Annotated in this window: 55 protein-coding genes and 1 riboswitch (1 of these 56 running past the window's edge); of the genes, 38 read left to right on the top strand and 17 right to left on the bottom strand. The window is 49.9% G+C overall.

Annotated features, from left to right (window positions below; all coding sequences use genetic code 11):
- The 9 genes from cbiB to M2277_RS25740 form a co-directional block, all read left to right on the top strand.
- On the top strand, positions 1-91 hold the 3' portion of the coding sequence (gene cbiB, locus M2277_RS25780) for an adenosylcobinamide-phosphate synthase CbiB (RefSeq protein WP_148246576.1). It extends 887 nt beyond the left edge of the window; 91 of the gene's 978 nt are visible here — the last part of the coding sequence; its start codon lies off the left edge, out of view; the stop codon is at positions 89-91.
- A complete protein-coding gene (locus tag M2277_RS25775; RefSeq protein WP_280755951.1) occupies positions 82-816 on the top strand; it encodes a histidine phosphatase family protein in 735 nt (244 codons plus the stop codon). Before cbiB ends, M2277_RS25775 begins: the two co-directional genes overlap by 10 nt.
- Before the next feature lie 152 nt (positions 817-968).
- Positions 969-1,173: riboswitch (cobalamin riboswitch) on the top strand.
- A 249-nt stretch (positions 1,174-1,422) separates the two neighbouring features.
- Positions 1,423-2,430 carry an ABC transporter substrate-binding protein gene (locus M2277_RS25770; RefSeq protein WP_036639776.1) on the top strand — a complete coding sequence of 336 codons (1,008 nt, stop codon included), beginning with the start codon at positions 1,423-1,425 and terminating at the stop codon, positions 2,428-2,430.
- The gene (locus tag M2277_RS25765; protein WP_280755950.1) at positions 2,427-3,473 is read left to right on the top strand and encodes a FecCD family ABC transporter permease; all 1,047 of its coding nucleotides are present in this window, start codon (positions 2,427-2,429) and stop codon (positions 3,471-3,473) included. The genes M2277_RS25770 and M2277_RS25765 overlap by 4 nt, the downstream gene beginning before the upstream one ends.
- Positions 3,470-4,255 (top strand): ABC transporter ATP-binding protein, encoded by a 786-nt coding sequence (locus M2277_RS25760; RefSeq protein WP_063480457.1) that lies wholly within the window; start codon positions 3,470-3,472, stop codon positions 4,253-4,255. Before M2277_RS25765 ends, M2277_RS25760 begins: the two co-directional genes overlap by 4 nt.
- Positions 4,256-4,322: 67 nt before the next feature.
- On the top strand, positions 4,323-5,393 hold the full coding sequence (gene cobT, locus M2277_RS25755; RefSeq protein WP_280755949.1) for a nicotinate-nucleotide--dimethylbenzimidazole phosphoribosyltransferase: 1,071 nt from the start codon (positions 4,323-4,325) through the stop codon (positions 5,391-5,393).
- Positions 5,390-5,968 (top strand): bifunctional adenosylcobinamide kinase/adenosylcobinamide-phosphate guanylyltransferase, encoded by a 579-nt coding sequence (gene cobU, locus M2277_RS25750; protein ID WP_006212299.1) that lies wholly within the window; start codon positions 5,390-5,392, stop codon positions 5,966-5,968. The genes cobT and cobU overlap by 4 nt, the downstream gene beginning before the upstream one ends.
- A complete protein-coding gene (gene cobS / locus M2277_RS25745; RefSeq protein WP_280755948.1) occupies positions 5,965-6,786 on the top strand; it encodes an adenosylcobinamide-GDP ribazoletransferase in 822 nt (273 codons plus the stop codon). Before cobU ends, cobS begins: the two co-directional genes overlap by 4 nt.
- Positions 6,787-6,990: 204 nt before the next feature.
- Positions 6,991-8,385 carry an L-cystine transporter gene (locus M2277_RS25740; protein ID WP_006212297.1) on the top strand — a complete coding sequence of 465 codons (1,395 nt, stop codon included), beginning with the start codon at positions 6,991-6,993 and terminating at the stop codon, positions 8,383-8,385.
- A 188-nt stretch (positions 8,386-8,573) separates the two neighbouring features.
- Here M2277_RS25740 and M2277_RS25735 read toward each other — a convergent pair whose 3' ends face one another.
- A complete protein-coding gene (locus tag M2277_RS25735) occupies positions 8,574-9,662 on the bottom strand; it encodes a M24 family metallopeptidase (RefSeq protein WP_280755947.1) in 1,089 nt (362 codons plus the stop codon).
- Positions 9,663-9,894: 232 nt separating this feature from the next.
- On the opposite strand from M2277_RS25735, the gene M2277_RS25730 reads away from it, so the two are divergent.
- The gene (locus tag M2277_RS25730) at positions 9,895-10,395 is read left to right on the top strand and encodes a GNAT family N-acetyltransferase (RefSeq protein ID WP_036639760.1); all 501 of its coding nucleotides are present in this window, start codon (positions 9,895-9,897) and stop codon (positions 10,393-10,395) included.
- 162 nt (positions 10,396-10,557) lie between these two features.
- Here the strand turns inward: M2277_RS25730 and pdxR are convergent, their stop codons facing one another.
- Positions 10,558-12,015, bottom strand: coding sequence for a MocR-like pyridoxine biosynthesis transcription factor PdxR (pdxR, locus tag M2277_RS25725; protein ID WP_280755946.1), 1,458 nt, complete (start codon positions 12,013-12,015; stop codon positions 10,558-10,560).
- A 109-nt stretch (positions 12,016-12,124) separates the two neighbouring features.
- Here pdxR and M2277_RS25720 point away from each other — a divergent pair, with 109 nt between their 5' ends.
- A complete protein-coding gene (locus M2277_RS25720; RefSeq protein WP_063480451.1) occupies positions 12,125-12,700 on the top strand; it encodes a GNAT family N-acetyltransferase in 576 nt (191 codons plus the stop codon).
- A gap of 115 nt (positions 12,701-12,815) precedes the next feature.
- Positions 12,816-13,289: a GNAT family N-acetyltransferase gene (locus tag M2277_RS25715; protein WP_348537794.1), complete on the top strand. Its 474-nt coding sequence runs from the start codon at positions 12,816-12,818 to the stop codon at positions 13,287-13,289.
- 67 nt (positions 13,290-13,356) lie between these two features.
- On the opposite strand, the gene M2277_RS25710 is transcribed toward M2277_RS25715, so the two are convergent.
- Complete coding sequence (locus M2277_RS25710; RefSeq protein ID WP_280755944.1) at positions 13,357-13,701, bottom strand: hypothetical protein; 345 nt, start codon at positions 13,699-13,701, stop codon at positions 13,357-13,359.
- A 186-nt stretch (positions 13,702-13,887) separates the two neighbouring features.
- Between M2277_RS25710 and M2277_RS25705 the strand changes: the two genes are divergently transcribed.
- The 7 genes from M2277_RS25705 to M2277_RS25675 all read left to right on the top strand — a co-directional run bounded on the left by M2277_RS25705 (position 13,888) and on the right by M2277_RS25675 (position 22,186).
- A complete protein-coding gene (locus M2277_RS25705) occupies positions 13,888-15,045 on the top strand; it encodes a response regulator (RefSeq protein WP_006212290.1) in 1,158 nt (385 codons plus the stop codon).
- Between the two features lie 166 nt (positions 15,046-15,211).
- Positions 15,212-15,697 (top strand): hypothetical protein, encoded by a 486-nt coding sequence (locus M2277_RS25700; RefSeq protein ID WP_280755943.1) that lies wholly within the window; start codon positions 15,212-15,214, stop codon positions 15,695-15,697.
- A 123-nt stretch (positions 15,698-15,820) separates the two neighbouring features.
- Positions 15,821-18,994: an ATP-binding protein gene (locus M2277_RS25695; RefSeq protein ID WP_280755942.1), complete on the top strand. Its 3,174-nt coding sequence runs from the start codon at positions 15,821-15,823 to the stop codon at positions 18,992-18,994.
- A gap of 104 nt (positions 18,995-19,098) precedes the next feature.
- On the top strand, positions 19,099-20,022 hold the full coding sequence (locus tag M2277_RS25690; protein ID WP_280755941.1) for an AEC family transporter: 924 nt from the start codon (positions 19,099-19,101) through the stop codon (positions 20,020-20,022).
- Between the two features lie 141 nt (positions 20,023-20,163).
- Positions 20,164-20,331, top strand: coding sequence for a hypothetical protein (locus tag M2277_RS25685; protein ID WP_006212284.1), 168 nt, complete (start codon positions 20,164-20,166; stop codon positions 20,329-20,331).
- Positions 20,332-20,666: 335 nt separating this feature from the next.
- Positions 20,667-21,113 (top strand): Rrf2 family transcriptional regulator, encoded by a 447-nt coding sequence (locus M2277_RS25680; RefSeq protein ID WP_280755940.1) that lies wholly within the window; start codon positions 20,667-20,669, stop codon positions 21,111-21,113.
- A gap of 218 nt (positions 21,114-21,331) precedes the next feature.
- Positions 21,332-22,186 (top strand): VOC family protein, encoded by an 855-nt coding sequence (locus M2277_RS25675; RefSeq protein WP_006212282.1) that lies wholly within the window; start codon positions 21,332-21,334, stop codon positions 22,184-22,186.
- 28 nt (positions 22,187-22,214) lie between these two features.
- Here the strand turns inward: M2277_RS25675 and M2277_RS25670 are convergent, their stop codons facing one another.
- A complete protein-coding gene (locus M2277_RS25670) occupies positions 22,215-22,403 on the bottom strand; it encodes a hypothetical protein (protein WP_006212281.1) in 189 nt (62 codons plus the stop codon).
- Positions 22,404-22,452: 49 nt separating this feature from the next.
- Positions 22,453-22,968, bottom strand: a complete 516-nt coding sequence (locus tag M2277_RS25665) for a hypothetical protein (RefSeq protein WP_006212280.1) — start codon at positions 22,966-22,968, stop codon at positions 22,453-22,455.
- A 186-nt stretch (positions 22,969-23,154) separates the two neighbouring features.
- Between M2277_RS25665 and M2277_RS25660 the strand changes: the two genes are divergently transcribed.
- Positions 23,155-23,763, top strand: coding sequence for a winged helix-turn-helix domain-containing protein (locus M2277_RS25660; RefSeq protein WP_006212279.1), 609 nt, complete (start codon positions 23,155-23,157; stop codon positions 23,761-23,763).
- Between the two features lie 27 nt (positions 23,764-23,790).
- Positions 23,791-24,597, top strand: coding sequence for an MBL fold metallo-hydrolase (locus M2277_RS25655; RefSeq protein WP_280755939.1), 807 nt, complete (start codon positions 23,791-23,793; stop codon positions 24,595-24,597).
- A gap of 102 nt (positions 24,598-24,699) precedes the next feature.
- Here M2277_RS25655 and M2277_RS25650 read toward each other — a convergent pair whose 3' ends face one another.
- Positions 24,700-27,276, bottom strand: coding sequence for a rhamnogalacturonan lyase (locus M2277_RS25650; RefSeq protein ID WP_280755938.1), 2,577 nt, complete (start codon positions 27,274-27,276; stop codon positions 24,700-24,702).
- 265 nt (positions 27,277-27,541) lie between these two features.
- Positions 27,542-29,572, bottom strand: coding sequence for a serine hydrolase domain-containing protein (locus tag M2277_RS25645; protein WP_280755937.1), 2,031 nt, complete (start codon positions 29,570-29,572; stop codon positions 27,542-27,544).
- Between the two features lie 259 nt (positions 29,573-29,831).
- On the opposite strand from M2277_RS25645, the gene M2277_RS25640 reads away from it, so the two are divergent.
- Together M2277_RS25640 and M2277_RS25635 are read left to right on the top strand one after the other, a co-directional pair.
- Positions 29,832-30,416 carry a sensor domain-containing protein gene (locus M2277_RS25640; RefSeq protein ID WP_063480445.1) on the top strand — a complete coding sequence of 195 codons (585 nt, stop codon included), beginning with the start codon at positions 29,832-29,834 and terminating at the stop codon, positions 30,414-30,416.
- Positions 30,417-30,481: 65 nt separating this feature from the next.
- Positions 30,482-32,308: a response regulator gene (locus M2277_RS25635; protein WP_280755936.1), complete on the top strand. Its 1,827-nt coding sequence runs from the start codon at positions 30,482-30,484 to the stop codon at positions 32,306-32,308.
- 31 nt (positions 32,309-32,339) lie between these two features.
- Here M2277_RS25635 and speD read toward each other — a convergent pair whose 3' ends face one another.
- The 3 genes from speD to M2277_RS25620 form a co-directional block, all read right to left on the bottom strand.
- Entirely contained in the window at positions 32,340-33,155 is an 816-nt protein-coding gene (gene speD / locus M2277_RS25630; protein WP_006212274.1) for an adenosylmethionine decarboxylase, read from the bottom strand.
- A 231-nt stretch (positions 33,156-33,386) separates the two neighbouring features.
- Positions 33,387-33,749, bottom strand: coding sequence for a VOC family protein (locus M2277_RS25625; protein WP_006212273.1), 363 nt, complete (start codon positions 33,747-33,749; stop codon positions 33,387-33,389).
- Between the two features lie 299 nt (positions 33,750-34,048).
- Positions 34,049-34,834 (bottom strand): AraC family transcriptional regulator, encoded by a 786-nt coding sequence (locus M2277_RS25620; protein ID WP_076151554.1) that lies wholly within the window; start codon positions 34,832-34,834, stop codon positions 34,049-34,051.
- A 195-nt stretch (positions 34,835-35,029) separates the two neighbouring features.
- Between M2277_RS25620 and recQ the strand changes: the two genes are divergently transcribed.
- The 3 genes from recQ to M2277_RS25605 all read left to right on the top strand — a co-directional run bounded on the left by recQ (position 35,030) and on the right by M2277_RS25605 (position 38,992).
- On the top strand, positions 35,030-36,910 hold the full coding sequence (gene recQ / locus M2277_RS25615) for a DNA helicase RecQ (protein WP_036639733.1): 1,881 nt from the start codon (positions 35,030-35,032) through the stop codon (positions 36,908-36,910).
- 59 nt (positions 36,911-36,969) lie between these two features.
- The gene (locus tag M2277_RS25610) at positions 36,970-38,733 is read left to right on the top strand and encodes a B12-binding domain-containing radical SAM protein (RefSeq protein WP_148246588.1); all 1,764 of its coding nucleotides are present in this window, start codon (positions 36,970-36,972) and stop codon (positions 38,731-38,733) included.
- Between the two features lie 82 nt (positions 38,734-38,815).
- The gene (locus M2277_RS25605) at positions 38,816-38,992 is read left to right on the top strand and encodes a hypothetical protein (RefSeq protein ID WP_006212269.1); all 177 of its coding nucleotides are present in this window, start codon (positions 38,816-38,818) and stop codon (positions 38,990-38,992) included.
- 107 nt (positions 38,993-39,099) lie between these two features.
- Here the strand turns inward: M2277_RS25605 and M2277_RS25600 are convergent, their stop codons facing one another.
- From M2277_RS25600 to mnmL, 4 genes are all read right to left on the bottom strand, one after another.
- Positions 39,100-40,062, bottom strand: a complete 963-nt coding sequence (locus tag M2277_RS25600; RefSeq protein ID WP_148246589.1) for an alpha/beta fold hydrolase — start codon at positions 40,060-40,062, stop codon at positions 39,100-39,102.
- A 57-nt stretch (positions 40,063-40,119) separates the two neighbouring features.
- Positions 40,120-41,088: a type I phosphomannose isomerase catalytic subunit gene (locus M2277_RS25595; RefSeq protein WP_280755935.1), complete on the bottom strand. Its 969-nt coding sequence runs from the start codon at positions 41,086-41,088 to the stop codon at positions 40,120-40,122.
- A gap of 74 nt (positions 41,089-41,162) precedes the next feature.
- A complete protein-coding gene (mnmM, locus tag M2277_RS25590) occupies positions 41,163-41,753 on the bottom strand; it encodes a tRNA 5-(aminomethyl)-2-thiouridylate-methyltransferase MnmM (protein WP_006212264.1) in 591 nt (196 codons plus the stop codon).
- The gene (gene mnmL / locus M2277_RS25585) at positions 41,753-42,706 is read right to left on the bottom strand and encodes a tRNA modification radical SAM protein MnmL/YtqA (protein WP_036639725.1); all 954 of its coding nucleotides are present in this window, start codon (positions 42,704-42,706) and stop codon (positions 41,753-41,755) included. Before mnmL ends, mnmM begins: the two co-directional genes overlap by 1 nt.
- A gap of 306 nt (positions 42,707-43,012) precedes the next feature.
- Here mnmL and M2277_RS25580 point away from each other — a divergent pair, with 306 nt between their 5' ends.
- Both M2277_RS25580 and trmB read left to right on the top strand, forming a co-directional pair.
- A complete protein-coding gene (locus tag M2277_RS25580; protein ID WP_006212263.1) occupies positions 43,013-43,195 on the top strand; it encodes a hypothetical protein in 183 nt (60 codons plus the stop codon).
- Between the two features lie 193 nt (positions 43,196-43,388).
- Positions 43,389-44,102 carry a tRNA (guanosine(46)-N7)-methyltransferase TrmB gene (gene trmB, locus M2277_RS25575; protein ID WP_006212261.1) on the top strand — a complete coding sequence of 238 codons (714 nt, stop codon included), beginning with the start codon at positions 43,389-43,391 and terminating at the stop codon, positions 44,100-44,102.
- A 178-nt stretch (positions 44,103-44,280) separates the two neighbouring features.
- Here the strand turns inward: trmB and M2277_RS25570 are convergent, their stop codons facing one another.
- The gene (locus M2277_RS25570; protein ID WP_036639723.1) at positions 44,281-45,408 is read right to left on the bottom strand and encodes a UDP-N-acetylglucosamine--LPS N-acetylglucosamine transferase; all 1,128 of its coding nucleotides are present in this window, start codon (positions 45,406-45,408) and stop codon (positions 44,281-44,283) included.
- 667 nt (positions 45,409-46,075) lie between these two features.
- On the opposite strand from M2277_RS25570, the gene M2277_RS25565 reads away from it, so the two are divergent.
- From M2277_RS25565 to M2277_RS25545, 5 genes are all read left to right on the top strand, one after another.
- Positions 46,076-47,314: a glycosyltransferase family 2 protein gene (locus M2277_RS25565; protein ID WP_006212259.1), complete on the top strand. Its 1,239-nt coding sequence runs from the start codon at positions 46,076-46,078 to the stop codon at positions 47,312-47,314.
- 278 nt (positions 47,315-47,592) lie between these two features.
- Positions 47,593-48,087 (top strand): translation initiation factor IF-3, encoded by a 495-nt coding sequence (gene infC, locus M2277_RS25560; RefSeq protein WP_006212258.1) that lies wholly within the window; start codon positions 47,593-47,595, stop codon positions 48,085-48,087.
- Positions 48,088-48,113: 26 nt separating this feature from the next.
- The gene (gene rpmI, locus M2277_RS25555; protein ID WP_007127239.1) at positions 48,114-48,314 is read left to right on the top strand and encodes a 50S ribosomal protein L35; all 201 of its coding nucleotides are present in this window, start codon (positions 48,114-48,116) and stop codon (positions 48,312-48,314) included.
- Positions 48,315-48,344: 30 nt separating this feature from the next.
- Positions 48,345-48,704 carry a 50S ribosomal protein L20 gene (rplT, locus tag M2277_RS25550; protein WP_006212255.1) on the top strand — a complete coding sequence of 120 codons (360 nt, stop codon included), beginning with the start codon at positions 48,345-48,347 and terminating at the stop codon, positions 48,702-48,704.
- 204 nt (positions 48,705-48,908) lie between these two features.
- Positions 48,909-49,250, top strand: a complete 342-nt coding sequence (locus M2277_RS25545; protein WP_036639720.1) for a hypothetical protein — start codon at positions 48,909-48,911, stop codon at positions 49,248-49,250.
- On the opposite strand, the gene M2277_RS25540 is transcribed toward M2277_RS25545, so the two are convergent.
- Entirely contained in the window at positions 49,251-49,700 is a 450-nt protein-coding gene (locus tag M2277_RS25540) for a GNAT family N-acetyltransferase (RefSeq protein WP_006212253.1), read from the bottom strand.
- A gap of 604 nt (positions 49,701-50,304) precedes the next feature.
- On the opposite strand from M2277_RS25540, the gene ilvB reads away from it, so the two are divergent.
- The 4 genes from ilvB (at position 50,305) to M2277_RS25520 (ending at position 55,410) form a co-directional block, all read left to right on the top strand.
- The gene (gene ilvB, locus M2277_RS25535) at positions 50,305-52,047 is read left to right on the top strand and encodes a biosynthetic-type acetolactate synthase large subunit (RefSeq protein ID WP_036639718.1); all 1,743 of its coding nucleotides are present in this window, start codon (positions 50,305-50,307) and stop codon (positions 52,045-52,047) included.
- A gap of 1 nt (position 52,048) precedes the next feature.
- Positions 52,049-52,534: an acetolactate synthase small subunit gene (gene ilvN / locus M2277_RS25530; protein ID WP_006212251.1), complete on the top strand. Its 486-nt coding sequence runs from the start codon at positions 52,049-52,051 to the stop codon at positions 52,532-52,534.
- Between the two features lie 178 nt (positions 52,535-52,712).
- Positions 52,713-53,705 carry a ketol-acid reductoisomerase gene (gene ilvC / locus M2277_RS25525; RefSeq protein ID WP_036639716.1) on the top strand — a complete coding sequence of 331 codons (993 nt, stop codon included), beginning with the start codon at positions 52,713-52,715 and terminating at the stop codon, positions 53,703-53,705.
- A 166-nt stretch (positions 53,706-53,871) separates the two neighbouring features.
- Complete coding sequence (locus M2277_RS25520; protein WP_280755934.1) at positions 53,872-55,410, top strand: 2-isopropylmalate synthase; 1,539 nt, start codon at positions 53,872-53,874, stop codon at positions 55,408-55,410.
- Between the two features lie 192 nt (positions 55,411-55,602).
- On the opposite strand, the gene M2277_RS25515 is transcribed toward M2277_RS25520, so the two are convergent.
- Positions 55,603-56,583, bottom strand: coding sequence for an aldo/keto reductase (locus M2277_RS25515; protein WP_280756008.1), 981 nt, complete (start codon positions 56,581-56,583; stop codon positions 55,603-55,605).
- A 136-nt stretch (positions 56,584-56,719) separates the two neighbouring features.
- Between M2277_RS25515 and M2277_RS25510 the strand changes: the two genes are divergently transcribed.
- A complete protein-coding gene (locus M2277_RS25510) occupies positions 56,720-57,490 on the top strand; it encodes a hypothetical protein (protein ID WP_280755933.1) in 771 nt (256 codons plus the stop codon).
- Positions 57,491-57,671 lie beyond the last annotated feature (181 nt).

Below are 57,671 nucleotides of genomic sequence, written 5' to 3'. Positions count from 1 at the left end.
GCTTCTGCTGGGCGTATCCATTCTGTTCACGGTACTCGGCACAGCGGTGCTGGGGCTGATTACAGCAGCCGGAGGTGCGTTATGGCTGTAAGCCTGAACCTGTATCTTGTTCGTCATGGCCGTACGCAGTGGAATGAGGAACGCCGTTACCTGGGTCACGAGGATCAGGGGGCTCTGATGGAAGGGTTGGAACAGCTGCTTCCGCTGCGGGAGGAGTTTCGCTCCAGGCATTTTGCCAAGGTCTATTGCAGTGATCTCCTTCGTTGTAGACAAACACTGAACTGCATCCTGCCGGATTTACATATGCCCGGCATTACAAATGAGGTCGAGCTTGGCAGCGTTATTCCCGGTGTCTGTTATGACAGGAAGCTGCGGGAGCTTGATTTTGGCGATTGGGAAGGGAAAACCTACGAGGATTTGAAGGAAAATGCGGCTTATCGGCGCTGGATCGACAACCCGGGAACGGTTACGCCGCCGAGCGGGGAGAGTTGGCCATCTTTTTGTTCCCGAATTGAGGTTTTTCTGGCCGAAATGTATCAGGATATGAAGGGGTTATTGTCGATGCAGGAAGGCCCCGCTATTCTCTTGGAGTCAGAGTCAGAGTCAGAATCAGCGGGCCACGATACCGAGACTCAGCCGGGGGTGCTCGATATGGACGTGCTTGTAGTCACCCACGGGGGCGTCATCCGGCAGATTGCAGCGGCAACCCTCCCGGATACAGAATTCTGGGCTACGTCGGTATCGCCGGGCGAGGTGCTCCAGCTGCAGCTGGCCTGGGACGGAGCACGCTGGCGAGGCGTAAGGGTAAACGAATAAATGAAATCGTACGATTTTGGTGCGGAATGAACGATAACGGGAAAAACCAATATCGTTAAACCCTTGAAACGAGCGAAACTTCCAGTTGTAAGGCGATGGTTTATCGCCTATAATCTTGTGCAGAGAAACCATGCTTGGCCTATCATAAATAAATTCATATTGTTTGCGAGGGTCCCGGACAGAAGAGGTTATTCATGTCTTCTGCCGGGTTAATAGGGAAGCCGGTGCAAGTCCGGCACGGTCCCGCCACTGTGAAGCAGGGACTTCTCCACATGCCACTGAGCGTCAGCGCTTGGGAAGGCGGGGAAGTCGTTACAGCCTGTAAGTCAGGAGACCTGCCCTTAGCGAATGAATGACGGTCCTTCGAGGAGAGGATTACGTTTTGCAGTCCCGTGCGGACGGCAGTTTAAGGCGCTATCTGTGAACGGTTATCCAGGTGTCCTTATGTTAAAACGTAATCCCTGAGTCCTTATTTACGAGGAATCAGGGATTTTTGCTTCTTTGGAGTATGACGATTGACGTTTTTCTTCCTGCTCAGGGGATCGGTTGAAGGAATTTAGACGTACAGCGCCAGGTTCTCAATTATGTTTAGGGGGATTTGAAGAGATGAAAGCAATAAACAAAACATGGTCCGTACTTCTAGTAGCCATACTGATGGCTCTGGCCTTGATCGGCTGTGGCGGGGAAGAAGCGGCACCGAAAGAAACCACGCCGCAAGCTGCACAGGAGCAAGGGCAGACTAACGAAGCGCCAGCCGACTCCGGTGAGGAGCTTAAGACCACGTATCCATTAACGGTTAAGGATTCAACCGGGGTTGAAATGACGTTTGATAAAGCGCCGGCTAAGATTGCATCCTTGACTCCGTCCGAGACGGAAAAGCTGTTTGCTCTGGGTCTGGATGAGGAAATCGTAGGCGTATCGGATAATGACGATTATCCGGAAGCTGCGAAATCCAAGCCCAAATTGGGCGGATTCCAAGTGAATGAAGAGGCTATTATTGCAGCTGATGCCGATGTGGTGTTTGCCGCTTCGATGAATGCACAGAATGCCGAGAAACTGCGTGAGCTTGGCGTAACCCTGTTTGTCAATGATCCGAAAACCATCGATGCCGTGATGGAGAACATTGAGCTGATCGGACAAATTACCGATCGTCAAGCTGATGCCAAAGCGGTCGTAGATCAGATGAAGCAGGAACTGGCATCCGTTACGGAAGCTGTGAAATCCGTGAAGGATGAAGACAAGAAGAAGGTGTACGTCGAGTTCTCCCCGGGATGGACTGTAGGCAAAGGCGAATTTATGGATGAGATCATCACTGCAGCCGGTGGTGTTAATGCAGCTGGCGATACGGAAGGCTGGTTCGAAATCAGCGAAGAAAAGATTATCGCTGCGAACCCGGATGTTATTCTGTACACGGACGATGTGGTTGATGAAGCGACCAAAAAAACACTGGATCAACTCATTAAAGAGCGCGGAGGCTGGGATCAGATCGAAGCCATCAAGAACGATCAGGTCATTGCCGTAGATGCCAACCTGCTGAGCCGTCCGGGTCCCCGCGTTACGCAAGGACTGATTGAAGTGGCGAAGGCTGTTTACCCGGAACTGATGAATCCATGAGTAAAAAACTTGCAGGATTCGGTGCGGCCGGCGTTATCCTATTGCTGCTAACCTTGGTTGTCAGTCTCGGAATCGGATCCGTTCACCTGCCTGTGAGAGAGATTGGGGCGATGCTCCTGCACCGGCTGCCGGGGATCGGCGATTCCATCCTCCCGAGCTGGGAAGCTTCATCCGAACAAATTCTGATGAAGGTGAGGTTACCGCGGATTTTGCTGGGGATGCTTGTTGGAGCTTCCCTGGCGGTAGCCGGGGCTGCCTTTCAGGGCGTATTGCGTAATCCGCTGGCGGATCCGTTCACGCTCGGTGTATCCTCGGGTGCTGCGCTTGGCGCAGCATCCCTGATTTTTTTCGGGATGGAATACTCCTTTGCCGGAGGTTACACCCTGCCGCTTGTAGCATTTCTGACCGGAGCAGGCACATTGTGGGTTGTTCTGCTGTTGGCAAGGGATCAAGGAAAGCTGCCGATTCACGGACTGATCCTGTCCGGGGTGGTCATGCAGTCGTTTCTGGGCGCCGTGGTTTCGTTTCTGACGGTGATGTCCAAAGATACGGTAAACCAAATCCTGTACTGGACGATGGGGAGCCTGAGCATGCGCGGATGGTCGTATACGGCCATCCTTTTCCCGTATTTTATCGTGGGATTCGCGTATTTATGGAGCCGGTCGCGGGCGCTTAATATTTTGTCGCTTGGGGAACGGCAGGCCGCTCATATGGGATTGAATGTGGATCGCCTGAAGACAAGCGTACTGATCGTAGCTACCCTGCTTGCCGCCGCTGCCGTATCGGTCTCCGGCGTCATTGGCTTCGTGGGGCTTGTGGTTCCGCATATGATACGCCTTATCACAGGCTCCGATTACCGTATCATTGTCCCTTTGTCGGCTCTGGGCGGTGCGATTTTTATGGTCTGGTGCGATACGGCTGCACGTTCCGTGCTGGCTCCAACGGAAATACCGCTCGGGGTGGTCACTGCATTCATAGGCGCTCCTTTCTTTGCGTACCTGCTGTACCGGAACAAAAAACGGCGTAGGGAGGGGTTAGCATGATTAGAGCCCAGGGTCTTGGCAAGGCATATGGCCAGGTGCCGATACTTGCAGGTGTAGATCTGCACATAACGGAAGGTGAATGGTGGGGAATCATCGGTCCGAATGGAAGCGGCAAATCCACCCTGATGCAGCTGTTATCCGGTGTGGAGAGTCCTACGGCAGGGAGCGTCTCGCTCCGGGGCAGGGAGCTTTCGAGTTATAACAGAAAAGCGCTGGCACGAATCGTAGCCGTCCTTCAGCAGGAAGGTCTCGATCCGACGGATTTTACCGTGCGGGAAGTGCTGGAAATGGGACGCTTCCCGTTTCTGAATTGGCTTGGTCGAGAGGATAAAGATGCGACCCCGCTCATTGATGCCATTATTCGGAAGCTGGATCTTGGCGGTTTCGAGGAACGTCGGCTTACCGAGTTAAGCGGGGGTCAGCGTCAACGAGTTGCCCTTGGCAAGGTGATGGTCCAGGAGCCGTCCTTGCTGATGTTGGATGAACCGACAACCTATCTGGATATTCGCTATCAGCTTCAATTCATGGATATGGTGGCAGAATGGCGGAACTCATCCGGCATTACGGTGATCAGCGTACTGCATGATCTGAACCTGGCGGCTCAATTTTGCGATAAGCTGCTGGTTCTGGATCAGGGAAAGGTCGCAGGGGTCGGGAAGCCGGAGGAAGTGCTGACAGCAGAATATATTCGCCAAATATTCAGGGTAGAGCCCTCCATTGTCACCCATCCCGAGAACGGAGCTCCACAGGTGCTGTTAACGGCGAACAGCACATGGTCCTGACAGCTCTTGCTCCGGCTTCTGCTGGCGATGTAAGATTTAGGTGCAAGAAAGAAGGAGGAAGTTTGAATTGAGTAAATCCTTGACGGATCATTTGAACGATATACCGGCTAACATCAAACCTCTGAATGCCGAAGTACAGGCCGCGACCGCAGCCTATTTGGACACCTTGACGAAACCTCCGGGGAGCCTTGGCAAGCTCGAGTCGCTTGCAATTCAATTAGCCGGGATCACAGGCAACATCAAGCCGTCGTTTACAAAAAAATCTGTCGTTGTCATGGCCGGGGACCATGGAGTGTGTGAGGAAGGCATCAGCGCATTTCCGGCAGAGGTGACGCCTCAGATGGTCATGAACTTCCTGAATGGAGGCGCAGCTGTTAACGTGCTGGCGCGCCAGGCGGGAGCCGGCGTTCATTGTGTTGACATCGGCGTTGGGACAGAGCTGAACCATGAGAAACTCCTCTCCAGGAACATTGGCAGAGGAACCGCCAATATGGCTAAAGGACCGGCCATGACCAGAGAGGAAGCGCTGCAATCCATCATGACCGGAGCAGAGATAGCGGCAGAGCTGGCTTCCCAGGGGACGCAGATGTTCGTGACCGGTGAGATGGGCATTGGGAACACAACGCCAAGCGCCGCGATCTTCTCGGTTCTGTCAGGCAAACAACCCTCTGAGGTTGTGGGACGAGGAACTGGCGTAACCGATGAGCGGCTGATACATAAGATTAACGTTGTGGAGCAGGCTATACAAGTCAATCAACCGCATGCGCATGATCCTCTGGATGTGCTCTCCAAAGTCGGGGGTTATGAAATCGGCGGATTGACGGGGCTGATCCTCGGTGCAGCTGCACATGGATGCCCTGTTATCATCGACGGTTTTATTTCCAGTGCGGCGGCTTTGATTGCAAAATCGATTTGTCCGGAAGCCCTCGCTTATATGATTGCCTCTCATGCTTCGCATGAGCAGGCGCATGTTCTTCTGCTCGAAGAACTGGGACTCCACCCGATGCTGCAAATGGACATGCGTCTTGGAGAAGGAACCGGCGGCGTGCTGTGCCTGCATCTGGTGGAAGCGGCTTGCAGGATCATGCAGGAGATGGCGACGTTTGAAAGCGCCGGAATCAGCGGGGGATCGGTATGAGCCAACAAGGAAGCGTGCTGGTCACGGGAGGGGCAAGAAGCGGGAAGAGTTCATTCGCGGAGAAGCTGTGCATGAAGCGGGCTGAATCCGGAATGTATGTGGCGACTGCGCAGGCTTATGACGATGAGATGCAAGCACGCATCCGCATCCATCAAGACCGGCGGCATGATTCCGCTTATGGGTGGCAGACGGTGGAGGAGCCAATTGCCTTGCCAGAGCTGCTGGACACGCTTGGCGAAACGGTTTCAGATGCTCCGGCCGTAGTGGTGGACTGCCTTACGCTGTGGCTTACGAATGTACTGCTCCAGGCTGAGCCTGAAGGAACAGCCGTGATGGAAGAGCGTCTGGGCCTTTCGATCGGCAGGCTGGCAAGAGCGGTTCAGGTCTATCCGGGCCTGGTCATTTTGGTGACAAACGAAGTGGGGTCGGGCATTGTGCCCGAATATCCGCTGGGCAGGATATACCGCGACTGGGCCGGGATTATGAATCAGAGGCTGGCCCGGGTCTGTGACGAAGTATTTCTGGTGACTGCGGGAATTCCGGTGGAAATCAAGAGCAAGGAGTACCTCATATGAGCAAGATGATACAGGCGGCTGCGGCCGCTTTTCAATTTTTATCGAGGCTTCCAATTCGGCGCGAGATTCCCTTTACGCCAGAGGTTCAGCAGCGGAGCGTTGTTTTTTATCCATGGGTAGGCGCTGTTATCGGTCTGATTGTGGTCGGTTTGGGAATCGGCTTGAGCTTTGTGCTGCCTTCATTTCCTGCTGCTGTCATCCTGCTGATCGTATGGGTAGTGCTGACGGGCGGGCTTCATCTGGACGGCTGGATGGATAGTGCGGACGCCCTGCTTAGTCATCGGTCACGCGAACGGATGCTGGAGATTATGAAGGACAGCCGCGTAGGTGCGATGGGGGTCATGGCGTGTATGCTGCTTCTCCTGCTGAAGGCTGCCTTGATTATGTCCGTATGGGATTTATCGGAGGGGGCCTGGAAGCAGGAAGCTTGGCTGCTGGTGCTTGCTCCGGTCTGGAGCCGATGGTTCATGGTTCATGCCATGTATCGCTGGCCGATGGCGCGGGGGAGTGAGGGGCTTGCGGCCTTGTTTCACGGACTGACCGCTGGAAGAAGAAGGCTGGCGGGCTCCATGGCTGCGTTGTTAACAGTTGTCATCATAGGTCTCCAATGGGTCATGGCAGATACCGCTGATTATTGGCTGCTGGGCATCGGGGGATTCTTTTTCATACCGTTCATTTCATGGGCAATCGGAACGGTAACGGCGGAAAGGATGAGCCAAAGACTTGGCGGACTGACGGGAGATACTTACGGGGCGCTGAATGAACTGATCGAAGCGGTTGTGTTAATATTTGTGGTTCTGCTCTTGAAACTTACATGATAAGATAGAAGAGGCATAGCAGTGGTAATCCGATCAACATAATCAACATCAGCTGAAAAACAACGATTTCGATAGGAAATCTACGGGAATGGGTAATGTTATGTTTAGAGTGGGCCGTGAGATGGAAATGAATACATACTAGCGCACTTATGACATGAGGATGATACAACATATCCTTATACAAGAATGGGAGGAATGATTAGGATGGAAACGCTTTGGGTTATCATCAATGTCCTTGTTCTGATTCTGCTGGTCGGCATTTTGTACTGGATGCAGAAAAAGCATTACTCGTTTACCAAACGAGTGTTTGCAGGACTTGGCTTGGGTGTGTTGTTCGGAGTGGCACTGCAGCTCATCTACACTTCGACTTCCGATGTGGTGGTGAAATCCACCGACTGGTTTAATCTGATTGGATACGGGTATGTTCGGCTGCTGCAAATGATGGTTATTCCGCTTATCATGGTATCGATCATATCGGCTATCATGAAGCTAAAGGGAGGCCGGAATGTTGGCAAAATGAGCGGCCTCATCATCACGGTGCTCCTGCTAACGACGGCGGTTGCTGCAGCAGTTGGTATTACAACCGCTCTGGCATTTGATTTGTCTGCCGTGAATATTCAAGGCGGTGCTGCCGAAGAGCAGCAAGGCGCACTTCTGCAAGAGCGGCTCGGAGATGTTGAGGGCCGGACTCTGCCCCAGCAGATCCTTGATTTCATTCCGAGCAATCCGTTTGCCGACATGACCGGAGCGCGAAGAACCTCGACGATTGCGGTCGTCATTTTCTCCGCATTCATCGGGATAGCGGTTCTCGGTTTGGACAGGAAAAACAAGGAGCAGGCGGAAACCTTCCGCAATATGATCTCGGCAGTCTATGGCGTCGTCATGCGTATCGTGACCCTTGTGCTTCGTCTGACGCCTTACGGGATTCTTGCATTGATGGCCAAAACGATTGCCACAACGGATCTGCAGGTCATCATGAATCTGATCGATTTCGTGCTGGCTTCTTATGTGGCATTGATTGTTATGTTCATTATCCATCTGGTGTTGCTTGCGATATTCGGGTTCAATCCGCTCAAATATGTGAAGAAGGTGTTCCCTACCCTGACCTTCGCCTTTACGTCACGCTCCAGCGCGGCTACCATCCCGCTGAACGTACAGACGCAGAACAAAAAGCTAGGTGTTTCCGAAGGCATTGCGAACCTGTCGGCATCGTTTGGTGCCACGATTGGGCAGAACGGCTGCGCAGGCATTTATCCTGCCATGCTGGCCGTTATGATCGCGCCGACAGCCGGTGTGGACCCAACCTCCTGGTCGTTTATCCTTACCTTGATCGTGGTTGTTATGATCAGTTCCTTCGGCGTGGCGGGTGTTGGAGGCGGAGCAACCTTCGCTTCACTCATCGTGCTGTCGACGATGAACCTCCCGGTAGCCCTGGCGGGTCTGTTAATATCCGTAGAGCCGCTCATTGATATGGGCCGTACAGCGCTGAATGTGAATGATTCCATGACAGCCGGCGTGATTACAGGGAAAGTCATGAATGAAGTGGATAAAGACGTGTTTAATGATGACAACATTGAACTGGACTTGGTTCAGGGATAAGCGAAATAAGCGAATTGAATGGAGGGCCATCTTGACGGCGAATGTTGTGCCGGCAGGATGGCTTTTTCGCCTCGGGTGCGTACAAGGATAACATGGATCAGAGACAGCAAATAGGCCGTTGTAAACAGAGAAAGCCCGAATACCGTTGCATAACGGCATTCGGGCTTACTGCTATGATGAAAACAACGTTAACCGATGATGGTCAGCTCTTTCGGGAAAGAGGTTAGCACTTCTACGCCATTCTCGGTTACGATGACATCATCCTCAATCCGTACGCCGCCTACTCCTTGCAGGTAAACGCCAGGCTCGATTGTAAATACTGCACCGGGCCGCAAGAGTTCTTGGTTCATGCCGTGGATCGATGGATATTCGTGAACATCCATGCCAAGCCCGTGTCCTAAACGGTGTACAAAAGCATGGCCGTATCCTGCATCGTCAATCACCTTACGAGCCGCCTGGTCAATCGAACCATAGGTTACGCCTGGCTTGACGGCTTTAATACCGGCCAGGTTCGCAGCGAGGACCGTCTCATAGACGTGTACGGCTTCAGGCTTCGGTTCGCCTACGGCAAAGGTACGGGTAATATCCGACGCATAACCTCCGGCATATACGCCCAGATCAAACATGAGCAGATCCCCGGCTTGAATACGGCGTGTTCCGGGGACCCCATGCGGCAGCGCTGTGTTGGGACCTGATAGTACCATCGTGGCGAAGGAGGGGGCATCCGCGCCCAGCTTCTTCATCAAGTATTCCAGCTCTGCTACAAGCTCAATCTCGCTGACGCCGATTTTTACCTGGGCCAGTCCTTGAGTAAGAACCTCTTCAACCAGCCGGACTGCATGCTTGATGATCTTCACCTCATCTGCGGACTTCCGGATTCGCAGTTCCCGGAGAACAACACCGACATCATCGATGCGGTCAGCGTTCACATGCTGCTGGAGCTGCTCATAACGGGAGACGGTAAGCTGTTCCTTCTCCACGGCCCATGTCCCCGCTGCCCCTTGAATTTGCCGTTTAAGCAAAAGATACGGGTTCTCGGTATCCTGATGAGTGACAATATTCTTAACCGTTGAAGCAGCCCCGGCCGCATTGGCATCCAGAGCCGGCACGATAAGCACCGGCTCATTCACAGTGGAGAGGAGCAGGCCGAGAAAGCGTTCATGAGGATCGCTCGCAAAGCCGGTCAAATAATAGACATGCTTGGGGTCTGTCACCAGCAGATGATCCCAGCCGTGTGTATTCATGGATTGCTGCAAACTTTGCAGTCGTTCGTTCATTTGCATTCATTCCTTTCTTATTCGAAAAACGGTCGTTATGCCTTTAATGTTAGGGTATCGTGTTCCTTAGTGTAAGTAAAGTTTTCCTTGGGCAATACATTCGTGAATAATCTCCCCCTAAGAAAATAGAAGCGTTTTTCCGCTGCCTCTTGTACAATAGATCTCATATGGAGCAAGGCATCTTACACTCATTATGAGACTTTATTACGCATCTATTCGGAGGTAGAACATGATGACGCATCAATACCGTATCGATTACGCCGTCAAAGAGGATTTGCCGGCCATTGTGGACATCTACAATTCAACGATTTCAGGCAGAAAAGTAACCGCCGACCTGGAGCCTGTTACGGTGGAGAGCCGTATTCGCTGGTTCGAAGAGCACAGCAGCGATTTTCGGCCGCTGTGGGTCATGCGGTCTGATGATGGAATGGTTGCATGGATGAGCTTTCAATCCTTTTACGGGCGACCAGCCTATAATGGAACTGCTGAGATCAGCATATATGTAAACGAGAAATATCGCGGTACCGGTGCCGGCAGTATACTGATTGAGAAGGCAATTGAGGAGAGTCCGCGCCTTAAGGTCAGCAATTTGGTAGGGTTTGTATTTGGTCATAACGAACCGAGCCTGAAGCTGCTGAAGAAGTATGGCTTTGACCAGTGGGGGCTGCTCCCCGGGGTTGCGGAGCTTGACGGGATCAAGCGGGATCTGGTCATCGTAGGCCGTTCTGTGTAACCACCGCCGCGAGAAGAATACTCTGCCGGCGTTACCGACGTATTGCAGACCAAATGAACAGAAGGCTGTCCCCTGCTTCAATCTAAGGGGGCAGCCTTTTGTTGTGAAAATATACAGCGTTCCGCAAGCAGTATGGCCTGCCTGCCGATGCCAAAATGCTCCCTAGATACGCAGGTCGCCTAGCCAGCAGTCAGCCAGCAGCTTAATGCCTGCTTCAATCTCATCTTCCCTCAGTCCGCCAAAACCGAGAATGAACTCTCGATGCTCCGGCTCCTTGGGATGATCAGGGTTAGTCATTCGCGTATAGGAAGCGGAGTTTACGCGGATTCCCCGATCCTCGGCTATCGTCTGCAGCTCCTCCTCGGACAGGGGATGCCTCAGGCCGAGCATGAGGTGAAACCCGGAGCCGGTACCTGATATATGAGCGCGATCTCCAAAGTGATACCTAATGGCGTTGATCAGGCGATCATGCTTTCTGCGGAGTTTCATTCTCATTTTGCGCAGATGCCGTTCGACATGGCCTTCCCGCATAAAGCGCTCCAGTGTGATCTGATTCAGCTTAGAGGCCGTACAATCCAGAAACAGCTGGAACTTTAATTGATGATAATCCGGCAGCAGTATGTTCGGCAAAATCATATATTGGATGCCTAGCGCGGGGGACAGCACCTGCGAGAACCCTCCCAGGTAGATGACGCGGCTGTCGGGCAGCAGCCCCTGAAGGCTCGGGATCGGTCTTCCCTCATATCTGAACTCACCATCAGAATCATCCTCGATAATGAAACCACCGGTCTCATCTGCCCATTGCAGCAGCGACAGCCTGCGGGAGATGGGCATGATGACCCCCGTCGGGAACTGGTGGGAGGGGGAGACGGATACGAAGGATGCTCCGCTGCTTTGCAGTTCCTGCTGATGGATCCCATCCTGAAGCACGGGGATGGGAATGACATCGTAGCCCTTCTGCCGGAAAACCTCCGGGTGCTGCGGGTAACAGGGGTCTTCTACCGCGATAGTCTGTCCGTAAGGAAGCAGCAATCGGCTGACCAGATCCAGAAGAGGGAACGGGTCCGAGCCGATAATCACCTGCTCAGGTGTACAGGATACCCCGCGAAAACTCCTGGCGTAGTTTGCAATCTGGTAACGGAGCCCTTCCTCGCCTTGAGGGTCACCGTAGAACAGCATGTCAGTGGTGGCATTTTCCTGCAAACAACGGTTATAGGTTTTTCTCCATTCCGTCAGCGGGAAATATTGATATTCATTCTTCGACATGTGGAAGTCGTATGGGAAGTAGCGGTGGCGCTTAAGCATCGGCCCTTTTGGTAAAGACGTTTGTATAGGAGGCGAAAAGGGAGGATCGGCTGCCATCTGAACATAGTATCCGCTGCGGGGTTTGCTGGCAATGAACCCTTCCGCCAGCAGCTGCTGATACGCCATTTCAATCGGCGTGGTGCTGACATTAAGCAGCTCCGCAAGCTTGCGCACGGAAGGAAGACGGGCTGAATGAGGCCACTGACCGCCTGAAATCTCCTGTTTGATATATTGATATAATCCCACATACAGAGGGATAGAGGAATCATCAAGCGCTGATGTAATCTCTGTTTGATTAAGGGGAACCTGTTTCATAGAATCTGTCCTTTATAATTATTGGAATCTGCATATATGGATATGGTCAATGTATTGATATAGTATAAGGGATTTCAAGTTCCAGAGGAAACAGGAGGTTACAACGGCAATGAGTTCAACCATATGGAATCCGAAACCGGTACGGTTTCTGGAAGGCGAGCGGATCTACTTGAGACCCGTCGGACAAGAAGACACAGAAGGATATTTCCAGATGCTGTTCAATCCGGAAATGCGGAGGCTGACGGGGACAAGACAGGCTTTTACGATGGAAGGCGTTCGTCGATATATTGAGGCTAAATCTGTTGGCGGCGATACCGTGCTGCTCCTGATTGCTTTATCGGATAACGATCAGGTCATTGGTGACGTAGCTCTGCAGGACATCGATCATATAAACCGGAATGCTAATATTCGCATTGCTATCGATTCCGCTGAGCATCTAGGTAAGGGATATGGACCGGAAGCGATCAGGCTTTTGTTGGAATATGCCTTTGGACTTCTTAATCTTCACCGGATCGAGCTGCAGGTGTTTGATTATAACGAACGGGCGATTAAGGCCTACGAGAAGGTAGGGTTTAAACGGGAAGGGGTCCAGCGTGATGCGCTGTACTACAATCACCGTTACCATGACTCCATTATGATGAGTATCCTGGAGGATGAATACAGGGCGTTATATCATCAAGCGTAATAGCGGATATCGGGATGGCTAAATAGGGTTATCCATGCAAACAATTCATTGAAATCTGCATTCTAAACACCTGCATGTCCCCAGTACACTAGAATTAACGATGGACAAAAAGGATGTGGGATGTTTGAAGGCGGAGATTTATGTATATCGAGCAGAATTGCAGGATCTGGGCAAGGCAGCCGGTTTATTCAATCAGTATCGGCAATTTTACAAGCGGGATGATGACTTGTCCGGGGCAGAGCAATATATCCGGGAGAGACTCACTCAAGGGGATTCAGTTATTTATTTAGCAGTCTCTAAGACGGCAGATACTCTGGTTCCGGCAGGTTATGTACAGCTATATCCATCCTTATCATCGCTCTCGATGTCCCGCATATGGATTCTGAATGATCTGTTTGTGGATTCGGATTGCCGGGGGCATGGCATCGGCAGAAAATTGCTTGATCAAGCGAAAATGCATGCTGTTCAAACCGGTGCCAAGGGGCTGACTTTGTCCACGCAGCTGCATAACCTGAAAGCGCAGCGGTTGTATGAATCCGCGGGGTACGCGAGGGATGATGAGTTTGTGTATTATAACCTGAATGTATAATTATAGAGAGCGATATCCTCATCTATAAAACAAAGACGATTCTTCCAGCTGAAGAATCGTCTTTGTTTTATAGATATATCGAGCGTATTTTTCGGAACACCTCAACCCGCGCAATTTTAAGCCTCCACATCTGATCCAGCAGCTCGCGCTGCATGTCTTCATCATCCGTTGTCTTCAGATCATTGTACAGGACAAGCATGCGGTCATTGATTTGATCCACGCATTGCCACAGCTCCTGCTCGGTGCACTCGTCCTTTTTCATGTGCGGTTTGGACTGCGGCTCCTGCATTTGCTGGAGCGTGGCCATAATATCTGCCTGCCACTTCGTATCTCCCAAGCGAATGGCCAGATTCAGAAGATCGAGATAATCATCAAGGGACAAAGATGCCGGTTCTTTATCGTGATACTCCAAGTTGAAGGCCCCCTTAGCAAACTCTTTCTCAGTTTTATACCAAGTATTATACTTGGAATTATAAGTTTTTCAAGAGAAAAAATAATGAGTATATTGTCATAATTGCGATATCGATTGTTGCAACAATGCGCAGGAATCAATATAGTTAAATATGACCGTATTTTTCCAATCCAAGGAGTAATATGAATGAAGGTAATTCTCGTAGATGACGAACCGTTGGCCTTGAAGTATTTAGAACGGCAGCTGTTAAAACTGGATACCATTTCTATAGATGTAATAGGCGCGTACACGAATCCCTTTGAAGGGAGAAAAGAAATTCTATCACGGGATGTGGATATCGTTTTTTTGGATATCAGCTTACCCGAATTAAACGGAATTGAGCTGGCCGAGCAGCTTCTGGAACAAAAGCCCCATCTGTGCATTGTTTTTGTGACGGGTTATCACGAATATGCCGTTACTGCATTTGAATTGAATGCGGTCGATTACATTGTGAAACCCGTGCAGATCGACAGAGTGGCCAAAACGATGGAGCGCTTGCGAAGCCGCATTGCTGCAAGGCCGGAAGAGGTTATGGAGCCCAACCGCAAAATTCGGATGACAATGTTTCGTCAAGTGATGGTCGAGCAGCCGAATGATCCAGGGCAATTTGCCATGCTCCATTGGCGGACAACCCGGGCCCAGGAGATATTCATCTATATGCTGCAGCATAGGGGGCAGCTTGTTCGAAAGTCGGCATTGATTGATATGCTGTGGCCGGAGTTTGATATGGACAAGGCATATCCGCAGCTGTATACCGCCATTTATCACATCCGAAAGACCCTGGAGCCTTACGACACTAGGTTTCAGATTACCAACACGACGGAAGGCTACGTGCTGAATATAGAGGACGTACAGCTGGACATCGAGGAATGGGAGAACTGGTTCTCGTCAAACCCTTCCGTGTCGGCCGCTTCGATTGATCGGCATATTGAAATGATGAAGCTGTACACAGGCGATTACCTGCAGGAATATGATTATTGGTGGGCAGAGGGGGAACGGCAGCGCTTGAAGGAGTTATGGCTTACTTCTTCTTTATGCATGGCGGACTGGTATGTGGAGCAGGAGCGTATGGATGAGGCCATATTGTGTTATTCCTCGATCCAGAGGCAGCATCCCATGGAGGAGAAGGCCTATTTTTCACTTATGAAATTATATGTGATGCAGGATAATCCGGCACAAGTGCACCGACAATTCGCTCTTCTGTCTCAATTATTAAGGGATGAGATGGGTGAGGAGCCGAGTCCTTACATAAAAAAGTGGTACGACGAATGGAACCACGGAGCTCATACTGAGAGCCTGAACTAGAATAACACTTATATTGCGCGTAATCACCGGATATGCATTCGGTGATTTTTTTTATATTGTTCGAAGAAGGAAGACCTGCATTCTGGTGCCCTGTTCAGAAATTGTAGAGGATGGCCGCCTATACTCTGGAGAGAATCATAAGAATCAGGAGGTACATCATTCGGTTATGAAATTTATTCGGAGATTTAAGGAGTCTTCGCTGCATAAGGCTGTGGGGCTGGAGCTTGGATCGTTTCGGGAGCTTGAGCTGGATGCGGGGAAGGATGTCCAGTATTGCAGAGGCTTCTATGTTCATTTCAACACAAAGCTGATCGGCATCGTAGCGACAGACGAGGGGCCTGTATTCATATGTGACCAGGAGAAGTTTTTGCTGGATGAGCAAACACTTCATTTTTTATTGCAAAAAAATGCGGAGGTCAACACGTTTATTTTCATGTGGGAGGGCAAAGTGAAACTCCAAATCCCTTATCTGCGGTCGCTCGTTGAATACAACGGAAAATGGGTGGATGATTCGATATTCGATTTTTTCTCGTGGCTGTATGAGGCGTCGGGAAGGAAAAGATTTTATTCTTATTATAGGTTAAAACATGTTTCTGCCGCAGAATTATTTCCATACCGGCCGCTGCAGCGTGAAGGGAAGGCGGTTGTGTAAGGGGTGTGCCTGACAGTAGGTTAAGCTGAAACTTTGTCGAAATTAAAGACAGCGGTCCTGTAACGATGTAAAATAATGGACATGATGTAGGGTTCATTATTATAAGGTAAAGGACTGTTATGGTTGTCGACCCATTCCAACACTGAATCCAAACCGATCTCCGGCAGAAGATTGCTGGGGATTACTTTATTATTTATCGTGATATTACTCTTCATACGATTCGTATGGTTTAAGTTCATCATGGTACCCGAACAAGTCTCGTTCCAGCAGGGGGTGTTAGATCTGCGGGGGTGGCAGGCGGATGACCGAAATATGGTTGCTCTTAATGGGGAATGGATCTTTTATCCGAATCAATGGAGGGGCCCTGAACGGCTGCATCATCAAGGAGCACAGACGGCCTCCGATTCATGCTGCCTGCAGGTTCCCGGCCCTTGGAAGAGTTTGAACGAGAACGGAAGCGAGATCGGATACGGAACCTATCGTCTCAAGGTGCTCGTACCGAAACAGAGCGCAATTTATGGCATCTGGATCACGGATATCCGTACGGCCTATCGTTTGTACGTCAATGGCGATTTAGTGCACGAATTAGGCCATCCGTCTGATACGCCAGACACTCATGTCGCCAGGAATGTGCCTCATGTCGCAATCTTTCCACCGGGCATTGGAAATGAGCTGGATATCACCCTGGAAGTGAGCAATTATCAATATCCGGATTCCGGCGGAATCCGGCTGCCCATCAAATTTGGAACGGCTGAAGCGGTCATGAAGGGGAAAGCATTCTCGGAAAACATGCAGCTGCTGGTGTGCATCGTGTTACTGCTTCATGTCTTGTATGTGTTTATTTTGTATCTGATCGGCTATCGGAGCAAAGGCCTATACTATTTTGCCGGTCTCATTCTTGTCACTCTCCTTGCCACGCTGGTTGACGATGATAAGCTGCTTCTTGCCTGGCTTCCTGCCATTAATTTTGAATGGACGGTGAAGCTCAGGGTTATCAGTTATGTGGCGATTTCTCTATGCTTGATTCTGTGCACCAAGCATCTGCTTCAGCCCAGAATCAAGGAGGTCTTTTATCGGGTCTACGTGATTCTGGCAGTTTCCTATGCAGTGGTTTATTTGATTCTGCCGTTTCATCTTATGGTGTATCTCACTAAATTTTTGTCCGTGGTATTAATAGGTGCCGTGTTGTTTCTGCCCTCAATGGCCAGAAAGGCGGTCAATGAGCGGACGGAGGCCGCGATATTCATATTGCTGTCGGCCGTTGCCGTGTCCTGCAATATTATGCTAAGCGGAATTCTTAGATTTTGGTATTTCAAAGAGCTTCCGTATTATCCGGTTGATCTGATCATCGCATTTCTCGGTTTCGCCTCCTTCTGGTTCATCCGCTTTACGAGAAACGCTGTCGTTCTGAAGGAACAGGCTGAGCGGCTGAAGCGTGCAGACAAGATGAAGGATGAATTTCTCGCGAATACGTCTCATGAACTGCGGAACCCGCTGCACGGCATGATTAATATCGCACAAACGCTGCTGGATCGGGATAAGAAACAAGAAGCACCAGCGAAAGAGGATCAAAGACAGCTTGAGCTGATAACCGGAATTGGCCGGCGGATGTCGCTGCTGCTGGATGATTTGCTGGATGTTTCATTGCTGAAGGACAACCGAATGCGGCTTAACATTCAGCCTGTTCATCTTCAGGGTGCAGCCCAGGGTGTGCTGGATATGCTCCGGCCGATGGCGGAAGGCAGACCCATCGAGTTGGTATGTAAGATCGCAGATGACTTTCCTAAGGTACGCGCTGACGAAAGCCGTTTGGTCCAGATTTTGTTTAATTTGATCCATAATGCGTTGAAGTACACCGAGCATGGCCGAATTGAGCTAGCTGCGGATGCGGATCAGGCAACCGCTCGCGTCCATGTTCGTGATACGGGGATCGGCATGGAGAAAGAGACGCTGGGACGTATATTCCACCCATATGAGCAGGGTGATTCCCGTTTGACTGCTGCAAGAGGCGGCTTGGGGCTTGGGCTGAGCATCTGTAAACAGCTGGTCGAGCTGCATGGAGGGAATCTTTCCGTGTCATCTGTTCCCGGACAGGGAACTTCATTTACGTTCACCTTGAAACTGAACGAGATTACGGCACAGGAGAAGCTGCAGACTCAGGAATTGATCGCAGCGGCCGCTTCATCCTCAACTTCATTACAAGAGACGGGGGCCGCATTTGATAAGATGGATGTGTCCGATAAGGAAAGGACCGAAGCGGTGGAGGTTAAGCCGTATTCGGATCAAGACGTCTTCAGATTGCTCGTCGTAGATGATGATCCGGTTAACCTGAAGGTTATCCGTGGATTGCTCTCTGGCGAAGGGTATTGGATTACTGTCGTGACCCAGGCAGAGGAGGCCCTCCGATTACTGGAGCAGGCCGAGTGGGATCTGATCATTTCGGATGTGATGATGCCCCAGATGTCAGGATATGAGCTGTCCAGACGTATTCGGCAGAGATATATGCTCGCCGAGCTTCCGATCCTGCTGCTGACCGCCCGAAGCCAGCCCGAGGATATCCATATGGGGTTCATGTCCGGAGCCAACGATTATCTGATTAAGCCGGTGGATCATCTGGAACTAAAAACGAGGGTACGCGCACTGCTGGAACTGAAGCGGTCCATTCAGGAACGGCTGCATATGGAAGCGGCCTGGCTCCAGGCACAAATCCAGCCGCATTTTCTGCACAATACATTAAATTCGATCGCTTCATTAGGCGAGCTCGACCCTTCCCGGATGATTATGCTGATTGAGGAATTCAGCCATTATCTGAGAACAAGCTATGATGTCAGCAACTTGCAGCGACTTATACCGCTGGAGCAGGAACTGGGCCTGGTTCGTTCATATCTGTATATCGAGGGTGAACGGTATGGTAACCGGCTCCGCGTCCATTGGAATATTGCGGACGAAATTCCTGTTCAGGAATTGGAGCTGCCTCCATTGGCCATGCAGACGATTGTGGAGAATGCAGTTGTTCATGGAATACTGGTACGGGCTGAGGGGGGAACCGTGAGCATCAGCATTTCAAGTGAAGCGGAAATCGTGAAGATTATTATCGCGGATGATGGTGTCGGGATGGATGAGAAGCACCTCAGCCGCATGCTGGAGCAAGATCAGCGAAACCACAAACACCTCAAGGGAGTCGGCATGATCAACACGGACCGCCGCTTGAAGCAAATATACGGGCAAGGCTTGGAGATCAACAGCTCGCGGGGCAATGGAACCGTCGTTTCCTTTGTGATCAGGAGGCTTACATAATGAATACCTATTAGACCTATAGTCTTTGAATCTTGGACGAATGCTTCAGGGATGGGGTAGGATGTAGAGAACGTGATATTTTAATTTGTTTAAGGGTGAACTCCATGATCTCTTCTTTCTTAGCTACGATTTATAGCGTATTCCTGCCCATATCTCTGCCTGTCATCGGTGGAGCGCTGCTCAAACGCTTTAAGGGAATCGAAACCAAGGCGCTCTCGGCCTTGTCTTTGTATGTGTTAAGCCCGGCCCTCATCTTCGAGACGCTGGAGAAGGCTTCTATAACCTCGAACGAGGTCACGGTCACGGTTGCGTTTTGTCTTCTGAACGTGATGGTCCTGTGGGCACTCAGTGCCTTCGCCGGGAAAATGCTGGGTCTGTCCCAAACGGAAAAATCCGGGCTTGCCTTGACCACCATCTTCACCAACAGCGTGAATTATGGACTTCCGCTCGTGCTGCTGGCTTTCGGGCAGGCAGGGCTGGATAAAGCCTCCATCTATGTCATTGTACAAATTATCATTATGAATACATTAGGCGTGTATCTGGCAGCAAGATCACATTTTTCGGCAGTCAAAGCGATCCGATCGGTATTCACGCTTCCCTCGGTCTACGCAGCGGCGCTCGCCGTGCTCTTCCGCGTGACGGATTTCCAGCTCCCGCAAGGGTTGGAAACCGGCGTATCCATGCTGTCCGCAGCTTATGCGCCACTGGCCCTTGTGATTCTGGGCGCTCAGATGGTAGGCGTACGGGAAGCTGGAACGTCTTTATCCGTCACAAGGCGCGGATTCTGGTCGGGGATGGCGATGCGAATGCTGATCGGCCCGTTAGTGGCTTGGGGCTTGCTCGCGATACTATCCATTAAGGGAACATTATTCTCGGTTATTCTGATTCTGTCCGCCATGCCTGCGGCGGTAAACGCCGTGATCCTTGCGGAAGAGTATGACGCCGCACCGAAGCTTGTATCCAGGTGCATCCTGTGGACCACACTGGCTTCCTTCATCGTGCTGCCTGCCATGATTGGCTTTCTTTAAATAACAAGGCCTGCTAAGGTACTATCAATTACTCCAGTCTCCCTTGCAGAATGGTTCAATCTCTTGACGAGTGTGTAAAGAGTAGTAAGCTTCAAGAGATTACCATCATCTGCACTACAGAATCGGATGGAGGTGGAGACTATGAGCAGGCAGCGCCAGGACCATGACGTGGAGATTGAGACTCGGAACATCGAGGAGCGCAGCGACTCCAGCAGGGTGGCTTCTACTTTAATCAAGTACGTTGCATATCTGATCATCTTTTTTGGTTTCTTGTATTTCCTTATCAAATACGTATTCCCGATGTTCTAAATCCAGCGGATCCTAAACGTGAAAAGCCTCTCTCAGCCATATGGGACTGACCCATAGCGTGAAAGAGGCTTTTTTTCATGAAGGGATGAGCTTTATTTCGCAGGCGGGATCATCAGATTCTCCAGTGTGGTCTCTTCATCAGACCAGTTGGCGAGCAGCTCCTGAATACATCGGATATCCGAATCGTTAAATTACATATGAGGGACCGTGTTCCTTGGATTGATATAGCGCACTTCATGCTCTTGGCGGGGCTTGATCGTTGACTTTGCGGTGTAATGTAACTATGATGGTTACATGCTAGTTATTTGAAGATTGGGACCGTCAGGAGGGATCACATGAATATAAGCAGCCGATTTGCAGTGGCTATCCATATTCTTTCCGTGCTGGAGATGAATAAGGCTGGGATCAGCACCTCAGATTATATTGCAGAGAGTGTGAATACGAATCCGGTGGTCATACGGCGTATTGTCGGCATGCTGAGTAAAGCGGGCCTTGTTGAGGTTAAACCTGGAGTTGCAGGCGCGAAGCTGGCGAAGCATCCAGCCGAGATTACGCTTCTGGATATTTATCATGCCGTTCACGTCGTGCAGGAGGATTCCCTGTTCAGCATTCACGAGAATTCGGACACGAAGTGTCCTGTGGGCAAACATATACAAACGGCCATTGTACCGGTCTTCTCTGCTGCTCAGAAGGCGATGGAGAATACGCTGCATGAGGTGAGTTTGGAAGAGATCATCAGGAATATCTACGCTTCAGCTAATGGAACATTAAACGAAAATTAGTGATGATCAACGCTCTGTCCTAGTGTGGGAAGGGCGTTTTCTTTTTGTTAGCGGTAGTAGTGCAAATAGTTGAAATGTTAATTACTGTATTTGACAAAAGTCACGTCCTGTAACTATAATGATTACAAGTTAGATGTAACTGATTTGATTACAAGTTGTCCTTATAGAACAGATGAATATATTTTCTGGAATACAAACAACATTTAAGGAGTGAGAACATGACAGCCATACTACATCCATCCACAAATCTCGGACCGGTTTCTCTGCGCATCAGCAATCTGGCACAATCCGTACGCTTTTATACGGAGGTCGTTGGTTTGAAAATGCTTCGCCAACACGGCAGAGTGGCCGAGCTGACGGCGGACGGCAAGCAGCCGCTGCTGATTGTAGAGGAGGTTCAGGATCTGGTCAGACCCCAGACCCGAACGGCGGGTCTATACCATTTTGCAATTCTCGTTCCGGACCGGGAATCATTGGGGCTCGCACTTGCGAATTTAATTGCTCATAATATTCCGGTTGGTCAAGGCGACCATCTGGTCAGCGAAGCATTGTATATTAATGATCCCGATGGAAATGGCATCGAGATTTATGCCGATCGCCCGCAGGATACCTGGAAGCGGGATGCCAAGGGTGAATATGTGATGACCACCGATCCTGTCGATGTGGAGGGTCTGCTCGCTTTATCCAAGGATAAGGAATGGTATGGACTTCCGGAAGGCACCGTGATCGGGCATGTGCATTTCCATGTGTCCAGCCTGCAGGATGCACGGGCGTTTTATTGCGACGTGCTGGGTTTTGAGGTGACGGCCCATTACGGAGATGCTGCGCTGTTTATATCTGCTGGTGGATATCATCACCATATCGGACTGAATGTATGGGCTGGACGCGGTATTCCGAACACCCCGCGGAGCGCTGCGGGAATCGAGGATTATAGCATTGTGCTTCCAAGCCATGAGGAGCTTGAGGCCGTCACCGGGCGTATCCGTGAGGCCGGCTTGCAGCTGGAGCAGCGGGATGGCGTCTGGGCAGTCCAGGATCCATCGGATATCTGGATCCGATTGGTGGTTGCATAAGAATATAGCAGAAGAGCCCGACCTCTATTTAATGATAGGGTGGGCTCTTTCTTTTTATGAGATAGCTGCCTATGGAGTAACTCAGCATGATGATACCGGCAAGTCCTAGTATAAAATGTGCAATTAGAAAGGTATCGTCTTTCACCAAGCGGATCAACCAAGTTATGCCGAAAATCATCGTTAATCCGATCCCAGCAGACAGAATGAACCGTTTCACTAGAACTCACTCCTCTCTAATTCTTGTACACTATAGAGCCCCTTGCTAGTTACATCCGGTTTAATTCCCCCAGCGTACGAAGCATAAACTCGATCATGTTCTGGATATCCCCCATCTGTTCTTCGTTAATTTTGCGGGGAAAGCGAAGCTCAATGGTGTTGTGTAATTGAGGCGAATCGTTGCCGTAGGTGTAACTTATCGTTTGCACCGGACGAAGCTCGGGCTTCCATATCTCCTCCACGATCTGCGAAATGACCGGACATTCCCTGGAAACATCTGCGATATGTTTATAGAAGCGGAGCTTCAGCTCACAGCCAGGCTGTCCCTCCGAAATTTCCAAAATCTCAGTGGCAAGATCACGCAGTCCCGTCTCCAGAATAATCTCAGCCGAAGTCATGGGCTGCTGAACTAACTCGAATCGAAGGCTGAAGCTTCTGGACATAACGGCCATATCCAGCAGGTCTGCCCTGCCGATTACATGAATAACTTCATCCAGATTGTCAAGGTCATAGACGACATTCTCAATGCCAACCTTTAAATTATCAAATATATTGGGGTCAAACATAAGGCACATCCTTCGAAAATCATAATGACATAAATACGATGAGGCTACTATATCACAATTCGGTCATAGAAGGGGAACATGCCGACTATAGGATAACAGGATTGACTGTGGATAGTTGACATGTTAGGATGATACACGACCAACAGTAAAATTAATTTTACCGGTAAAGTATAGAGAGGTGTTAAATTGGAAATTACGGGTGTCTATAAAATTAAAACCCATGAGCAGCTGAAGGCGATTGCCGATCCGCTCCGCACGAAAATACTGATGAAACTCGTAAAGGATGCCCATACGGGACAGCAATTGGCAGAGATGCTGGATATAACGCGAAACAATATTTATTTTCACTTGAAAGAGCTGGAGAAACACGGGGTTATTCAGATCGTCCGCAAGGAAGAGAAGAACGGGATCGTTCAGAAATATTATCGCGCTGTCGCGAGCCGTTTTATTCCGGAAGATCACTTGCTCCCCAGCCTCGATTTGGTGGAAACCTCGCGGCAGGTCTTTATGGAGACGCTGGATATTACCCGGACGAAGATTGAGCATGCACCGGCAGCTTCTTTTGCCTTGAGCAGCGCGAATGAGCATCACCGGAAAAATCTGGCCTCGACCTATCGTTTCCATGCTACACAGGAGAGCTTTCATGCTTTTATAGAGGAGTTCAAATTGCTTATGGACAAGCACTTCAGGATGGAGCCGCCCCCAGCAGGTGGGACATCTCTGACCGCAGAAGAGAAAAGTTATTATATGTCTTTGATTGCATTTCAGGATAATCGTAAGGACATAAACGGCTAAATAAAGCTGAATGAGGGGGACATACATATGGAGCATAAACCATATCAAGTCGTGATCGATGATGTCTGGTTTACCGTATCCAAGCTTGACGACACTACGTTTGTGATCAGTGAATACGGTCATTGGGAGAAGGTGCACTCGTTTTTATTAATTGGCGACGAGCGGGCGGCATTGATTGATACGGGACTCGGCATCGACAACATGAAGCGGATGACGGATCAGCTGACGGATTTACCCATCATGGTACTGACCACGCATGTTCACGCGGACCATATCGGCAGTCACGGGCAATATGAAGATATTTATGTGCATGAGGCTGAGGAGGACTGGCTTGTCAGCGGTATTAAGAAGCTCTCTGTTGAACAGTTTCGCAAGGATATATCACGCGATATCACAAGACCCGTACCGGCCTCCTTTGATCCCGCAGCGTACACGCCTTACCAAGGGCAGCCGACCGGTCTCCTCCGGGATGGAGATATCATGGAGCTTGGCGGGCGAAATTTAGTCATCTACCACACACCGGGTCATTCTCCCGGTCATATCGCATTGTTTGATCCGAGCCGGGGATATTTGTTCACGGGGGATTTGTTGTATGACGAGACGCCGGTCTACGCATTTTACCCTACGACAAGCCCGGAGGATCTGGTGAACTCGCTGGAGCGGATAGCGGATATCGACGGGGTGAAGCGGATTTACGGAGCCCATAATACGATCGGGCTGGACCCGGTCCTGCTGGACGAGGTTCGAGCAGCGGTGCAAGCACTGCGGAAGCAGGACCTGGTTCGATTTGGGACGGGAATTCACCGGTTTGACGGATTTTCGGTTCAATTCTAATACACGGTTTATAGGTTAAAGCCTTTAAAGCCGCCTGCACTGCCAATATAGAAATTGGAGTGGGGCGGCTTTATTAGGGAGTGATACTACTGAGGGATCATGCTACTTCCACAAGCCCATGAGGGCATGGGCTTGGTAAGACAGATTCAACCGTGCTTTATTCGATATCGTTCCCGGTTTCTTCATCTCCTCAAGCTGAGCAATAAATGTATTCATGAATTTGAGCGCTTGCCCCCTGGAGCCTTTGCTCATGTGAAACTTCGCCTGCTTCAGGGAATGGGTGAGCCGGGAGTGCAGCGGATTTGTCAGTTCGCCCGAGAGGGCATATTCGCTCACCCGGTTTTCCAGCAAATCCAGCATGCCCGGTGATTGATAGTAAGGAACGGGAACAGCTGAAAAGTCCGTATCGGATGCAAAATAAAAGCTGGTGTAAGAAGGCTGGTTATACGTTGTATTCTGCCGGGCAACCTCTACCCGGTACTGCGGATCATGCATTAACGTATAGAGTTTTCGGTCGGTGACCTCGGTACTCAGATAGATCCGAAGTGCGGAGCTGTCCGTAGTGCGCACCACCAGCTCTTCTCTCCAGTCTCCGAAGATATCGGCAACGAGCGCCGGATTTCCCTTCGTACCGTTATTGGTGCGTGTGCCTTCTGCGGTGAGCAGTGTTCCATGGCGCCAGCGCTCAATGGAAGGCGTCAGATCTGAATTTCCGTTAATGATCTGGGTTGTCATGTCGGCGGACCATTTGATGTTCATGTTTGTGCCCGGCATGGCGGTGGAAAGCTGCTTCCCGTCTGCAGTCCACGTCCCGACAGCCCAGGTTTCAAGTCCCCGCTGATCGGGATCGATATCCCCAATCATGCCGCGGCCGGTGTCTTTTCCGGTATAACCACCGTACAGCAGCTCGCCTGTTGCAGCGTCACGGAGGGAATAACCGTAAGGGGCATAAGTGCCGCCTTCATGAACCATGAAGATTTCGAGACCCGGTCGATCCGGATCGATATCGGTCACATGCATCGCATCCCCGTGCCCAAGGCGAGCCACCGTACCGGGATCTGCGCTCTGGGGCGGAAGCACGTCCATGGAGCTGTACAGCAGCGTGCCGTCATGGTCAATCGTTGCGGAGCCGTATACGATTTCCTGTTTGCCGTCTCCATCGACGTCGGCCGCACTCAGAGAGTGTGCCCCTTGCGTTGTCAACGTACCGAAGACGGCATCGGTTCCGTCCCGGCCATGCGGGCTGTCGTTGAACGGATTGGTCATGGGCGTCCAGCCGCTGTCCACGTACCAATGCTCCTTTAAACGCTTCCCGTCCCATTGATAGGAGACCAGCGTGGATCGGGTGTAATATCCCCTAGCGAATACGGCATAGGGCTGTACTCCATCAAGATAAGCGACAGCAGCAAGGAAGCGGTCCACGCGATTCCCTGGCTCAATTCGGGCCATCGCATAATCGCCCCACATCAGACCGTCGTCATGTCTGCCGGGTTTGTAACGGATGGTTTCCAGCTCTTTGCCGGTTGCGCCTTCGAATACACTGAGATATTCCGGACCCTCCACGATAAACCCTTCGAAGGCCCGGAGATTATTGCGGGCGCTTCGCTGCGGCGCATAACGATCCATGAAATCATCGACCAGACTTTCGGCATCGGTGCGGGAGAGCGGATAGCTGTATTTTTTTTCCATCCCGAAGCTTTCTTCCAGTATAGCCGGCCAATGGCCGCTTGCGACCTCTTCATGCTGATGCCAATTCATGAACAAACTCACCATATGCTCGTAATAGCCGTCTTTACTCAGCCGGTAATCGTCCTGATTGGAGTAACCAGCCTTCACATCCTCGGGCAGCAGCGTAATGTATCTCTGGGAGGTCATGTTGCCCGCAGGGTCATAGCGCAGAATTTTAGTGCCGGGTGCTGTCTTGAGCATCATTTCCGCTTTGCCGTCACCGTCAAAGTCGTAGACCATGAACTGCGTATAGTGTGCGCCTGAACGAATGTTTACACCGAGGTCGATCCGATACAGCAGGGTACCCTCCAGTGTGTAACAGTCAATGTAAGTGTTGCCGGTGTATCCTATCTGGGAAACGTCTTTGGAGTTGGAGGGGTCCCATTTGACAAAAAACTCATACTGCCCGTCGCCGTCGACATCCCCGATGCTGGCGTCATTCGCGGAATACGTATACGGCTCTCCGGCAGGCGTCATGCCAGCCGCCGGTTTCTGGAGCTTCAAGTCGTAGTAAGGGGAGGACCAGGGGGCAGAGTCTGCACTTTGATCCACTTCCTTGCCGTCGATAACGGCGGATACGTAATAGGTCGATGAACTTGTACCTGATGGGTCCAGATAGTTGGTGCTGTTCTCCACAACGGCAATTTTGGCGCCGTCCCGGTATACATGGAAGATCGGACCGGTCAGTCCTTTGCTGCTATAGCCGGTCACTTCATCAGCAAGCAAACGCCAGCTCAGGAAGATACCTTCCGATGTGGGGGCCGATACGATCCCCCTGTCCAAATATTCCAGCTGGATGCGGCTGGCTTTCGCATTTGCTTCCTGAGGACTGCCCTCCAGGTCATGTGATTCCGCCGCAAACAATGGGCTGCTACCGCCAATCATAAGTGGAATGATAAGGGCTGCTGCCAGCAGCTTGCGGTAAAAGCCGATGATTATTCCTTTCTTCATGTTCAGCCACCTTTCCATGGTTGGTGTGGATGCTGATATACAGCCATCCGTATGCGCTTTCATTTACGGGGTGTGGAAATCCTCCTTCCCTTATGGAATGGCAAGTTATTGGAAAATCACTTTCATTGTATGGAACATTGGGGATTGGCAACATACAAAAAACAGGCCATTTGATTTAAAAAACAGAGTTTATTTCCTTGTTGGATATAAAGGGGAATATCAATAAGTCCTGCAGCGAGGGGTGCAGAACTTATTGATCCATGATTTATTTCAAGGCTATCGGGAGGGCGTAGTAGTTAAAAGCCTTGTCCAGCAGCGCACAGGCTTCTTGACGAAGGAGCAGCTGCTTGGAACGAAAGTGGACCGAGCCGTCTTGTTGGACGCGGGTGTCCGGGTCCACGACACCATTTCCGACAAGCGCTTGAACGGCTTCTACCGCCCAGGCATCTGTCGAACCGGATAAGGTAACCTTGGTATCCACGTTCAGCTGTCTTAGATTCTGGATCATGACAGCGGCAACTTGCCTTGTAATAGGCTTCGAGCGATGATAACCGGGAATGCCTTGGATCATTTGCTGTTGATTGGCTTTGGCCGCGACAGGGAATATATTCCAGCCGTGGGCTGGGATCAGCAGGTCTGCGAATTGTCCCTGCGTCATCGTTCCTTTGGGATCAAAGCGATTTCCCCCTATGCCCTGGATTAAGCCCAAAGTCTGCAAATGATCGATGTGGGTTCTAAACTTGCTGTTTGACGGCACATCTGCAAAAGGAGGTTTAGACTCCATTTTCTGAGATTCCGCTACGACACCCAGACCGACTGGGCTGGTGTAGTAAAAATATTGGATTTGTCCGGCTGCTCCTTTTTTGAAGCTGACTTTGTTTCCCAGCTCATCCTGGAACAGCAGGGCATTGATTTTCTGAAGCGTATGTTTACCCGTTGTGGAATCTTCCATGGTAAGATGGCCGTTCTCGTAAGCGAATTGAGTTCGAATGCTGAAAGCCCGGGTGTTTTGATAAATCCCGGTATATGGCTTGGCTTCCTCTTTGCTTAATTCTACGAATGCAGGCTGCGGACTTGCTTCCGTTTCCGGGAAGTAGTGATCCATGAACGCCTCGTAGATCTCCAAGCTCATGTTGGTGTCGTTATTATAGGACATGTAAAAGCCCGTATTATGCTCCGGAATCAATACCATTAAGGAGGAATGTCCCGGCATATTGCCGCCTTTCAGGACGACATGGTGTCCATTCATTAGTTCTTTGTAGTAGCCTTCGAAGCCAACGGTGGCGATGGGGATCGAGGCTTCTGCGAAGGTTTGGTAAGTGTGCATCTGCTTCAAGCTTTGCGGGCTTACCAGCTGTTTATCGCCAGCCCTGCCATTTTGCAGCTGCATCAGAAGATATTGCGCCATGTCTTCGCCCGTGGATAAGATGCTTCCCTGAGGTCCATCAGTTGGAGCGTGACCAGACAGCGGCTGGAACTCTCCGGCCGGGCTGTAGTGGGAGGCCAGCCGCGCAAGCAGCTCCGGTGTGAATCGCACACTTGTGGATTTCATTCCCAAAGGCTCGAAAATATTCTTCTTCATATATTGGTCATAACGCATGCCGCTCATATTCTCCACTGCGTAACCGGCGAGCAGAAAGGCAAAGTTGTCGTACGTATAAGCTTCTCCTGGCGGACGGACCACGGTAGGCATATGCTTCTCCAAAAATTCTCTGGTCGGAATGTCCTGCTTCACGTATTCCGGTGAGACGTAGGTGGTAATGTCAGGCTTATCCACGCCGCTGGTGTACGTCAGCAAGTCGAACATGGTGATCGGCTTCCCTGTCTTGTTCGGAATCTTCAATCCGGCCAAATATTCTTCTATGTTATGGTCCAATTGGATTTTGCCCTGATCCACGAGCTGCATCGCTGCCAAGGCCGTGAACGTCTTGCTAATGGAAGCAATCTGAAATACGGTCTGAGAATCTACGGGAATTTGCTTCTTTTTATCGGCATACCCATAACCCTTGCTGACAAGCACTTTGCCATCTTTGACAACCACAAAATTGGATCCGGCGACATTGAATTTTTTCATTTTGTCGGCAAACAGCGGATCAGCGAATGTTAACAACTCCTGTACATCCTCAGGTCCGTTACGGACCGGGGCGGATAATACCGCCGGAGAGGTAATCGTATTCGTTGTCGTATTCGAGGCTACGGTTATAAGAGGTCCATTCCCCAATAGTGCAACCGCTGCAAGAGCTCCGGTCGTTACAAATAAACATGCCTTTTTCAGTTTCGGGTTGTTCCATTTCATTGATATCATACTCCTTCAGTTATGAGATTGGATAAGGCTGGTCCGATGGCTCCTTGATCCTGCATTTCATCATCTTGGGGCTTGGACGGCTTGATCTCCCACAGTATGGCAAACGGGTTGTCATATCGGCCAGTAACAAGCTGTCATCTCTTTGATGCAGCAGTGTCATATGACAATTTGACACTGTCCGATATGACAATGGGTGAAGTAGGATACAGGAAATCGAGGTCGCCAAGACCTGAAGGGAGCTCTGATAAGTATGAAGAAATGGCTGAGGGAATATCTGTTGAACTTTTGTTTTTTGATGTTGACTTTCGGAACCGGGGTATTTTATTTTTGCTATTATCTCGTGGGCCTGGTGTTTGGCTTGAGTATGTGTTTTACCATCGTGGGAATACCGATCCTTACGTATCTTCTGCGAACGACCCGGACCTTCATGAATTATGACCGGATCCAGACAAAGTTCTATACGGATATTACGATTGAGCCTGTTATGAAGAGGAAGGCGCACTCTGGGTCTTCCTGGACTCAGGCCAAGGAAGAGCTTGCGAACGTACGAAATTGGAAAGCGGTGTCGATGTTAATGCTGAAGTTTATCGTTGGCATCATTAGTTTATTCTGTGGCGTTATATTTTGTATTGTCCCTGTCTTGTGGATATTGGCACCATGGACCAGTTCGGTTGTGGATGTGAATTTAGGGAACCTTCGCATTGATACGTTGCCGAAATCCCTGCTTGTGATGGTGGCTGGCATTCTTTTTGCTTACGTCGGGTCGTGGGCAGCTAAGGGGGCAGCCAGACTGACAGGCCGCTACACGCAATGGATGTTCTCCGTTTGGCAGTAGACACATGCTGGGCGCCATGTCATATTAGTGAGGTATCGTGAGAGGAAATACAAGGAGTGGTAGCTTTGTTTGACATCGTGAAGCAATGGAAGTGGTACGAATGGGCGATGCTCCTGCTCCGCATGGTGGCCTGCATCTCTCTGATCTTAACGTTCATTGAGCTTCGAGATCAGTTTACTCTGGCGTTATGGGTTGTCGTCTTGTGGGAATTGGCGGCTTTCTCGGTACCATGGCTGTGCCTGCTGTTGAATCATAAAGCATATTGGGTTACGGAAACCGTCATTTCGGGCGGTATCTCTATATATTTGACCTCCATTTTTCCGGCAGCCTATCTGTCATTTATTGTACCGGCTTTTCTGATGGCTGCGAATAGCTCGGGCATTGCGTATCGATGGACGGGGCCAGTTACTATAGTGCTGATACCGCTGCTGATCAAGCTGTATGCGCCATCAACGAATTTGATCCTGATGATGGTTCATGTCGCGCTTGCGTTTGCATTTGGATTTGCTTTTCATCTGTTAATGGTCAATCATCGCCAGAATGAAATCATTCGAACGCAAAATACGGTGTTGGAGCAGTATTTGTCTCAGGTTGAGCGGGTCACGCTGCTCGAAGAGCGCGAACGCTTGTCCAAGGAGCTGCATGATACGATGGGTCATACGTATACCGCTGTCATTATGGGGCTGGAAAGCCTTCGCTCTACGGCAGCTGATGCAGCTGCACAGCATAAGCTGTCTGATCTGCTGGAATTGACGCGGACAAGTCTGGATGAGATCAGAGGGTATTTGCATGAGATGGATTCTCCACAGGAGCAGCTTCCGTTGGTACAGTCACTCCAACAGGCAGCAGAGGAGTTTGGGCGGAACGCCGGGGTTAAGGTAGGGCTCAGAGTACTTGGGGATGAGTATCAGATATCACGGCAGGCGAAAATGACCTTCTACCGCTGTTTGCAAGAATCTTTGACCAACAGCGTGCGGCACGGCCATGCTACGAGGATGGATGTTCTGCTTCAATTTGAGCTGCAGCAGACCCGGCTTGAGATACAAGATAACGGCAGAGGAACTGCCCGAATCCAGGAAGGCTTCGGCTTAAGCGCCATGAAAGAAAGAGCCAGCCGCCTTCAAGGGCAGGTATCGATCCACTCGGATTCCGAAGAAGGCACGGTTGTGACCTGCAGCCTGCCCAGGGCGCTGAAGCCGGCAGACGATGTCATAAAGCTAATGCTGGTGGATAATGAACCCTTTGTCAGGGATAGTCTCGGAATGATTCTGGAATCGGAGAGGGATTTCGAGGTGGTTGGGCGTGCAGAACATGGTCTGGATGCCGTGAACATGTGCGAGGAACTCCAACCTCACCTCATTCTGATGGATCTGGAAATGCCCGTGATGGATGGCATTACAGCGACTCAGAGTATCAAACAGCGCTGGCCCTTCATCAAGGTGGTCATCCTGACCACGTTTGAGCAGAAGGACAAGGCCGTCCAGGCTATGCGAAGCGGGGCTGACGGTTATTTACTGAAGACGATGGAGCCCCGTGAACTTGCCGAACATATCCGAATCGTGATTCGAGGCGGAACGCTGATGGATCCTTCCATTTCCGCGAAGCTGTTCGAAGGGGACGCGAGTGATTTTCTTGAGGAGAAGACGGCCATTGCTCCCCTGGATACTAGTGCTCCGGAGTCATCTCCGCTCAGGGTTTTATATGATCTGACGCCGAGGGAGATGGAGATTCTGCAGCATCTCTCCAAAGGCATGCGGTACAAATCGATTGCGATGAAATTGTATCTGTCTGATGGCACCGTAAGGAATTACGCTTCAGCCCTGTATGCCAAAATGGGCGTCCGTAACCGGGAAGAAGCCATAGAAGCGGCAAACAAGGCCGGGCTCATATGAGAGCCCAGCCTTGTTTAATATATCCGAATCGTCAATAACTGCGGTCCATGTTCTTACCGTAATAGATCTCATCCATCTCCAGCTTGATACGCTCTGTTATCTCCTGCTGCTCGCCTTCTGCCAGCTTGTCCTTGGTGTAACCGAACAGATAGTTGTCCAGGTCAAACTGCTTCAGCTTGCACTTGGTGTGGAAGATGTTTTCCTTGTAAACATTGACGTCAATCATATCGAACAAATCCTTGGCTTCGTCGGGAATGTAGTTCTGAATGGAACTGATTTCATGGTCGATGAACAGCTTGTGACCGTGAATATCCCGGGTAAATCCACGGATTCTATAGTCTATTGTCATAATATCCGTATCAAACGAGTGGATCAGGTAGTTCAGGGCTTTGAGCGGCGAGATTTCCCCGCAGGTTGACACATCGATATCTGCACGGAAGGTGCTGATGCCTTCGTCCGGATGGAATTCCGGATACGTGTGGACGGTGATATGGCTCTTGTCGAGCTGCAGCACAACGTTGCCTGGCAGTGGTCCCGGCGACTCGTCATAGGATTCCTCCGAAACCTCAACGACAGGCCCTTCGGATACGAGCACCGTAACGCTGGCTCCTTGAGGGATATAGTCCTGCTTAGCAATATTCAGCACATGGGCTCCGATAATTTCGGCCACGTGGCTTAATATGTTGGTAAGCCGATCCGCATTGTACTGCTCGTCAATATACTCAAGATAGGCTTCCCGTTCTTCCCGGGTCTTGGTGTAGCAGACATCGTACATATTAAAACTGAGCGATTTCGTCAGGTTGTTGAACCCATGCAGGGTGACACGTTGTTCCGGTGTAATATCCATATGAATTTCCCCTTGTGTAGTTAGTGTATCAGTTCGAGTACCTATTATTTCCGAAACCGGTAATTCCTAATCTATCGATGCTTCTGACTCCAGAGGTTTGCAACAATATGTTCTTACCCGTATCAGGTTAAACCTTAACAGAGGGTTCTAAGGAAAGCACAGAGTCAAGCATTCGCTGCATAAAAAAAGGATACCCTGCTACACGCAGCGTATCCTTTGGGTTTCGTACGTTTACTCCGTAAACTCAAGCAGTTCTATTACGTTGCCAAACGGGTCCCGAATCGCACTGTACAGACCGGGAGGGCAAGGCTGCGGCGTATCAAAGATCACCTCAACGCCCTGCGATTTGTACTTCGATATGGCAGCGCTCACATCAGCAGTTTCGATTCCGATAATCACCTGCGCCTCATGCGGGTAATCCGTTTTTGTAATGCGGTCGCATTTCTGCAGAACAAGAGAGAGGCCCTCGTTTTCCAAACTGATGATCTCTTCACTGTATGCCTTGGAAATTTGAAATCCCAGAATGTCGCAATAAAATTGCTTGGCTTGATCCATGTTACTTACATTAATCGACAGAACGCATAGATTGGGCATAGTTATTCACTCCTCTAGTTTAATTGGTTTACTCGCAGCATAGAATGCCATCTCCTGATTCGAAGCTCGATTTCAGGCTGGCTAACATGTCTTCCCAGGCATTCACATCCCATTCTCTGGCTTGCAGCCATTCTTGCGAATCCTTCCAGCCTGTATGCTCCAAGGTAACTCGGGTGCCGCTTCGATCCGGGTTTCTTGAATTATGGTCATGTCTTTTGCCTCCATCATCTAACGATCAAGCGTTCAGATTGCTTATTCTATAAATTCAGTATAGAGGGACAGGCTATTCCAAAATTCTTCTACTTTGCGCTGTTGCCCCGATCCTTCTCGAACAATAGCAGAGGCAGGTTGACCACGATCGGAGGGTCATAGGGCAGCGGCTCCCGCAGGGTAATCTTGACCGACAGATCGGTAGTCTCGTCAATATGAACGGGATTATCGAGCTTGCCGCGCAAGGAGTTGTTCAGCAGATAGTAATCCCGAGGATTCAGGCTCCAGGGGATGCCGGCAGCCAGCACATAGTACGTGCCGGCTGGAATGTGGGTCAATATACAGGACCGGTTTCTAAGATTGACAGCTGTACCGCTTATAGGCTTCTGGTCGGGAACGGGCCTCGGGAACACCCCGACATAGATCATGCCGCGGAAATTCTCCGGAGCTTCAATCTGGCAATGGATCCGGGGTAAGTCATTGAGTTCTTCCTCAGCCCAACTTAACGGTTTGTTCTCATACTGATTCACATACTGATGCAGGGATTCGGATGTGGACCGGAATCGCTTCGGGGACAGACCGACAAACTGCTTAAAACGGGTATTGAAGGTGCCCGGACTGGATAAACCGATAGTCATCCCGATTTTAACGAGCAGGGAGGGTCTCTTGAGGAGTTCAGTTTTGCCGGATTCGACTCTTAGCGCAGACAGGTATTGCCTGACCGAGATGCCGGTTACGCGTTTGAATACTCTGGAGAAGTGGAAGGGGCTGTATCCTACGAGATCGGCGAGCTGCTGTGTTGTCATAGGCTCATCGAGATGCTCCTTCATATATTGAATGACTTGCTGTACGGCTCCGGTATGTTCATCATTCACTAGGGATCACCAACTTTGGGTGTTTATATTTTTGACTATGAACGTAAGGCATTTTGTTTCCATGATTATCAAGTTCTCGTTATCAAATGCAATTTCCTTCTTGGATTCGGTTGCCCATTCACGGAAAGGCCGTTAAACTTAAAGGATGAGCGTTTCCAAAACGGAAAACCAAGGTGAAATAAGGAGTTTTTATCCATGAATGTGGAAACAAATGATAGAGAATCAACCAACATGAATACAGCGCGGGATTATCTGCAGAAATATTACGGTTATCCTGATTTTCGGGATGGTCAGAAGAAAATTGTTGCCAGTCTTCTGGAAGGCCAGGACACGCTGGGAATCATGCCGACCGGTGGAGGCAAATCCATCTGTTATCAGATTCCGGCACTGCTGTATCCCGGTCTGACGTTGGTAGTATCCCCCTTGATCTCTTTAATGAAGGATCAGGTGGATGCACTCACGACGGCGGGCGTTGCGGCTGCTTATATCAACAGCACGCTCAGCGGCAAAGAAGTGAACGAGCGCATACGCGCAGCGAAACGGGGAGACCTGAAGCTGTTGTATGTTGCCCCGGAGCGGCTTGAGCTGGATTGGTTCCGGGAGGAGATGGCAGGACTCGATATTTCGATTGTTGCCGTCGATGAAGCTCACTGCGTATCCCAGTGGGGTCATGACTTCCGGACAAGTTATCTCTCGGTGGCGCCTTTCGTTAAAGGATTGCCTAAGCGGCCGATTGTAGCCGCATTTACGGCAACGGCGACACCTGAGGTTATGGAGGACATGCAGCGTCTGCTTCGTCTGGAGCAGCCGCAAGTATTCGTAACGGGACTTGGGCGGGATAATCTGGAGATGTCGGTTCTGCGCGGTGAGAACAAGCGCGAGTTTGTGCTCGACTACGCGGCTTCGCATACCCACCAGCCGGGCATTATCTATGCTGCAACTCGCAAAGAGGTGGATGATCTGTCTCAGAGGCTGCAGGCTCAAGGGCTTCTTGCCGGCCGATATCATGCCGGAATGAGTGATTCGGAGCGAGCAGACAGCCAGGAGGCCTTCCTGTATGACGACATCCGGGTCATTGTGGCAACGAATGCATTTGGGATGGGGATCGATAAATCCAATGTTCGGTATGTCATTCATTACAATATGCCGAAAAACATGGAGTCCTACGTTCAGGAGGCTGGCCGTGCAGGGCGGGACGGCGAGCCGAGCCAGTGCATACTGCTGTTCAGCGCCCAGGACATCATGACGCAGAAATTCTTAATTGAACAGAATCCGCAGGAAGGCGAGCGCAAACAGAATGATTACCGGAAGCTGCAGCAGATGATTGATTACTGTTACACGACCCGCTGTCTGCGAAGCGCGATGCTGGATTATTTCGGGGAAGAGCATGAGGACAAGCCTTGCGGCACGTGCAGCTCCTGCACCGATGACCGTGAGCTTGTGGACATCACGGTGGATGCGCAGAAAATCTTCTCCTGCATTCACCGGATGCGTGAACGTTTTGGTGTGTCCATGATCGCCTCCGTGCTGAAGGGATCACGTGCCAAAAAGGTGCTGGAATACGGTTTTGACCGGCTTCCGACCTATGGTGTGATGTCCAATCGGACGGAGAAGGAGATTTCCGAGACCATCAATGTGCTGATTTCGGAAGGGTTTCTGGCGTTGACCGAAGGCCAGTATCCTGTCGTGAAACTTCAAAGCGAGGCGGCAGACGTGTTAAAAGGGCAGCGCGAAGTCATGCAGCGCGTTCCGCGACCTTCAAAAGCAGCAGGCAGCCAGCGAAGCAGCGGCCGTCGCGATTACTCGCCGTCCGCTGTGAATGAAACGGTATTCGAACAGCTTCGCCTGATTCGGCGTGAGCTGGCAAGCAAAGAGCATGTGCCTTCTTACATCATTTTTAATGATGCAACGCTGCGTGAGATGAGTGTGGCCTGCCCGCAGAGTGAGGATGAGATGCTGAATGTCAAAGGGGTCGGGGAAGTGAAATTCCGCAAATATGGCCGCCCGTTCCTGGATTTTTTCCTGAACGGACCGGGCGCATCGCCTGACAGTGACAACCTGTATGACTATGAATAACGAGCTGCCGCAGGTCAGAAGCACGGAATATATTATTTAGAAGGAAAGTGGACACTACCATGAAAGTCATACTAACAACCCTGAATGCCAAGTACATCCATACCTCTTTGGCGATTCGCTGCCTGAAGGCATATAGCGAGAAGGATTTCGATATTGAATTGACGGAGTATACGATCAAGGACCCGGTGATGAATATTGTCTCCGACCTGTTCCAGCGCAAGCCGGATGTGATCGGATTCTCGTGTTACATATGGAATATCGAAGAGACGATTAAAGTGATCGACATCGTGAAGAAGATAATGCCGGAAGTCACGATCATACTGGGCGGACCCGAGGTTTCCTACGATACGGACTACTGGATGAAACGGCTGCATAATGTCGACTTTATCGTGATGGGGGAAGGCGAGGAAACGTTCCACCATCTGCTGCAAACGATAGAAGGCGACCGGAAATTTCATTTTGTGTATGGCGTGGCCTACCGTAAACAGGGCGAAGTGATCGTGAATCCGGGAAGACCCAAAAGCATTCTGGCAGAGCTGCCTTCGCCGCATCGTTTTCCGGAGGATATACCGCATCTCGGGAAGCGGGTCGTATATTTTGAGACCAGCCGGGGGTGCCCTTTCAGCTGTCAGTTCTGCTTGTCGAGCATTGAGGTGGGTGTTCGCTACTACGACATCGAACGGACCAAGAAGGATATTCTCTATCTGATTGAGAACGGTGCGAAGCTGATCAAATTCGTGGACCGGACATTTAACATTAAGCGGGATTATGCGCTTGACATGTTCGAGTTTTTGATTGAGAATCATGGCGGCTGCGTATTCCAGTTTGAGATAACGGCGGATATCATGCGTCCCGAGGTTCTGGATTACTTGGCGAAAAATGCCCCTCCCGGCATTTTTCGATTTGAGATCGGGGTACAGTCTACCAACGATCCAACGAATGAGCTGGTGAAAAGGCGCCAGAATTTTACCAAGCTGTCCCGCACGGTGACCATGATCAAGGACAGCCGCAAGATCGACCAGCATTTGGATTTGATTGCAGGGCTTCCTGAAGAGGACTACGATACCTTCCGCAAAACGTTCAATGATGTATTTGCCCTCGGACCGGAGGAACTGCAGTTAGGCTTTCTGAAGATGCTTCGGGGAACTGGACTGCGGATTGATGCGGAGAAGTATAATTACACGTATATGGATCATGCTCCATATGAGATTTTAGGCAGCGACGTGCTTCCATTCTCGGATATCGTTCGATTGAAGAGGCTGGAGGACGTGCTTGAGAAGTATTGGAACGCGCACCGAATGGACCATACCGTGAATTATCTGATGAAGCATGAATTTACATCCCCGTTTGATTTCTTCCAGGAGTTCGGTGACTATTGGGAAGGACAGGGCTGGCAGAAAATCGGCCATCAGCTGGAGGATCTGTTTACGCGCTTGACCGCATTTCTTCAGCATCGAAAAACGCGACATATGGAGGTCATTCTGGGTCTTATGAAATTTGATTATTTCCTGGGCCATAAGTACAAGCCGCGTAAAATTTGGTGGGATCATACACAGGATAAAGCCCAGTGGACCGCCCATGTTCGTCATATTGTTGAGAAGCCTGCGGCACTGTCCGGCGATTTCGCCGATCTGGGAATCACTGAGCGCGACCTGCAGAAACATGCGATGATCGAGCTGCTGCCTTTTGACCTGAATGATGTCATTCAGGGAGGAATCGGCCTGCCGGCGAGCGGCGGCGAAGGTGAGGCGGCAACGATGCTGCTGGTATTGTACCAGCAGAATGAAACCGGGCAACCGCAGTACTACACGGTGCCAGTGTAACAAGGGCAGCTCCCGCTCGGAATAAAACTTCCCGGGTATCGGTATTCTAATCGCATCAACCTATATGAGGAGGCGATGTTTGGTGAACGGGAATCAGAAGGAGCGAGCGCCGCATTCGCATGATGAACCGACGATTGCGCCCGGGATGGAAACCAACGATGATTTGCGTATAGAGGCAGCAGAAGACGAAGTGGAGCGCGGGGATTATACCGAGGTCACACAATTGATCATTGACCGCACACCGAGCGACGAAGAATAATCAGCTTGTTTGTTCAACGCTGACAATTATTGATAAACAGAAAAAGGATGCCCAGGTTTACAACCCTGAGGCATCCTTTTCTATGATTGAGACATTAATAAGCATGTTTACATGATCTGTTCCGGCTTCCGGGTCGTATCACCTGATCCAGCTGTATGCCGCTCCAGCCAATCGAGGACATGGGCTGCTACTTCATCTCGATTGATCTCGTGCAGCATCTCATGACGGCCGCCAGGATACAAACGGTATTCCAGATCTTCAATGCCATACTTCTGGTACAGTTCAATCAACCGCCGCACGCCTTTGCCACGTTGTCCGACGGGATCTTCCTCACCCGAGAAGATATAAATCGGTTTATCCTTGAGCAGGCATTCCATCAATTCCGGCTTATGGATTTCGGACAGCAGCTTGAAGAAATCACGGAAGAACTGTGCACTGCACACCTGACCACAGTAGGGATCGTTCACATATTTATCGACTTCCGCTTCATCCCGGGACAACCAATCAAATGGCGTTCGGATGGTGCCGAAGCCTCTGTTGTATGGGCCGAACACGAGGGCGTTCAGCATCACGCTTCGGTGTGTGTTACCCTGGAAGCGCATCTGCAGTGCGGCCAGCTTGAGGCCAAACAGAAGCATTCCCTGGGGACCGTTTGAGCCGGAAAGGATGAAGCCATCGAATGCTTCCCCGTTCGAACACATGATTTTCTGTGTCAAAAAGGACCCCATGCTGTGTCCCATCAAGTAATGAGGAACAGCGGAATGCCGCTTGCGCAGCTCGGAAGCAAGAAGCAATTGATCCTCGATCATTCCTTCAAACCCGTTCTCCCCGGCATCGCCGAGAAACTCAAGCCCGGCCGTTTGTCCATGACCTCGATGATCATTGCAGTACACGGCATAACCATGTCCTGTAAGCAATTCAGCAAGCTCCTCGTACCGTTTGCCAGTTTCGCACATGCCGTGAGCAATTTGCACGACTGCACGGGTGGGAGTATCCGGGTCAGGAAGCCATTGATATACAAAAACATACATGCCCTGCGTATTCAGTATCGTAAACGTGTCGGTCTGCATTTTTGGGCTTTACACCTCCACAAAAACGAATGGATTACAGCATGTTACATAAGCTTATTAAGGAAGATAAGAACGAAGAACCGTCGACTGCCCATCCAGTGTATAGGCGCCCAGATTAGCAGGCAGCAAGAAGCATTGTCCCGATGTATAGCCGATGGAGCCGTTATCCCAGCTTAGCGTTCCTTGACCGTCGCATACCACGATGATGGTGAAGCTCTCAGGGGAAGTGGACTGTGACCAAGCTCCGTTGACAACACCTTTTTCCACTACAAAATACGGAGACCTGGCAAGCTCCAGCCATTCTCCAGGTACCGTGCCATCCGTGCTCATGGTAGTAGCGCCTGACCCTTCGTAAGCTGTGACATTCAGGGAATCCTCGATGTGCAGCTCACGCGGCTTGCCGTCAAGGCCCGGGCGATTATAATCGAAAATCCGGTACGTGGTATCGGAGTTCTGCTGGATCTCTGCCACAACAACGCCGGCACAAAGTGCATGAACCGTACCAGCAGGTATGTAGAACGTATCTCCGGCTTTTACGGATACTTCCCGAAGCTGCTCCATAACGGTCCCATTTTCCATGGCTTCCTTCAGGGTTTCACGGCTAACCTGATCTTTCAGACCGTAAATGATCTTGGCGTCAGGCTTCGCATCCAGCACATACCACATTTCAGTCTTGCCCAATTCGCCTTTCGGGAGTCCTTCGTAGTCATCGGTCGGGTGGACCTGAACCGAGAGGTTGTCATTACAGTCAAGCAGCTTGATCAGCAATGGAAAACGTCCGTTAACTTCGGAGAATCCTTTGCTTCCGAACCATTCCCGGCCGAATTGCTCCCGAACCTGATCCAGGCCGCGGCCAGCCAGCTCGCCGTTGACAATGCTGGTAGTGCCGTTCGGATGGTCAGCGATCATCCAGCCTTCTCCGATATGTCCTTCCGGAATATCCAGGCCGAATTGCTCGAGGGCGCGGCCTCCCCATACGCGTTCTTTGAATTCAGGTTGAAATAACAGTGGATATGGTTGTGTCATTGTACATCAACTACCTTTCGTCATGTTTGAAATTCTATGGCTGCTTTAACTTTGGGTTGCTTTAAGAACTTATATCATAAGGGCTTCTTGCGTTCCAATGCAATGAGATATGGTGCATCTGCACGCTGAAGGCCTCGATATAATATCGTTTGCACCGCGTGCTGCGGAAGCCGCTCCGCCCATGCCTGCACAGCGGCTGCTTCGGCGTCGCCGCCTTTGTGGCCCGGATAGAGCACGACCGTGATAATGCCTCCCGGCCGGAGAAGCTCGATTGCGGCTTCCAGAGCCGTTAGCGTGCTGGCGGTTTCCGTCATGATCCGTTTATCCGACGAATCAGCCGGTAGGTAGCCGAGATTGAACATAACCGCGCCAACTTGGCCGTGATCGCGATCCGAAACGCAGCTCTTCATGAGCGCATGGCTCTGCTGATGAAGGGAGATTGCGGGAAGCGAATCCGGCGATTCCTTGGCGAGCCTTTCGCGGGTTAGCTGCAGCGCCTGCTCCTGAATATCAAAAGCATACACCTTGCCTCTTGAGCCTATGCATTTGGCTAGATAGAGCGTATCGGCCCCGGTGCCTGCTGTGGCATCCAGAGCGATGTCTCCTTGCCGGAGCCTCTCAGCCACCAGTTTGTGGGCAAAACTCAACACCGAGAGGAAGCCCATCAGGATTCCCTCCACAATTTGCCCTGCCATGTATTCCGGCGTTTGAGTTCGGCATCAATGCCATTGAGGACCTCCCATTTTTTCAAACTCCACATCGGTCCGATCAACAGATCCCGGGGAGCGTCTCCGGTGAGGCGATGGACAATCATTTCCGGGGGCAGCAGCTCCAGACTGTCCACGATCAGCTTGATGTATTCGTCTTGCTCCAGGAAGCGCAGCAGTCCGGCTTCATACTGCTTCACCATAGGCGTCTTCCGCATCAGGTGCAGCAGGTGGATCTTAATGCCCTGCACATCCATCTTGGCTACGGCTCTGCACGTTTCCAGCATCATTTCATGGTCTTCTTGCGGGAGACCGTATATGATGTGGGTGCAGACACGAATGTTATGCTTGCGCAGCTTCTCGACGGCCTCCAGGTAACATTCCGTGTCATGGGCACGATTGATGAGCTCAGAGGTTGAATCGTGGATCGTCTGCAGACCCATTTCCACCCACAGATAGGTTCGTTCATTCAGCTCCGCCAAGTATTCCACGACATCGTCAGGCAGACAGTCGGGGCGCGTAGCGATCGACAGGCCGACAACACCTGGCTGCTGCAGTATTACTTCGTAGTATTCCCGAAGTTCTTCAACAGGAGCGTAGGTATTGGTATAGGCTTGGAAATACCCGATATATTTGGCGTTTGGCCACTTCAGGTGCTGTCTGTCCCGGATGGTATTGAACTGGGTAACGAGATCATCCCGCCTGCGTCCTGCAAAATCACCGGAGCCGCGTGCGCTGCAGAAGGTGCATCCGCCCTTGGCTATCGTGCCGTCACGGTTCGGACAAGTAAACCCGGCGTCCAGCATGACTTTGAACACCTTGTTCTGGAATTGGTTGTGCATTTCGTAATTCCAGGTATGAAATCGTTTCTCGCCCCATAGCTCTGGAGCGGGTATAAGTGGCGTATTCATGTGTTCTCCCTTTGTAGCTGTATAGGTTGAATTGAGATGTGCATCTTGAAGCTTCTAAGCATGCCGTTATTTGGCATTTGTTTATCAAACAGATACGTCTATTGTAACAAAAAATCCGGCTTTACGTCATATGCAGGTCTTCCTGCCTAATTAAGACGTTGTTACTTGAACGGACTACATATAATTGGTATATTTAAAGTAGAAAAATAAATATATGATTCAAGCAATTTTGGCATGGGTATATATCGGATAGGATTCATATTTGTGTGACGTCATGGATACAATAATACCGTGAGGTGATTACGAATGAATTCATCAACAGTAAAGCATGATCGTAGTGACAAAATCGCTGTGGAGCTTACCCCGAATGAAGCTTTAGCCCTTACAGGAGTAGAGTTTAACTCCAACCAAGATGTGAAGGCTTCAGCACGTCGCAAGATTCGGGCCGCCTTTGAGAAGACATTTGATTTTAAGGCAGATGAAAGGTAGACTATTCACAGTTTAACCATCGCGGAACCCCAATTCCAAATATAAGAAAAAGGAACCTAAAACCTTTGCGTTAAGCAGAGAATAGGTTCCTTTTTCTATGGGACTCTTTACATTTGGGGTTAACTTCGTCACAATAATGCAGTATCGGGATATAATTCTAAATCTTAACTTGGACAAGTTTCGGAGGTATGACATGCGTTTACGCGGAAGAAAAGGTATACGGGAAAATCTGGAGCAGCAGGAAGACCTGGTCGTTTTGGACCCCGGTCAATATAGAGGGAAATGGGCTTCATTATTTGGCAATGATCTTCCGATTCATGTCGAATTTGGCATGGGCAAGGGTCAATTTATCAGCCAGATGAGTTATAAGCACCAGCAAGTGAATTTTATTGGGGTGGACATGTACGATGAGTTGATTCGCCGCGCCAGTGAGAAGGGGCGCAACGTGTGGGCCCAGGAAGGTGTGGATACTCCGCCGAATCTGAAACTGGCGTTGTTTAACATCGAGAGTGTCGAACAGGTTTTTGAGCCTGGCGAAATTGAACGGTTGTATTTGAACTTCAGCGATCCGTGGCCAAAATCAAAACATGCACGCCGTCGTTTGACGCATCCTCGTTTTCTGGACAAGTACTCCCAGATACTGAACGATCGCGGGGAGATACATTTCAAGACCGATTCGGTGACACTGTTTGAATTCTCGCTGAATTCCTTTGCTGATTATGGGCTGCAAATGACCAACATTTCACTTGATCTGCATCGTGAAGGATTGAACGAAGAGCATGTAATGACAGAATACGAGACTAAATTCGTTGGTCAAGGCATGCAGATTCATCGCTGCGAGGCCATTGTGGGCAAGGAAGCGCTTGATGCCTATCGCAAGAACCGTCTTGAAAAATACGGAAAATAGTGTATATGCACGATAATTTCGTCTATGATAACGTTTACAACTATTATAATAGAAGAAAATCTATCAATCGGTGACATATTCACCGAAAAAACGCATAAAAAAGGTGTGCTCCGCTTTTAAAATGTACCCTATAAGATGACCTTTTCCAAAGTGTCTGTCTTATGGGGTACATTTTATTTTAGGAGTACACCTTTTCATTTTCGAGCATATCGATGATGCTGCGCGCGCTTTGCATCGGATGGAAGCGCTCGATATTTCGCAAGTTTTTCGCTCGCTGCAATTGGATCAGATCATAATGCTGGAGCAGTTTATTCATCCATTTACCAATAACCTCCAGCGAAGTGATGGGTTCTCCCAAGCCCTGGGCTGTAAAGTATTGGCAGTTCTCCTCTTCCTGTCCTGGAAGAGGCTGGTGAAACAGCATCGGGATTCCCTTCGCCAGGCCTTCGGTGCATGTCATGCCCCCGGGCTTCGTGACGAGCAGATCCGATACCTCCATCAGCTTGTCAATCTCGCGTGTAAAGCCCAATATCCGGATGTTGGGATGCTGGAACCGCGGATTGCTCTCCATTTCTTCGCGTCCCTTATCGTTATTGCCAAGACAAAATATGATCTGGACTTCGCCCCGCCATCTTGTCAAGAATTCATGGACAACCTCGTCATTCATGATTCCCCAGCCTCCGCCCATGACAAGCACGGTCGGCATATCGGACAACTGAAATCGTTCCCTGATCTCCTCTTTGCCCGGATGAGTCCAGAAGTCAGGATGAATGGGAATGCCGGTAACCTGAATTTTAGCTTGAGACACCCCGCGGTTGAGCAGCTTTCGCTTAACCTCCGGCGTGGATACGAAATAGCGGTCGACTTCAGGGCTAATCCATGTATCATGAGCATCATAATCGGTTATAACGGTACACAGAGGCACATCGGTGCCGAGCCGTTTCAAACGCGAGATCACAGCACTTGGAATGAAATGGGTGCACACGATGATATCGGGTCTGAGTTGTCTGACCACGTTCTTGGTGCTTGTATAGAACATTCGGTGAAGCGCCAATGCGGTGAACCGATTGAAGGATTTTTGATGACGATACATATACCCGACCAATCTCGGGCGAGTTGTGATCGTCTTCCTGTAGGCCGAAATGATCAGTGGAGCGATTTTCGGGTTCAAGAAGCTTCCAAGCTCAAGAACCTTGGTCTGTACGCTAGGCGACAATTGGCGCAGGCTGCTGGAAAGTGCGTGAGCAGCCTGCGTATGGCCTGCACCGAACCCTTCCGATAACAGCAAGACTCTTTTTTTAGCCACTACTTTTCACCCGTTCTGCAGCGTTATTCTTTAACTTTAACATATCGACTTTGGGAATAGAAATCAACCACTTCCAGCCTGTGCTCACGGGACTTTGGTCCCGGGAGAGCAAGCTTTTCTCGGCGAGGTTCTTGCCGGAGCCTTGTTACTAAAGGAGTTAGTCGCCAGCGCGCATTTTGTAGAAAATCAGGGTCCGTGGACTTTTGACTTGAGTATAAGTTGCCGCTACAATGATTCAAACGGGCGTCAAAAAGTTTATTTAGAGAAAGAGTGTTGAAAAACTAAAACTTTTTGGGTGTCTGTTACGTTTATTTATTGGCGGACAAGATTAAAAAATAAAAAATGGGCAGCCAAAGAAATAAAAAGTAAGAAAACAGATGAAAATAAGAACTAAAGCCGTTTGAAACGAAGCTTGCTGGCAAACTGGATCGCAAGCTGCGCTCTTTTACGAAGTTTTTCCGTAAATTAGAGCATTCCACGGTTTTGACAAAAGATTCAAAAGTGTGGAAAATCGTGTATGACGTGCGAAGTTGCCCCGCGGCACCGAGGCTACTATGAAGAAACAGACACAGGTCACAGGGTCATGCAACAACAAAAAAAAGCAAAAAACTTAGAGAGAAAAAATAACAAACATTCTCGGGTTATAAAAAGGGGGTAACGGAGAATCATGACAGACGCCATCTTTATCGCGCTCCAACTATTTTTGGCCGCGGTGGGTGTGTACCAGTTCGTATTCTCTTTGTTTGGTCTGATCAAGAGAAAAAAGAAGCAGCATTTTGAACCGAATAAATCATTTGCAGTGTTAGTTGCTGCACACAACGAAGAACAGGTTGTCGGAGCTCTGATGGAGAACCTGAAACAGCTTAACTATCCAAAAGATCTGTACGATGTATTTGTCATATGTGACAACTGTACAGACCGTACTGCTGAGATCGTCCGTGCCCACGGGATGAACGCATGCGTGCGTACGAACCAGAATCTGCGAGGCAAAGGCTATGCCATCGAATGGATGCTCAAAGAGCTCTGGGCAATGCCGCGCCAGTATGATGCGGTCGTCATGTTTGATGCAGATAATCTGGCAGATCCGAATTTCCTGATCGAAATGAATAATGATCTTAGCTCTGGAGCGAGAGTTATCCAGGGATACATCGATACCAAGAACCCTGAGGATTCTTGGATCACCGCCTCTTACGGGGTGTCCTATTGGTACATCAACCGTCTGTGGCAGCTTTCCCGCAGCAATCTGAACATGGCCAACTTCCTTGGCGGTACAGGAATGTGCTTCGAGACGAATCTCTTGAAGGAGATGGGTTGGGGCGCAACCAGTCTGGTTGAGGATTTGGAGTTCACCATGCGCAGCGTTATGCGCGGCGTGTACCCGAAATTCAACTATGATGCCAAGGTATTTGACGAAAAGCCGCTTACGTTCAAGGCTTCTGCCAGACAGCGTCTGCGCTGGATGCAGGGTCACTTTACGGTTGCCCGCCGTTATTTTTTCCCGCTGCTGTGGCGTGCCATTAAAGAACGCAGCCTCGTGAAGCTGGACTTGGCTCTGTACGGAGTTAACGTCTACATCGTGCTGCTGACTTTCTTGTTGACGGCCGTCATTTGGATTGACAACTCGTTCTTCGATGGTCCGAATATCGCAAATCTGTATGGATATCTGCCGCTGTGGCTAAGCTTTACCGCGATTGCGGCTAACGTGTTCACGTTCATGATTGCGATGCTGCTTGAGAAGGTCAAATACAAGAAGGTTTACTTGTATCTGGTGCTGTTCCCGATTTACCTGCTGTCGTGGTATCCTATCACGGTGTATGCGTTCTTCACGCAGAACAACAAGCAGTGGAGTCATACGGAGCATACCCGGGTTGTGCGCCTTGAAGAAGTGCAGAGCAAACAAGGGTAATAAAGTTTATGTTATATCTGTGTTGACACAGGCTGGTGGGACCTGTTATACTATCCTAGTCTGTTAAACAGAATATCTGATTGCAAGCAGAAGCGCCGCTTCTCACCTGACTGACATACGTTGGCTGGTTTGATCACGAAATCAATGAATGGATTCAACTTCATTTGTGAGATGAGTATCAAATAGGGATGTCGGTGATTAACCCGTCATCCCTTTATTTTTTTTGCAAACAGGAACAACAAGTAATTTGGAGGTGGAGGACTATCAGTAAGGAACATATGATCAATGACGAGATTCGGGCCAAGGAAGTACGTTTGGTTGGTGCCGAAGGTGAGCAAATCGGGATCAAGCCGATTCGTGAAGCACTGCAAATGGCAATTGATCTCAATCTGGATCTGGTGAACGTGGCCCCTCAGGCGAAACCGCCGGTATGCCGCATCATGGACTACGGTAAATTCCGCTATGAGCAGCAGAAGAAAGAGAAGGAAGCACGTAAGAACCAGAAAATTGTGGATATTAAAGAAGTATGGTTCCGAGCCAACATTGAGGAGCATGATTATCAAACCAAGCTCCGCAATGTCGTTAAGTTTTTGAAAGAAGGCGACAAAGTGAAATGCTCCGTGCGTTTCCGTGGTCGTGAAATCACCCATGCCAACATCGGGCAGAAAATTTTGGAGCGCGTGAAGGTGGAAGTAGCAGATCTCTGCGTCATTGAGCGTCAACCAAAACTGGAAGGCCGCAGCATGATTATGATTTTGGCACCAAAAGCCTAAGAGAAATTAGAGGAGGAAGTACTACAATGCCCAAAATGAAAACACATAGCAGCCTGAAAGGCCGCTTCAAAATTACAGGTACTGGTAAAGTAAAACGTTATAAAGCTTACAAAAACCACTTGCTTTCCCACAAATCCAAGCGTGCGAAGCGCGTATTGTCCAACAGCCCTGTAATGGCGCCTGGAGATGTTAAACGTTTGAAGCAAGGTCTGGCTAACTTGAAATAGTAAACAACAATTATTGGGAGGTCTTTTGATATGGCACGAGTTAAAGGCGGATTTGTCGTTCGTCGTCGACATAAAAAAGTATTGAAGCTTGCGAAAGGTTATTTCGGTTCCAAACACCGCATTTTTAAAACGGCTAACGAGCAGGTAATGAAATCCCTCGTTTATGCATACCGGGATCGTCGCAATACGAAGCGTAATTTCCGCAAATTGTGGATCGTTCGTATCAACGCGGCTGCTCGTCAAAATGGTCTGTCTTACAGCAAATTGATGCATGGTCTGAAACTTGCTGGCGTTGACATTAACCGTAAAATGCTGGCTGATCTGGCTGTTAATGATCTGAACGCGTTCAATTCCTTGGCTACTGTAGCTAAAGAAAAAGTGAACGCTTAATTATACGTGTATGAAAAAACCGCCGTAATATTACGGCGGTTTTTTCGTTTTTGAGGTCTTGTTGCATCCCCCGGATATATAATGCAGCCGAAGCCATGCTTTTTGCAGAATTATGCCTATCTTTTGCCCGATAAGGGCCATTAAACAAGCAAAGGATATCCTTCCTGAATAGATTGAAATGTATATTACCTGAGGAGGGATCTTATGCACAAGCCTGTCAGTAAGGCAAAAGTGAAATCATATGTGGGCAAAGAGATCGTAGCGTATAAGAAAGACGGGACTGTGGTGACAGGCAAGCTGGTACGTGTCTCCGGCAGCCGCCTTTTTGTGGTACCTGCAACAAAGGGCAAAAAAGTAAAGACCAAGGCGATTGTTCCGCTCGCATTGTTTGATCTTCTTGCCATTGGTACGGCTCCATACGCATTCGGCGGCGGTTTTGGCGGCTATCCGGGAGGATACCCTGGAGGATACGGAGGATTTGGACCTGGTTATGGCGGCTACGGCCCAGGTTTCGGACCTGGCTTTGGCGGGGGCTTTTTCTGGTAATTAAGCATACCAGATCTTCTCCAGTTCATAGCATTGGCTTGGTTCAATGATTCTGGTAACCGTATAACCGAGTTTGCGGTAAAAGTTAAGACCAGTTTGGTTGCCGATGTCTACCATGACCTTGGCGCGTTTGCATCCGCGGGATACAGCGAAACGTTCGGCATGTTCCATCAATCGGATACCCCACCGTTTTCGCTGTGCGGTGGGTGCTACGGCCAGCATGTCGATATAGAGCAGTTCGCCGTGCATCATAAAATGGATAAAGGCAATGACTTTTTCGTGATCTGAATTTGAGGCAACGAGAGTCACGCCGCGTCGCAATCGAGAGGGAATATCCTTGCGGATGGTATCCAACTCTTTTTTTGTCATATGGGAAAGCGGGACGAGTTGGGACTCAATCAGCTGTTGAATCATGGGATCATCCTGCCCAGGTTTTCGATAGCGGATCATCGTGTTATTCCCTCCCTTCACCGCTATTCAGTTAGCTCCATTTATCATATGTAGCAGGGTTTAATAGGGTGTTTTACATCAGAAAAGCGAAGGATTAACTCGAATTGCGAATGAAAACCTTTCATCGGAAGTAAAATAAATGTGTTGACTTCTGGAATGAATGAATCATATAATGTTTCTAAACATTTTAACGAATATATCCAATCGGCAATGATGAGGACGAAGTTTAAAGGGCTCTTTTGCTCAGAGAGTGGATGGATCAGCTGAAACCACCACCAAAACCCCTTTTATACGAGCTCACCTCGGAGCTGTTTTCCTGAAAGATGTTACGCTATGACTTTATCGCATTAAGTCGTAACAGCGTTTATTAGGGAAAATCGTCTTAGTCCACGTTACGGACTGCAGATATTGAAGATCTGTGTTTCATGTTCTTCATACCTGCTGAGGCTTTACACTGCGAAGTGTAGGGCAAACATGGGTGGTACCACGGAAGCTAAACCTTTCGTCCCTCACACGGAGATACTCCGGGTGTGGCGACGGAAGGTTTTTTTGTTGCTTGGATGATTGAATGAATGAGTGCCAATATTTGAGAGGAGGATGACTGATGAGCGCGCAAACTCCAGAAGTGCGGTCTACAGAACAATTACGAGAGAAATGGTTGAAGCCTGAAGTGATTACCGGATCGGAAATCTTGCTTCGGAGTCTTCTGCTCGAAGGTGTCGAGTGCGTCTTCGGATATCCGGGTGGAGCGGTCCTGTATATCTACGATGCAATGTATGGTTTTGAGGATTTCAACCATGTCTTGACCCGTCACGAACAAGGCGCAATTCATGCGGCTGACGGCTATGCCCGCGCAAGCGGCAAGGTCGGTGTATGTATTGCGACTTCGGGACCGGGGGCCACAAACCTTGTGACCGGTATTGCAACAGCCTACATGGACTCCGTTCCGCTTGTTGTCATTACCGGAAACGTAGCAACAACCCTGATTGGTACAGATGCTTTCCAGGAAGCGGACATTACGGGCATCACGATGCCGATTACGAAACACAGCTATTTGGTAAGAGATGTGAAAGACCTGCCGCGGGTGATTCACGAAGCCTTTCACATCGCTTCAACAGGACGCAAAGGTCCGGTATTGATCGATGTGCCTAAGGATGTATCGGCAGCAACCACGCTGTTCCAGCCGGATGATCGAATTCAGCTGAGAGGTTACAATCCTCGGACCGTGCCAAACAAACTTCAGCTGGATAAATTGGCCCGGGCGATCGAGGAAGCGGAACGTCCGATGATTCTTGCAGGCGGCGGCGTGATCTACTCGGGTGCTCATGAAGGACTTTACGAATTCGTGAATAAATCCGGTATTCCGATCACAACCACGCTTCTCGGCTTGGGCGCCTTCCCAAGCGGTCATGACCTGTGGACGGGAATGCCGGGTATGCACGGTACCTACACATCGAACCATGGCATTCAGCAATCGGACCTGCTGATCAACATCGGGGCAAGGTTTGACGACAGGGTTACAGGAAAGCTTGACGGTTTCGCTCCGCATGCGAAGATCGTCCATATCGACATTGACCCGGCTGAGATCGGCAAGAACGTGCCAACGGATATTCCGATTGTCGGGGACGTGAAGACCGTGCTTGAAATGCTGAATCCGATCGTTCCTTATGCGGCGAAGGCAGACGCTTGGAGAGATCAGATCAGCAAATGGAAAGCCGAGTATCCATTCCGTTATGTTGATTCCGAGACGGTGCTGAAGCCGCAGTGGGTTATTGAAATGCTGAATGATACAACGAAGGGTGAAGCGATTGTAACGACGGATGTTGGTCAGCATCAAATGTGGGCCGCGCAGTATTACAAGTTCAACCAGCCTCGTTCATGGATCACCTCCGGTGGACTTGGAACGATGGGCTTCGGATTCCCGTCAGCGATCGGCGCTCAAATGGCACATCCGGATCGGCTGGTTATTTCGATCAACGGGGATGGCGGCATGCAGATGTGTTCGCAGGAGCTTGCCATCTGTGCCATCAACAACATTCCGGTAAAAATCGTTGTTATCAACAACCAGGTGCTCGGCATGGTTCGCCAATGGCAAGAACTGATCTACGATAACCGGTACAGCCACATCGACCTGGCAGGAAGCCCTGATTTCGTTAAGCTGGCAGAAGCCTATGGAGTCAAGGGACTTCGTGCCACTACGAAAGAAGAAGCACAGCGTGCATGGGCTGAAGCGCTGGAAACACCGGGACCGGTCCTCGTCGAATTTGTTGTTGAGAAAGGCGAGAACGTGTATCCGATGGTGACGCAAGGGTCGACAATCGATCAAATGCTGATGGGGGATGCGTAAGATGAGTACAAAACATACCATTGCCGTACTAGTGAACGACCAGCCGGGTGTTCTGCAGCGTGTATCGGGATTATTCGGACGCAGAGGTTTTAACATCGAGAGCATTACGGTGGGCCAGTCGGAGGAAGCCGGATTATCCCGGATGGTTATCGTAACCACCGGTGATGAAACGACATTGGAGCAGGTTGAGAAGCAGCTTTACAAGCTGATCGATGTCATCAAAGTTATCAACCTGAGCTCGAAACCGATGGTGGCCAGAGAGCTTGCCCTGATTAAGGTGAAGGCAGAGCCTTCAGCCAGACCGGAGATTATGGGCGTTGTTGAGACCTTCCGTGCATCGGTTGTGGATATCGGCACAGCAAACATGATGGTTCAGGTCGTAGGCGACACAGTCAAAATCGATGCCATGATCGAGCTGCTTAAGCCGTACGGCATTCAGGAGCTTTCCCGTACCGGGGTTACTGCGATGATTCGCGGTAACGCGTAATGATACTATACGATGATCAATTACCCGAGATTACAAAGTTTACAGCTAATATAAAGCGATAGACGCCCGCATCGCATGAGCGGGTGTCTCAGCGGATCGGTGATTGGGAATAAAGTCGGTCTATTGAGATACCCGCTCATCATGAAGGGTCTTTAAAATCAAAGGAGGACTTATACAAATGGCAATTACTACTTATTATGAACAAGATGCAGAACTCAGCGTGTTGAAAGACAAAACAATCGCGGTTATCGGTTATGGCAGCCAAGGTCATGCCCAGGCACAAAACCTGCGTGACAGCGGATTGCAGGTCGTGATCGGTCTTCGCGAAGGTAAATCTTTTGATAAAGCGAAAAACGATGGCTTTGAAGTGCTTCCTGTAGCAGAGGCTGTTAGCCGTGCTGACGTGGTACAAATCCTGATGCCGGACGAAACGCAAGCATCCGTGTACAAAAACGATATCGAGCCAAACCTGAAAAAAGGCGCTGCCTTGATGTTCTCCCACGGATTTAACGTTCACTTCGGTCAAATCGTAGCTCCTAAAGACAACGATGTCCTTCTGGTTGCACCTAAATCCCCGGGCCACATGGTTCGCCGTACGTATGTTGAAGGCTTTGGCGTACCTGGATTGATCGCAATCGAGAAAGATGCGACTGGACAAGCTAAGGCGATCGGCCTTGCTTACGCAAAAGGCATTGGCTGTACTCGTGCAGGCGTTATCGAGACTTCCTTCCGCGAAGAAACCGAAACCGATTTGTTCGGTGAGCAAGCGGTATTGTGTGGCGGTGTATCCGCATTGGTCAAAGCTGGTTTCGAAACATTGACGGAAGCTGGATATGCGCCGGAGATGGCATACTTTGAGTGTCTGCATGAATTGAAGCTTATTGTAGATATGATCTATGAAGGCGGCCTTGCAAGCATGCGCGACTCCATCAGCAACACGGCTGAATATGGCGACTATGTAACAGGACCGCGCGTTGTAACTGAAGATACGAAGAAGGCGATGAAAGAAGTGCTGTCCGATATTCAACAAGGTAAATTCGCACGCGACTTTATCCTTGAGAACCAATCCGGACGTGCATTCCTGACAGCTACTCGCCGCAACGAGTCCGAGCATCCGATTGAAGTGGTCGGTGCCGAGCTTCGTGAAATGATGCATTGGATCAAAAAATAAGAATATATAGAATTCATAAGGAATTCTTCAGGAATGGGGCAGTCAAGCATCAGTTCAATGGTGCTGCTGCCCGTGCCCTGTAAATCAAGCAGCCGGCGGCAGGGTATAGGATGAACCTGCCGCCGGATGTTTAACGTCATGCGATAAACTTCAAGGAGGTGCCGACATGCGAAAGATTTATGTCTTTGATACAACGCTGAGGGATGGAGAGCAGTCTCCTGGCGTGAACTTGAACACTCGGGAAAAGGTGGAAATTGCCCTTCAACTCGAAAAGTTGAAAATCGACCGCATGGAAGCAGGTTTTCCGGCTGCGTCACCTGGTGATCTTGCAGCTGTGAATGCAGTGGCACGCGCGGTCAAGGACGTTACGGTCATTGGACTGTCACGCTCCAGAGAGAACGACATCGATGCGGTTAGGGAAGCCCTGCAAGGAGCACAGGATCCGTGTATTCACGTGTTCCTGGCTACATCGCCGATTCACCGCAAGTTTAAGCTGCGGATGGAGAAGCAGCAGGTGCTGGAAACGGCACAAGCTTCGATTCGTTATGCCAAGAAGTATTTCTCCAAAGTGGAATTTTCCCTGGAGGATGCTGGCCGGACAGAGCTGGATTTCATGGCGGAAGTGGTCGGCATGGCCGTGCGGGAAGGCGCGAACGTTGTGAATATTCCGGATACGGTAGGTTATTTGAATCCTTCGGAGTATGGAGCCATATTCAAATACCTGAAGGAAAATGTTCCGGATATCGAGAGGGTTCAACTGAGTGCGCACTGTCATAACGATCTGGGAATGGCTACGGCAAACACGCTTGCTGCCATCCTGAACGGGGCTGATCAGATTGAGGGAACAATTAATGGTATCGGCGAACGCGCAGGAAATACGGCAATCGAAGAGATTGCGATGGCGCTGGCGACCCGCGAGGAATTTTTCAAAGCGAAGACCGGACTTGTGCTGACCGAGATTGCCCGCACAAGCCGCCTTGTGAGCAAGCTTACGGGAATGGTAGTGCCAGGAAACAAAGCTATTGTAGGGGCAAATGCATTCGCTCATGAATCCGGCATTCATCAGGACGGGATGCTGAAGGAAAAAACGACATACGAGATCATGACGCCAGAGTCGATCGGCCTTAAAGAAAGCAAACTCGTACTAGGCAAGCATTCCGGTCGTCATGCCTTCCGCGAGAAATTGCTGGATCTGGGTTATGAGTTAAGCGAAGAGCAGGTGAATGACGCCTTCGCTAAATTCAAGGTGCTGGCTGATAAGAAGAAGGAAGTATCCGATGAGGATCTGCTGGCTTTGCTGGAGGAGAAACTGATCGATACGCCGGAAGTATTCAAGCTGGAAACAATCTTTGTTGCTTATGGCAATGAATCCACGCCGACGGCCAGGGTTCGCATTGCAACAGCAGATCAGACTATTGAGGAAGAAGCCGAGGGCAACGGTTCCGTTGATGCAATCTATAATGCGATCGACAAGGTGACCGGGGAAGAGGTAACACTCGCGGACTATTCCATTAAATCGGTTACCCACGGGAAGGATGCTCAAGGCGAAGTGCATGTAGTCCTGTCACAAAATGATGTGGCTGCACAGGGACGCGGCTTGAGTACCGACATTCTTGAAGCTAGCGCAAGAGCTTACGTGGATGCGGTTAACGTTCTGATTGAGAAACGCAAAACCTTTAGCCGGCGCGAGCGGGCTACACTATAAATACTTAATGCGAAGGGTAGCTCTGTTTCCCGAGTGGTAGCAGTGGAGATATCCAATGAAAAAGAGGGGCCGCCTGTTGAAGCGGTCCCTCTTTTTTTGGTCACTGCGATATATATAGCTTACCTGCTGTTATCCGTACGATGACGCTCGAATTAATCAGGCTTGAAGCAACCGTCGAGACGCTGCAAGTATTTACCAGGCGTAAGCTTGTGGAGCGGCTCCTCCCGGACCCGGGAAGATTTCATCGAGACGCTTCATCACCGACTCATCGAGCTCAACCTCAAGCGAACGAAGAGAGCTTTCGAATTGCTCCAAGGTGCGCGGACCGATAATCGGTCCTGTAACAGCCGGATTCTTGAGCACCCAGGCCAGGGCTACATTATCCTGCGGTTCCCCAAGCTCTTGGCAGAGAGCAGCGAACTGTTCCAGCTGTGGGCGATATTTTTCCACACGCTCCGCATTTCCGCCACTGCGTGAGCCCTCCATTTTCTTGAGCGCATTGCGTCCGAGTAATCCGCCATCCAGCGGGCTCCAGGGAATCACACCGAGTCCAAGCTTCTGCGAAGCAGGAAGCACTTCGAGTTCTGACAGCCTGCAGGTCAGGCTGTATTTATGCTGCTCGGAGACCAGGCCGAGGAAATGCCGATTCTGCGCAGCAGCTTGAGCAACTGCAATCTGCCAGCCAGCAAAGTTGCTGGATCCAACATATCCGATCTTCCCTTGCTGAACCGCAACTTCAAAAGCTCCCCATAGCTCGTCCCATGTAACGGATAAATCAATATGATGCATTTGATACAGCTCGATATGATCGGTTTGTAAACGCTTTAGCGATGCTTCGAGATGACGGCGAAGTTTATAGCTGGACAATCCGGCTTCATTGTTGGGGCCATCCAGCGGATCACTCATGGAACCGTAGAATTTGGTAGCCAAAATGACTTTCTCACGACGGCCTCCGCCCTGGTTGAACCAGCGTCCAATGATGGTTTCGGTCAGCCCGGAGTTCTCGCCCCAACCGTAGACATTAGCCGTGTCGAAGAAGTTAACGCCTGCATCGAGCGCTGCATCCATAATACGGAAGGCTTCTTTTTCATCCGTAGATGGACCAAAGTTCATAGTTCCGAGACAAAGACGACTTACTTTCATACCCGATTTACCGAGTGTGGTGTACTGCATCATTATTGATCACTCCTTGGTCGTGTAGGATATAAGACAAATTCATCCCTATTGTAGCGTATTGGAGGAAAATTGTAACTAATGGCATTCAGTAACGTTAATATTAATAAAGACAGACTTTATGAGGAGGGATAGGATGAATCGAAGAATCCCTATGAAGAATCTTTTCTTACTAGTGTCATTAATTTCCATGCTGCTGATTAGCGCTTGTAACCAAGCGCAATCTGACACGTTTGGCTACGCTGAGTCCAAGGAATCGATTGATAATCTGCCAAGTCTTCAGTCCGTATCATTGTCGGAGAATAACAAGCAGGTGATTCGAGAAACCTTTGATTCCGTGAAGGAACTTCAAGATAGAATCCGAAGTGGTCCAAATCCGGATTGGGTCGTAAAGGATGAAAAGGTTAATATATCGCTGAGCGATTATGTATTAGCCAAGAAAAACAGGGATTTAATCTATGCCTTGAATCAAGTGGTAGAGATTCCTTCAGACGAAGCACTCCTACAGGATATGGTCACCAAGCAGTTAACCGTGAATTATGCCAAACAGTCAGGCATTGTGGTAACACCCGAAGAAGTCAGCGAGGCAGTCCATTTTCAAAAAGCAGCGCTGGATGAAGCTGATCCGAATGATGAGAACCACCAGTTGATCCGTTATATGATGGAGAACCGCATCCGCATTACCAGTATGACTACAGAAGAGTTTTGGAACAGTGATGAGGTATACGAAGCCTACGAAACCTCGCTATACATCAGTAAATTCCTCCAGAGCATCCTGACAGACGAGAGCATGAAGGGCATGGACAGTTATCAGCAGCTCCAGGATAAGCTATTCAACGACTTCCAGAAGAGGCATCCCATTAAGGTGCCGGACTTTGACGTGTTGTTCCAAGAAGTCGACCTGTAATACCTCTGTTCCCTTCCTCGAGTTCGCCAAATTTAAAGGAGGAGAAGGGAGTAAGGAGGGAAGTAGCGGCTGAGTAAGAAACAAGAAGCACGAAGCGAGTATCAAGTAGCAAGACAGCAAGGAGCACGAAGCGAGTATCAAGTAGCAAGACAGCAAGGAGCACGAAGCGAGTATCAAGTAG

Origin of the sequence: Paenibacillus sp. LBL (assembly GCF_029893715.1) — a bacterium.
Lineage (GTDB): Bacteria > Bacillota > Bacilli > Paenibacillales > Paenibacillaceae > Paenibacillus_AQ > Paenibacillus_AQ glucanolyticus.
The sequence above is the reverse complement of the archived record's forward strand: the minus strand, read 5'-3'. Positions and strand labels throughout refer to the sequence as shown.

Coding starts and splice junctions, on each gene's coding strand:
- M2277_RS25775 (WP_280755951.1), top strand. CDS start 82: ATGGCTGTAAGCCTGAACCTGTATCTTGTTCGTCATGGCCGTACGCAG.
- M2277_RS25770 (WP_036639776.1), top strand. CDS start 1,423: ATGAAAGCAATAAACAAAACATGGTCCGTACTTCTAGTAGCCATACTG.
- M2277_RS25765 (WP_280755950.1), top strand. CDS start 2,427: ATGAGTAAAAAACTTGCAGGATTCGGTGCGGCCGGCGTTATCCTATTG.
- M2277_RS25760 (WP_063480457.1), top strand. CDS start 3,470: ATGATTAGAGCCCAGGGTCTTGGCAAGGCATATGGCCAGGTGCCGATA.
- cobU (WP_006212299.1), top strand. CDS start 5,390: ATGAGCCAACAAGGAAGCGTGCTGGTCACGGGAGGGGCAAGAAGCGGG.
- cobS (WP_280755948.1), top strand. CDS start 5,965: ATGAGCAAGATGATACAGGCGGCTGCGGCCGCTTTTCAATTTTTATCG.
- M2277_RS25740 (WP_006212297.1), top strand. CDS start 6,991: ATGGAAACGCTTTGGGTTATCATCAATGTCCTTGTTCTGATTCTGCTG.
- M2277_RS25735 (WP_280755947.1), bottom strand. CDS start 9,662: ATGAACGAACGACTGCAAAGTTTGCAGCAATCCATGAATACACACGGC.
- M2277_RS25730 (WP_036639760.1), top strand. CDS start 9,895: ATGACGCATCAATACCGTATCGATTACGCCGTCAAAGAGGATTTGCCG.
- pdxR (WP_280755946.1), bottom strand. CDS start 12,015: ATGAAACAGGTTCCCCTTAATCAAACAGAGATTACATCAGCGCTTGAT.
- M2277_RS25720 (WP_063480451.1), top strand. CDS start 12,125: ATGAGTTCAACCATATGGAATCCGAAACCGGTACGGTTTCTGGAAGGC.
- M2277_RS25705 (WP_006212290.1), top strand. CDS start 13,888: ATGAAGGTAATTCTCGTAGATGACGAACCGTTGGCCTTGAAGTATTTA.
- M2277_RS25700 (WP_280755943.1), top strand. CDS start 15,212: ATGAAATTTATTCGGAGATTTAAGGAGTCTTCGCTGCATAAGGCTGTG.
- M2277_RS25690 (WP_280755941.1), top strand. CDS start 19,099: ATGATCTCTTCTTTCTTAGCTACGATTTATAGCGTATTCCTGCCCATA.
- M2277_RS25685 (WP_006212284.1), top strand. CDS start 20,164: ATGAGCAGGCAGCGCCAGGACCATGACGTGGAGATTGAGACTCGGAAC.
- M2277_RS25680 (WP_280755940.1), top strand. CDS start 20,667: ATGAATATAAGCAGCCGATTTGCAGTGGCTATCCATATTCTTTCCGTG.
- M2277_RS25675 (WP_006212282.1), top strand. CDS start 21,332: ATGACAGCCATACTACATCCATCCACAAATCTCGGACCGGTTTCTCTG.
- M2277_RS25665 (WP_006212280.1), bottom strand. CDS start 22,968: ATGTTTGACCCCAATATATTTGATAATTTAAAGGTTGGCATTGAGAAT.
- M2277_RS25655 (WP_280755939.1), top strand. CDS start 23,791: ATGGAGCATAAACCATATCAAGTCGTGATCGATGATGTCTGGTTTACC.
- M2277_RS25650 (WP_280755938.1), bottom strand. CDS start 27,276: ATGAAGAAAGGAATAATCATCGGCTTTTACCGCAAGCTGCTGGCAGCA.
- M2277_RS25645 (WP_280755937.1), bottom strand. CDS start 29,572: ATGAAATGGAACAACCCGAAACTGAAAAAGGCATGTTTATTTGTAACG.
- M2277_RS25640 (WP_063480445.1), top strand. CDS start 29,832: ATGAAGAAATGGCTGAGGGAATATCTGTTGAACTTTTGTTTTTTGATG.
- speD (WP_006212274.1), bottom strand. CDS start 33,155: ATGGATATTACACCGGAACAACGTGTCACCCTGCATGGGTTCAACAAC.
- M2277_RS25625 (WP_006212273.1), bottom strand. CDS start 33,749: ATGCCCAATCTATGCGTTCTGTCGATTAATGTAAGTAACATGGATCAA.
- recQ (WP_036639733.1), top strand. CDS start 35,030: ATGAATGTGGAAACAAATGATAGAGAATCAACCAACATGAATACAGCG.
- M2277_RS25610 (WP_148246588.1), top strand. CDS start 36,970: ATGAAAGTCATACTAACAACCCTGAATGCCAAGTACATCCATACCTCT.
- M2277_RS25600 (WP_148246589.1), bottom strand. CDS start 40,062: ATGCAGACCGACACGTTTACGATACTGAATACGCAGGGCATGTATGTT.
- M2277_RS25595 (WP_280755935.1), bottom strand. CDS start 41,088: ATGACACAACCATATCCACTGTTATTTCAACCTGAATTCAAAGAACGC.
- mnmM (WP_006212264.1), bottom strand. CDS start 41,753: ATGGGCTTCCTCTCGGTGTTGAGTTTTGCCCACAAACTGGTGGCTGAG.
- mnmL (WP_036639725.1), bottom strand. CDS start 42,706: ATGAATACGCCACTTATACCCGCTCCAGAGCTATGGGGCGAGAAACGA.
- M2277_RS25580 (WP_006212263.1), top strand. CDS start 43,013: ATGAATTCATCAACAGTAAAGCATGATCGTAGTGACAAAATCGCTGTG.
- trmB (WP_006212261.1), top strand. CDS start 43,389: ATGCGTTTACGCGGAAGAAAAGGTATACGGGAAAATCTGGAGCAGCAG.
- M2277_RS25565 (WP_006212259.1), top strand. CDS start 46,076: ATGACAGACGCCATCTTTATCGCGCTCCAACTATTTTTGGCCGCGGTG.
- infC (WP_006212258.1), top strand. CDS start 47,593: ATGATCAATGACGAGATTCGGGCCAAGGAAGTACGTTTGGTTGGTGCC.
- rpmI (WP_007127239.1), top strand. CDS start 48,114: ATGCCCAAAATGAAAACACATAGCAGCCTGAAAGGCCGCTTCAAAATT.
- rplT (WP_006212255.1), top strand. CDS start 48,345: ATGGCACGAGTTAAAGGCGGATTTGTCGTTCGTCGTCGACATAAAAAA.
- M2277_RS25545 (WP_036639720.1), top strand. CDS start 48,909: ATGCACAAGCCTGTCAGTAAGGCAAAAGTGAAATCATATGTGGGCAAA.
- M2277_RS25540 (WP_006212253.1), bottom strand. CDS start 49,700: ATGATCCGCTATCGAAAACCTGGGCAGGATGATCCCATGATTCAACAG.
- ilvB (WP_036639718.1), top strand. CDS start 50,305: ATGAGCGCGCAAACTCCAGAAGTGCGGTCTACAGAACAATTACGAGAG.
- ilvN (WP_006212251.1), top strand. CDS start 52,049: ATGAGTACAAAACATACCATTGCCGTACTAGTGAACGACCAGCCGGGT.
- ilvC (WP_036639716.1), top strand. CDS start 52,713: ATGGCAATTACTACTTATTATGAACAAGATGCAGAACTCAGCGTGTTG.
- M2277_RS25520 (WP_280755934.1), top strand. CDS start 53,872: ATGCGAAAGATTTATGTCTTTGATACAACGCTGAGGGATGGAGAGCAG.
- M2277_RS25515 (WP_280756008.1), bottom strand. CDS start 56,583: ATGCAGTACACCACACTCGGTAAATCGGGTATGAAAGTAAGTCGTCTT.
- M2277_RS25510 (WP_280755933.1), top strand. CDS start 56,720: ATGAATCGAAGAATCCCTATGAAGAATCTTTTCTTACTAGTGTCATTA.